A 57671-nucleotide genomic window follows, 5' to 3' on the forward strand; every position below is an offset into this window, starting at 1 on the left:
AGATATTCAAAGCATCCTTAGACAATGTCCAAAAACGCCAGACTTTATTTTACTCAATGATTTCAAACCAGACTACAGTCCATTTATACGCAATCTAAAAAGTGCTTCTGTTCCTTATGGAATCATCATGCATGATCTGAAATATAAAATGAAGCATCGAAAGGCTTTTATTGAAAAGGAAAGCGTTCGGCATATTTTTTCTATTTATCGGGATCCCTTCAAAAAGTGGTTTCCTGAATTCCTTTCAAGGATGGTGTGGCTGCCTCACCATGTGCCCATCAACATTTTTAAGCCTTATAATGAAGAAAAGGATATCGATATCTTGATGAGTGGTGCTTTATTTGAGCATATTTACCCGCTGCGTCACCACTTTTATACGCATTATAAGGATGACCCGAGGTTTTGTTATATTCCACACCCTGGTTATCGGGATGTCGATGAACAGGAAGCTTATTATGTTGGAGAGAATTATGCCCGTCTGCTGAGTCGGGCTAAACTTTTTTTAACCTGTGACAGTGTGGAGCATTTCCCTGTCCTAAAATATTATGAAGCTGCTGCTGCGGGGACTTGTCTATTAGCTCCATTAAATGCGGAATTGAGAGATTTAGGCTTTCAAGCGGATGAGAATTGCGTGGACATCTCAGCGGTGAACTTTGAAGAAAAGGTTGAGGAATACTTAGAGGATGAAGAAAAGCGTAAGCAAATCATCCAGAGGGCGGTTCATTTTATAAGAGAAAATCATTCCACAGAGGTGAGGGCAAAACAATTGATTGGGCACATTGTGAAGATTTTACAAAGCTATTAATCTAAGGAGAGGCATCTACACTATAAATTTTGCGTGCAAATTTGTTGATCAGGTGTTTTTTCAAAAAGATAATATATTTCCTAGATTATTCATAGAAAATCTGACAGAATCAGAAAAGAGGAAAGATGGAAAATTACATCAAGGAAGCAAAGAGTGGTTTTAACTTTGATAGAATGTGCAGCCATTCCTTCCAAGTTAATGAGGTAAGAATGCTGCTTAAGCCTGCTGGCGTACAACCTAACGAACTGGCTTCGTACACTTTGCTTTCCAGAGGGACAAAAGAATATGCAGATTCAAACAATACGGACAAAGCTTATTAAAGTGGCCAGCAAATGAGTAAAGTCAGGTCGATCATTGTACTTCAAGTTATCTTCCAGCTTTGTTTATCACACATTTTTTTGGGACATACTACAGCGCATTCAAAGGCTAAAACTCGAGTGATTGGAGCGTATGGCGGGAGACTCCTGCGGAAACAGCACGCGTCCGAAGCCCACGCACTGAGCGTCTTTTGCGAGGGAGGAGGCTAAGGCCGTGCCCACGGAAAGCGAGCGCCAGAAGCGCAAATCACCCGCCAATACCATACCTAACTTCAACATTTATTTTGGCATCAAGGGAGAAGTCTGCCCAAAAACAGGTAGCTTTTTACTGTGCGATTATTATAAATGCTTCGTCGCAGTGACTCTCTCAATATTATTTTCAAAAAAAGCTTGGCCTTGGCTACAAATCCTATTTTTTTGGAGTATGAATAAGTCAGGTATTTCTTGTTATCATCCCACAATAAATTTAAACCCTGCGATACATTCTATGAGTCCCTTAATTAAATTCCCATCACACTGATGTTGAAAGTCGTTAATAATTAACACACTACGCTAAATGTCCAGAGGAACGCTTATCTCATGGAATAGACTACCTCCGCAGTTAAATAACAAGCATTCCATCGGCCAGCACACGTCAATGACAGTACCTATTCCCCGTTGAAAGAGTCTGCTAGCTGAAATGGTTAAACAATTTCAAGCATCTGTCACACTTCAGGCAATTTGCCCGAGGGGTATTGCCTGAACCGACGGATTGGTGTCGGGCACTTTTCATGAGTGCAGGTATTGAAGGAGCTTAATGCATGACTTGATGAGGTGGGGGTTTTGAGAAAATTCTCTAATTCAAATAGGGACTGGCATATTTTTGTCAGGCTTTTTCTTTCCTTTGCTTTAAGGCTGGCTATCTATGGAAAGGCTTAAGTCGAGCTTCTGCCTGCAGGTATGAGAAAATGTCATCAAATTTAACAAATAAAAGTAAAAGAGATTGCCCTTAAACATTAAACCTTTGGGTCAATCTCTTTTTGTGAAGTACTTGAGTAGAGGCATTTGTTTCATGCTAGTAAAAAACAGTGGTTAAGCCGTTGTTGTCAAAAATGCTAAACCTTGGATTTGTTCACAGCTCGTCACGTAAAGCTGAGTGATGACTCCTGTTGTCCCAACAACAGGATAGCTGAATGTCGCACAACCGGTTTCAGGGTCAAATTTTTGAAAGGTAAAGATTGTAGGGGTTGTTAAGCCACCAAGATCGAGTGGGGCGTTTGTGCCATTGGGAACGATGAAGAAAAGCTGTGATGGAGTGAGCTTCCTCAATTGTTCGCAAATACACGTTTTGCACCCACAATTGCACTTATGCTTCTTTTCCTTTTTTTCGTCCTTCTCTCGATGACCGCAATAGTAGTCATCATCAAATAAACTTGCCATGTGATAACCTCCTTTAGAGAAAACAATAAAAATACGTGACTACTAAAGTGTATTAATGAAGAAGCCAATCCGATTGGACGTTTGTTTACTTTTTTATGATTCTTTCCTTTTCTCTTAGTCATTTGTGTATATTTTGCTTGAAATAGGCGAGTGTGGATACATAAATGGTCGTTGTACCATAAAAAAGTAGTGACTGGGTATTAACAAAGGAGGGAAAGACAGTGCCATTAGCATCCACAGATAGAGTGAGCTTTAGAAGCCGTCTAATATTGCTTGGACTGGAAAATGTCTTATTTAATGAAGTGATGTTATCCAATGGAAATAGTATCTTTGGGGTAAGAATTTTTGAAGTCTCTGGTGATTTTGTCACATTCCAAGAAGAAGGCTCCGCCGGAAGTGATTTAATCGCAGTACCTTTTGATGATATCGTTGCTTTAGATTATGCCTAATAAAGAAAAAATGCCGATAATCTCGGCATTTTTTTATTAATAGTATGGCGCCATCATGAGATAGACGATGACCCCCGTTATACTGACGTAAAGCCAAATCGGCATTGTCCAGCGCACGATTTTTTTGTGCTTGCTGATTTGCATCGTCCAGCCCCAGACAAGTGAAAAGAGTGCTAAAGGGACAATGATGGCAGCAAGTGTACTGTGCGTAATCAGAATTGTAAAATAGAGAGGTCTCATAAAGCCTTGCCCGCCGTATTTCGCCGTTTCAGGCGAAATATAATGGAAGGTGAGATAAGAGACCAAAAACAACAGCGTGGCCACAAATGCAGCTAAAATGAAGCCTCTATGTAGCTTAATGTTCTTTTTCCGAATAGCAAAAAAGGCGGCCCACAAAAAGATAAAAGTGAAGCTGTTGAAGATGGCATTCATTCTTGGCAAAATATTGATGTCAAAATCGACCTTGCCTCGATAACCAAGTGGTGAGAAAAATAGCAATAGAATGATGACAACGGCCACGATGGAAAAGCTCCAAATCAGTACGGCATAATTCTTATTACTCGTTGGTTTATAGTTATTATCCGAGTGATTGCTCATGTAATAGTCTCCTTGATCCAATAGTTTTACTTACATTATAACGGTCTCGGAATCACTTTCAAATGACAAACCTTTGAACATCGTCACAAAATGGCTTAATGTAGTCATTTTGTCAAATTTACCAAAAGTTGCGAGAAGTCTATGACCTGTTTTTATTTCGGATCTTTTAACTGCAAGACTAAGCGCTCATCAGGAGTGACAAAAACCGTTTTTTGATGATCGTAAATGACATATCCTGGCTTCGCTCCATTCGGTTTATGGACGTGTTTGATCAATGTATAGTCAACAGGAACGCTACTAGACATGGATGATTTGCTAAAGTAAGCTGCCAAATTAGCGGCTTCCATCAGTGTGGTTTCTCCAAAATCCTTAGCACGAATCACCACGTGAGAGCCAGGAATGTCCTTGGTATGCAACCAGGTGTCCTCAGCTGAAGCCTGCCGGGTGGTTAGAAATTCATTTTGTTTATTATTTTTTCCGACGAGGATGGGAATGCCTTCGCTAGAGGTATAGTGTTCTAGGTTAGGCTTCTGATTTTTCTGCTTACGTGCTTTGGAAATTCGCCGTTTTAGATAGCCGCCTTCCTCCAGCTCCTCACGGATTTCATCAATATCATTGACCCCTGCAGAGGTGATTTGCTGAAGCAGTGCATCGAAATAGTCAATCTCCTGATGTGTGGCTTTAATTTGTTCCTCAACCACTTTTTGAGCGGTCTTTAACTTGTTATACTTTTTAAAGAAGCTTTGTGCATTTTCTGATGGCGTTCGATTGGGATCCAAAGGAATGGTGACACTTTGCTGCTCGGGGTCGTAATAATTCACGACGGTGGCAGATTGATCCCCTTTATTCACGAGGTGCATGTGAGCGGTCAACAACTCCCCATACAGTTGAAAACGCGAGGCATCCTCGGCATCCTTTAAGGTTGCACGCAGCTTGTCCAGCTTCCGTTCATTTTTCTTTTTTTCATTGGTAAGCCAGTGGCTGAGGTTGGCAGCGCGTTGTCTGACGATATCCGCTTCAGATTTTAATGAAAAGTACGTTTCTAACATCGTGCTAGGTGAATCGAATGTTTCGACCTCACCTTCAATATGCGTTAAAGGAAGCACGTGAAAGTGGTCTTTGCCGCCAGTCTTGCGAATGATTTGTGGCTGGAACTCTTCTTTAATAATCAAGTGCTGCACCGCTGAAAAAGCTGAAATCACAGCTTGTTGTGTAGGGACACCTGCACGATGCATAATTTCTTTAGCTAAGAGGGGAGAAAACCCATTGATTGTCTCCACGAGCTGACGATCAAGTCTGCCGCTATTAAAATCTAAGTGTTGTAGCAATTCATCACTCGTGATCGTCGCTGGATCGAGTTTATGTGGGTCAGGCGGTAAGACATAGGGCTGACCGGGTAATACCGTCCGATGGCGATTGATAGAAGGCGGCAGGCGCTTAATCGCATCAATGATTTGCCCGTTATCGCGATCAATGAGAATGATGTTGCTGTGCTTTCCCATTAGTTCAATAATCATGCGGCGGTGTGCGGGATCACCAAGATCGTTTTTTCCTATTAAATCTATATGAACGATGCGCTCATAATCTAATTGCTGGATCGATTCAACGACGTTCCCTTCAAGATATTTTCTCATGAGCATACAAAACATGGGTGGCTCAGCAGGGTTATCGATGGCCCGAGTTGTGATATGTAAACGCGTGAATTGTGCTCCTGTTGAAATCAACAGGCGGCGATTAGCTCCATGGGAGCGTATAACGAGTATTAAGTCAGATGGATGCGGTTGATAAATTTTGCTGATGCGTCCACCTGCAAAGACACTATTAAGTTCCCGACAAACGGAACGGGTAACAATCCCATCAAAGGACATGCTTTATCCCTCTCTTTCATCTCACTAGTATATCATGTTGACAGCGTGTCTGTAAGTTGGGGCACTGATTTAGAAAACAAACTGTGCTTTAGTTAGCGAGTAATACTTGTTGTGACCATTTTTTTTGTTTAGAATAAGGATTGGATGTGATAAAATGTTAAAAAGTATGACTGGGTATGGTCGAGCTTCTCAATCGAATGCTTCCCATACTGTGTCTATTGAAATCCGGACGGTAAATCATCGTTATTTAGATATCACGTTTCACAGTCCGCGTCAGCTCCTTTATCTTGAGGAAGCGATGAAGCGAGCCATCAAATCAACGTTGCAGCGGGGAATGGTGACTGTCCAATTAACACTATCTGGCGAACCGTTGATTCGCAATGAGGTGCGCGTCAATTGGCAGTTACTTGATCAGTACGTAGAGAGCTTTAAGCAAATCGCTGAACGCTACCACATTCCCGCTGATTACCACATTAATGACGTCGTCCAATTAGGGGATGTGTTTGAAGTGTCAAGTGTCTATCAGGCATCCTCGGCGCTTGATGATTTCGTGCTTTCTGTTTTAGAGCAAGCATTGTATAATATTCAAGACATGCGTCTTCAAGAAGGGCGACATTTGCATGAGGATTTAGGCAAAAGATTAAAGGAGTTAGAGCAATCTGTAAGGGACATCCGGCATCATGCCCCTCAAGTTGTAGAGGAGTATCGAAAGCGTCTTAATCAGAGAATGACGGAGTTCTTAGCAAACTCTGGACCTGTTGATCAAGCACGCTTGCTGAATGAAGTTGCCTTTTTTTCAGATAAAGCCAATATTGATGAAGAATTGACCCGGCTGTCGAGTCATATTCAACAATTTTATTCTTTTTTAAATGAGGATGGCCCAGTTGGCAGAAAGATGGACTTTCTTATTCAAGAGATGAATCGAGAAATCAATACGATTGGTTCCAAAGCAAATGATATACATATTGCTCGTCAAGTGGTTGAAGTGAAAAGTCACTTAGAAAAGATAAGAGAACAAGTACAAAATATAGAATAATGGAGACATCAGTAGGGGGTTAGGAGTATGATCACTTTAATTAACATTGGCTTTGGTAATATCGCGTCAGCAAGTCGTATTGTTTCCATCGTCAGTCCTGAGTCACAGCCTATTAAACGTTTAATAAAAATTGCAAGAGAGCAAAATAAACTTATTGATGCGACTTATGGGAGACGAACACGGGCTGTTATTGTCATGGATAGTGACCATGTCATCTTGTCATCTGTTCAGCCAGAGACGGTCTCACAGAGATTGATTTATCAAGACGAAGTCACTGACGAAAGCTAATTAGCGGGGGTTTATGGAGTTATGGATTTTAAGGAAAAAGGATTATTATTTGTATTATCAGGACCTTCAGGCGTGGGCAAGGGCACGGTTTGTCGGGCGTTGCGTGAGCGAGGGACTGACCTCCAATATTCGATATCTGTGACGACAAGGAAGCCGCGAGCAGGTGAACAGGATGGTGTGCATTATTTCTTCAAGTCCAAAGAGGAATTTCAAGCGATGATTGCTAACCATCAATTGTTGGAATGGGCGGAATATGTCGGTAATTTCTATGGGACTCCGTTGCAATATGTACAGGATACTCTTGATGAGGGCAAGGATGTCTTGCTGGAAATTGAAGTCCAAGGGGCGCTTCAGGTCAAACAAAATTTTCCTGAAGGGATCTTTATTTTTTTAGTTCCTCCGAGTCTAGGGGAATTAAAGAAACGCATTACGAATAGAGGAACAGAAAGCTTAAAATTGATTGAGAATCGTTTGAATGCTGCACGAGATGAAATAGAAATGATGAAGCATTATGACTATGTCATTGAAAACGATCAGGTTGACTGTGCTTGTGATCGAATCGAAGCGGTCGTCGTTGCTGAACATTGTCAGCAAGCACGCATCATAGAAAAATATAAAAGATTAACGGAGGTTGATTGACCATGATGCTCTATCCATCCATCGATACATTGCTTGAACAAATTGATTCTAAATATACACTCGTCACGTTATCTGCGAAGCGTGCGCGTGACTTGGCTGTATCAGAAAAACCATTGATTAAGAATATTCATTCCGATAAATTAGTGGGGACGGCGTTAGAAGAGATAAATGCAGGGATTATTAAATTTAAACATGAAGAGTATGTTGAAAGATAATTAGGTCACCAATGATTGCTTAGAAAAGGGCTGCTGGGAAACACTCGGCAGCCTCATTTATTGAAAGAAAGAGTAGCCCCTTAGGTCACAAAGTGCGAATACTTGCTTGCCGCTATTTTTTCATAAAAGCTAAGCGCGCTTTGTGCACAGCTTTTCTAAGCCTTATTATTTAGAACAATTAAAGCAAGCCAATAGGTGTGGGGCAAACGTATGTGATAAAATGATAACCAGAGTTGACGTGAAACGGTTGAAATAATTATATGCTTTTGTTTATGTGAGCGGAGGAATACAAGCTATGAGTATAAAAGATAAAAACATTGTCCTGATTGTTTCCGGAGGCATTGCTGCTTATAAGGCGTGTGCATTAACGAGTACTTTAACAAAATGGGGGGCACGCGTACATGTCATTCTCACAGAAAGTGCTCAAAAGTTTGTGTCAAGTACTACCTTTCACGGCTTATCAAGGAACCCGGTTTATGATGATCTATTTACTGAACAGGTGCCACACCAAATTGCCCATATTGATTTAGCTGATCAGGCTGATCTTGTCATTGTTGCCCCAGCTACGGCTAATATCATGGCTAAGATGGCTAGTGGCATTGCCGATGATCTTGCTACAACTACATTGCTCGCCACCACTGCACCGGTATGGGTGGCTCCCGCGATGAATGTCAATATGTATGACCATCCGACTGTCCGGGAGAATTTGGATAAACTTAAGACAATCGGTTATCGGCTGCTTGATCCAGAGGAAGGTACGCTGGCTTGTGGTTGGGTTGGTAAGGGCCGGATGGTTGAACCTGAAGTGATCGCAGAGGAAGCCGCTGCGCATTTTGTTCCGCGCCCATCGTCCCCTTATTTAAAGGGCAAAAAACTGCTCGTCACTGCGGGGCCGACCCAGGAGAAGATGGACCCTGTACGCTATTTTACAAATCGTTCTTCAGGGAAAATGGGTTATGCAATCGCCGAAGCGGCTGCGCAACAGGGCGCAGATGTGACTCTGATTTCAGGGCCGACCGCACTTGGGGCACCCAGGGGTGTAGAGACTATTTATGTCACCTCGGCTCAAGAGATGTACCAGGAAGTCATTGAGCGCTTTGAGGAGACAGATGTTGTTATAAAAACGGCTGCGGTTGCAGATTATCGACCGAAAACTGTTTCGGAACAAAAAATAAAAAAAGCGGAGGGAGAATGGACAGTCACCTTTGTCCGTAATCCAGATATATTGCAAGAGTTAGGGAAAAGAAAAACGCATCAGCTCCTTGTCGGCTTTGCGGCTGAGACCGAGCATCTTCAAGACTTTGCGATGCAAAAGCTAGAAAAAAAGCAGCTGGATATGATCGTTGCCAACAATGTGGCCGCACCTGATGCAGGGTTTTCCGTCGATACCAATCGTGTCACCTTTATTTATAAAGGTGGAGCATCCAAGGATTTAGAACTGATGTCAAAACAAAAGGTTGCAGAGGCGCTTTGTGAGGAGCTCGATATTTTATTAAAAAGCAGGGCTAGCAAATGATTGCCGAGGTGATTGTTGATCTCGCGTTGAATCAAACGGATAAGCCCTTTGATTATGCAATTCCCAAAGCATTAGAATCGGTTGTAGAGCGGGGCCTGCGCGTCGTGGTTCCATTTGGCCCCCGTAAATTGATCGGCTTTATCATCGCCCTTAAGGCGACAACAGATGTCGAAAAAATTAAACCGATCGATTCGATTGTCGATGATTCCCCTGTATTAACAGAGGAATTGTTGAAGATGGGCAAATGGTTGGCCAGGCAAACACTCTGTTATGAAATTTCTGCTTATCAAGCGATGCTTCCTGCAGCCATGAAAGCGAACTATAAAAAAATTATCCATGTCAAAGACGACAAAAAGCTAAAGACCCAATTTTCAGAACTTGCTTTTTTGTTTTCCACAGATAAAGGTGTAGAGTGGGCTAGGCTGCAAAAGGAGCATCCAGAGTGCTTAAAGGCAATTAAAACGGCGATACAAGCGGATGTCCTCATTGAAAAGCAGCAGGTCGACCAAAAACAGGCGATTAAAACCGTCAAAGTGATGGAGCCTTTATACACAGGGGAAGAGCTGGCCAAGCAATTCAACTTGCTGGGTGGCCAAGCTAAGAAGCAGTACGCGGTAGTTAAATATTTTATTGATCACGAGATCAGTGCTGCGCTGCCCCTTACCGAATTAATGGCAACATGTCAGGTCTCTCGGGCCACGCTTCAGAGTCTTATTGAGAAAAAACTGTTCCGCTCCTACGATAAAGAAGTGTACCGTGATCCTTTTAAACAAGTGAGTCAGCCCACTTCGCCCTTACAGCTTACCGAAGAGCAGCAGCGAACACTCGATCCGATTCTTCAGGATGTCAACGAGAAGCGGCATCGGGTCCATTTGGTTCATGGAGTGACTGGAAGTGGGAAGACGGAAATTTACCTGCAATCGATTCAGCAGGTGCTTGAACAAGGAAAAGAAGCAATTGTGCTTGTGCCAGAAATTTCACTCACCCCACAAATGGTGGAGCGATTTAGAGGGCGCTTTGGTGGGGAAGTGGCTGTTTTACATAGCGGGCTGAATCGCGGAGAAAAGCATGATGAATGGCGGAAAATTCATCGTGGTGAGGTCCGCGTGGTCGTTGGTGCCCGTTCAGCTGTCTTTGCTCCTTTTAAGAATTTAGGGATCATTATTATTGATGAGGAACATGAAACGAGCTATAAGCAGGAGGAAAGTCCACGTTATCATGCGCGGGAGGTTGCGATATTCCGCGGGGAATTTCATCACTGTCCAGTTATTTTAGGAAGCGCGACCCCTTCGTTAGAATCCTATGCGCGTGCACAAAAAGGGGTCTATCAGCTCGCGACATTAAGCGAACGGGTCAATCAAAAGCCAATGCCACCAGTCACGATTGTTGATATGCGTGAAGAGCTGCGCGAAGGCAATCGCTCGATGTTCTCACGTGAATTAATGGAAAAATTACAAGAACGATTAGATCGCGGGGAGCAAAGTGTATTATTTCTTAATAGACGGGGGTATTCGACCTTTATTATGTGTCGAGACTGTGGACATGTCGTTACCTGTCCGCACTGTGATATTTCGCTCACCTTTCATCGAAAACAAAACAAAGTGAAATGCCACTATTGTGGGTATGAAGAGGTAGCGCCCACCCTTTGTCCGAGCTGTGGGAGTGAGCATATCCGCTTCTTTGGTTCTGGAACCCAAAAGGTTGAGGAAGCACTAACCACACTTTTGCCAGAAGCGCGGGTCATCAGAATGGATGTGGATACAACGCGCAAAAAAGGGGCTCACGAGCAGTTTCTTAGAGCCTTTGGACGTGGTGAGGCTGATATTTTACTAGGGACACAGATGATTGCTAAAGGCCTGGACTTTGAAAAGGTGACTTTGGTAGGCGTATTGGCAGCCGATGCGATGCTCCATTTGCCAGATTTTCGTTCAACAGAGAAAACCTTTCAATTATTAACACAGGTTGGTGGACGAGCTGGGCGGCATAAGCTAGATGGTGAAGTCGTCATACAAAGCTATATGCCTGATCATTATGCGGTGACATTGGCTTCAGAGCATGATTACCTGCAATTTTATCAAAAGGAAATGTTCTCTAGAAAACGCCACAATTATCCGCCTTTTTATTATTTGTCATTAGTGACCGTCACACACGAATCATTTGCTAAAGCATCAGATGTAGCGACAAAGATTGTCAGTTTGCTTAAACGAGAGCTTTCTAATCAGGCGATTCTCCTTGGGCCAGTGGCCCCTCCTATTGCTAGGATCAAAGATAGATATCGCTGTCAATGCATGATAAAATATAAAAATGAACCGCAGTTAAATCGTGTTTTGAAAGAGGTTCTAGACCATTATCAGCACGCGTTTTCCAAAGAGGGACTCTCTATTACTGTTGATATAGATCCGTATATTTTGATGTAAGAGACAGGGAATAACAAATGAGAGTGAACGGCGGTTAACCCTTTTGGCCGGACGCGCTCTATTCATCTAAAATTCAAGAGTTTTTATCCAGTAAAAAGGAATCTACCTGCTTTTCAGTGATCCTTCTTGCTCATCCTTCAGGAGTCTCGCAGATTCCTTTATATTGTCAATAGAAGCGTTTTTAACCAAACATGATTCTGTGGGCTTTAGCTTTCAGAACGGTTGAGTCAGTCTCATTTTTTAGAAGGGAATGGTATAATGAACGTTATTTTTATGGGTACCCCCGACTTTGCAGTTCCTGTTTTACAGCAGCTTATCGATGATGACTACCAAGTCGTTGCTGTGGTTACGCAGCCTGATCGACCAAAAGGAAGAAAGAAGACACTGACACCCCCTCCGGTCAAAGCGCTTGCTGTTGCCCAAGGGATTCCAGTCCTCCAGCCAGAGAAAATTCGCGTGCCTGAAGCCGTTGATGAGATACTGGCTTATGAGCCTGACTTAATTGTCACCTGTGCTTACGGGCAGATATTACCTGAATCCATTTTGAACGCCCCAAGCCATGGCGCGATTAATGTTCATGCGTCCTTACTACCAGAATATCGTGGAGGAGCCCCTATACATAAGGCGATCATTGATGGAAAAAAAGAAACAGGGGTTACCATTATGTATATGGTGAAGGCGATGGATGCTGGAGATATTTTATCACAAGTAACGGTTCCTATTGAAGAAACGGATAACGTTGGTACCATGCATGATAAGCTGAGTCAGGCGGGGGCTCGCTTGTTATCAGAAACACTGCCTGCTCTCTTAAAAGGCGAGATTCACCCCGTCCCCCAAGAAGAAGCCAAAGTGACGTATTCACCAACGATTCGCCGTGAGGATGAAAAGATCGATTGGCATAAGCCCGGTGAAAGCATCTATAATCAAATTCGAGGTCTTAATCCGTTCCCAGGTGCCTATACTGTTTACAAGGACCAGGTGATGAAGCTTTGGGAAGCAAAGAAAGCAGCGATAGAATCAGCAGAACCGCCAGGGACGGTTATCGCTATTGAAAAGGACGGCTTTGTTGTTCAAACGGGGGATTCTACTGCGGTTAAAATTGTAGAATGTCAGCCAGCAGGAAAGAAACGCATGCGCGCGGGAGATTTTGTGCGTGGAGGCGCGTTGAATAAAGGAGAACGATTCGTTTGACAGTAACTGTCCGGGAAGTAGCCCTTAATGTATTAGAAAAGATTGAAAAGCAAGGCGCGTATAGTCAGCTAGCTCTGAATCATGCGATTGAAAAGGCAGCTCTATCAGAAAAAGATGTAGCTTTACTCACACAAATCGTCTATGGTACATTGCAAAGACAACTCACATTAGACTATTATATTCGCACCTTTGTCAAAAATGAAAAGAAAATGGAGCCCTGGGTTCGATTGCTTTTACGGCTCTCCTTCTTTCAATTTACCTTTTTAGATAAGGTCCCTGATCATGCCATTGTCAGTGAAGCGGTAACGATCGCTAAGAAGCGCGGGCATAAAGGGATTGCTGGTCTGGTCAATGGGGTATTGCGTGCGACTCAGCGCAAAGGATTGCCTAATCTTGAGGGGATCAAAGATCCAATTGAAAGGCTCTCTATAGAGACCAGTCATCCACAATGGCTGTTAAAGCGCTGGCTTAGCTATTACGGTATAGAAGCAACCCGAACGATGTGTGATTACAACAATACGGCGCCGCTAACGACATTGCGTGTCAATGCGTTAAAAATGTCACGTGATGAAGCATTGGCAGCCCTTTTAGAGACAGGGCTCGACGCTGAAAAAGGGCGACTATCAGATGATGCACTCATCTTAAACAAGGGTAAGATTTTGAGCCACCCCTTATATAAAGAGGGAAAAGTAACCATACAAGATGAAAGCTCTATGCTTGTCAACGTGGCGCTTGCCCCCCAACCGATGATGCGCATACTTGATGCTTGTGCAGGTCCAGGAGGTAAGACAACACATATTGCTGAAAAAATGGCAGATGAAGGGGACATTATTGCCTTAGACATCCATCAACATAAGACAAAGCTGATTGAAAAGAGTGCAGCGCGTTTGGATCTTAGAAGTATTCATACACACGCACTGGATGCCAGGAGTGTTCAAGAGGCTTTCGAGCCGGCCTCTTTTGATTGCATTCTCGTTGATGCCCCTTGTACCGGATTTGGCGTCATTCGACGCAAACCGGAAATCAAATACCAGAAGACAGTGAAGGATATCGAGCAGATTGCAGAGATCCAAACAAAGATTCTAGCAGCGGTTGCCCCTTTACTCAAAAAAGGTGGAAAGCTGGTTTACAGCACGTGTACGGTTGATAAGGAAGAAAATGTTGGGACGGCTGAAAGATTTTTGCAAGAGTTCACTGATTTTGAAGTAGATCATGCATTAATGGATCGGTTGCCTCAGACGCTTCAAAACCACTCCCGGTGGTATGGAAAAGGAATGGTACAAATCCTTCCGCAGGATTTTGATACGGATGGCTTCTTTATCAGTTGTTTTGTTAAAAAGTAAGGAACAGATTGCTAGAGAATATGGTAAACTAATTCTCATAGATGTTAGCCAGACGAGCGATATTCATGACTAACAAAAGTAGGTACGGTTGAAGGGAATCAAAAGAGGTGTTGTTATGAAGACAATTTTTAAAACAGATCCCGGTAAACTTAGAGAACATAATGAAGATAGTGGCGGCATATTTCGTAAGGCGCCTTATATCCTAGCGGTCGTTGCTGACGGAATGGGTGGTCATCAGGCTGGAGACGTGGCCAGTAAGCTAGCCTTAGAAAAGATTAATGAATGCTGGAGTCAATTTGATATAGAGGCTGATGATGAGGCGATCATTCAATGGTTAGAACAGACAGTGGCAACTGCGAATGCTTATATTTTTGATGAAGCTTCTAGGCATTCGGAGTATAAGGGGATGGGGACCACTCTTGTTGCTGCTTTATGTGACACAGAGAAAGTCTTTGTGGTGAATGTCGGAGATAGTCGCTGCTATCTCATGCGAGATCAGGATGCTCTTAAGCAGGTGACCGAGGATCATTCTCTTGTTAATGAGCTGCTCAAAGCTGGACAAATCACAAAGGAGGATGCCGACGTGCATCCGAAAAAGAACATTATTACAAAGGCTCTAGGGACAACTCCGGATCCGGAGTGTGATATTCAACATTTTCAATGGGCAAAGGGTGATCGTCTTTTACTGTGCTCCGATGGATTGTCGGATATGGTGAGTGAAGACAAGATCGTGTCCGTACTCGCCAATGCGACTTCTCTTGACGAGCAGGCAAACCAACTGGTTGCTCAAGCAAATAGCGCCGGTGGAAATGATAATATTACCCTGACAATTGTAGAACATGATGATGGTGAAACTTTATGATTGGAAAACGAATTAATGATCGCTATAAAATCATTTCGCGCATTGGTGATGGGGGAATGGCGGTTGTCTATAAAGCAGAGGATCTCATTTTAGATCGCTATTGTGCAGTTAAAATTCTTCGTCAGCAATTTTCAACAGATGAAGCCTTTATCCGTCGCTTCCGAAGAGAAGCAGAAGCTGTCGCCAGTCTCTCTCACTCAAATATAGTCAATATTTACGACATTGGTGAAGAAGAAGACCTTTATTATATTGTTATGGAGTACATAGATGGCACGACGTTAAAAACATACATCAAAGAATTTGCACCTGTGCCTCCCGACAATGCGGTGTTTGTGTTAAAGCAAATTGCATCAGCCATTGAGCATGCCCATCAGCATGGTATTATTCATAGAGATATCAAACCGCAAAATATTCTTATTGATGATCAAGATCATGTGAAGGTGACTGATTTCGGCATTGCTATGGGTCTGACGTCAACGACGATTACCTATACCAATTCCATCATGGGGTCAGCCCATTATATCTCTCCTGAACAAGCCCGTGGAGGCAAAGCGACGGTTAAATCGGATATTTATGGCTTTGGCATCGTCATGTATGAAATGCTCACAGGCCAACTTCCGTTTTCTGGGGACACTCCAGTATCTGTTGCACTTAAGCATCTCAATGATGAGGTCATTCCGCCGAAAGAATTGAATGAAAGCTTGCCGCAAAGCTTGGAAAATATCATTTTCAGAGCGTTAGCAAAAAATCCAGATGATCGCTATGACAGTATGGGCGATCTATATGATGATTTATCGACGGCCCTTAATCCAGAGCGGATTAATGAACCGAGCATCATGCCCTTTAAGGAGGAAGACCCTGATCAAACTTTAGTCATGACGCCTCTTAAGGAGGATAAGGAGATCTCCTCTGCTGATGAGACAAGTGTTGAACCAGTTAAAAAGGAAGAAACAGAAACCGCGGAAAAAAAGGGTGAGCCCTCTGGCAATAAAGGAAAGAAGAAAAAGAAAAAGCGCGTAATCATGTGGACTACTATTGGCATTGTTCTCTTAGCGCTTATCGTTGCAGCAATTATTGTACTTCCAAAATGGTTACAGGTCGATAATGTACAGGTTCCTAAAGTGAAGGGGTTGACCTATGAACAAGCAAGAGATCGGTTAGAGGATAAACAGCTCAGCGTCAAGAAAAAAGAGGTTTATGATGATGATTCCCCTGCAGGAGTGGTCATCAGTCAGGATCCTTCAGCAGGCGTAGAAGTAAAGGAACACACTCAGGTGAATTTAACCGTGAGTAAAGGACCCAAAAAAGAGGTCATACAGGACTACGTCGGTTATGATATTGAAACGGTGAAGCAGTTAATTGATGAGAATAAATACAAAGATGTCAAGTACATTGGTGTGCCTTCTAGCAAAGATCCAGAGGGACAAGTCATTGCCCAAACACCAGAAGCAGGAAGTAAAAATGTACCAGAGGACACGGTACTAGAGTTGACTTATAGCACAGGGCCAAGACAAATTAGCGTACCAGATGTACAGGGCCAGTCCAAAGACGATGCGGAAAAGGCTTTGAAGGATGCTGGTTTTGAGGTCACTTTTGCCGAAGGAGATTACTCCAATAGTGTGCCGGAGGGGCATGTGTTGAAAACTGATCCCGCATCAGAAAGTCAAGCTGAAGAGGGAACAACGGTTACAGTGTATCTGTCGAAAGGAAAAGAAGAAAAACCGAAGTCGACAGTAGAACAAATTACGATTACTGTAAATAACCCAACAAGTCAAAACCAAAATAATGGCAACAGTAAAGATTCGAATGCTAATGATAAAAATGCCGATAGTGACAATAACAAAGACAATAATAATGGGCAGGACGGAAATCAGCCATCAACTGACGATGATGAGCCACAACCGATCAATGTGGTCATTTATTATACGGATGCTAAGCATGATCACGAGCAATTTGTAAACGAAAGCATTACCAAAACAAAGGTATATAACCTGCCTCTTACAATAGATCCTGGGAGTAAGGCCAGCTACCAAGTCTATAAAGACGGACAGCTTATTCAAGACAAGACCATTCACTATAACGATATTGATTAAAATGGAGCGGATGAAATGGCAGTTGGTAAGATCATAAAGTCGCTTAGTGGTTTTTATTATATAGAAGATCATGATGTGATTTACCAATGTCGTGGGCGAGGGAATTTTCGAAAACGAAAACTGACTCCCCTTGTCGGAGATTGGGTTGAATATGAATCCACAAATACAACCGATGGCATGGTTTTAGCCATTCATGAGCGGCGGAATGCATTGGTTCGTCCACCGATTGCTAATGTGGATCAAGCGCTTGTCACTTTTGCAGCTAAGGAGCCTGACTTCGATACGGGATTGCTTGATCGCTTTCTTGTTCATATCGAAGCTCATGGGATTTCGCCGCTCATATGTATCACAAAGATGGATAAGGTGGAGGCAAGTCTTAATGATAAGGCCTCTATTAATGACTATGCTGGGCTCTATCGGGAGATTGGCTATACGGTATTTCTAATCAGTGGGAACGAGGAGCAGGGACTTGAAGAGATCGTCGGCTACTTAGATGGAAAAACAACTGTTCTTGCTGGACAATCGGGTGTTGGCAAATCCTCATTACTGAATCGTTTGCGCCCAGAGCTTGAAATTGAAACAGGAGAGATTTCCAAAGCGCTTAGCCGTGGCAAGCATACCACACGTCATGTAGAATTGCTAAAGGTCGGTGGCGGTTTTGTGGCGGATACACCTGGATTTAGTTCCTTGGACTTTCAAATATTAGATGGTGATGATTTATCCCGTTGCTTTCCGGAGTTTCAAGAGGTGTCTCATGAGTGCAAGTTTAGAGGCTGCTCCCATTTGAACGAACCGGATTGTGCGGTGCGAGCGCGAGTCGAATCTGGAGACATCGCGGCTCATCGCTATCAGCACTATAAACAGTTTTATCAAGAAATTTCTAATAGAAAGAAGCGATATTAAAATGGTAAGAATTGCTCCTTCCCTCCTTGCAGCCGATTTTTTAAATCTTGCATCAGAAGTCGATTCCGTTGAAAAGGCTGGTGCCGATATCTTACACATTGATGTGATGGATGGCCTTTTTGTACCCAATATCGCAATGGGAAGCAATGTTGTGTCTGCTCTCCGCGAACATACCTCCAGTGAGCTCGACGTGCACTTAATGATTGAAAATCCTGAGCGGTATGTTGCTGATTTTTGTAAAGCAGGTGCTGATATGCTATCTGTTCATGTTGAGGCAACGACACATTTGCATCGCACGATTCAATTGATCAAAAGTCATCAGGTCAAGGCTGGGGTTGTTCTTAATCCAGCAACACCTGCCAGCATGCTTAATTATGTTATTGATGACGTTGATTTTGTCTTGGTTATGACAGTCAATCCTGGTTTTGGCGGTCAATCTTTTATCTTAAAAATGTTAGATAAGATAAAAGCGGTGCGACGTTTGATTGAAGCGAGTGGCAGAGAGATCGATATAGAAGTAGATGGTGGCATTAATGCGAAAACACTGCCGCTATGCCGTGAAGCTGGAGCAACGTTATTTGTTGCTGGATCAGCGATCTTTAATGAACAAGATCGTGAACTTGCCATCAATCGACTAAAAGGCATATAATATAGGCTGGAAAGTGAATATAGCATTATAAACAACCACATGGGGAGTCTTGAACAAGGCTGAGAGGGAAGTTAAGCTTCCGACCCATCGAACCTGTTGGATCATGCCTGCGAAGGGATCGTGGTAATAACATTGCTGAGTTAATATTTTTTAGATGTTAAACAACCCGTATGTCTTTCGCGAGACATACGGGCATTTTTAATTTTTTGGGGGAGAAGAGAATGAATAAAGAAACGAGTAAAGTTTTGCTTCTTACTGAAGCCGCTTTAATGGTAGCACTTGCTGTGATTCTTAGTTTTTTAAAATTTAATGCGCCGTGGGCTTACGGAGGGTCTGTGTCACTTGAAATGCTTCCAATTGTTTTATTTGCATTGCGCCGTGGCGCGTTATGGGGCATGATCATGGGCGCGGTTTATGGGATTGTCGATTGCTTGATCGCTCCTGAAGTGGTTCACCCTATCCAATTTTTATTGGATTATCCGATCGCCTTTTTATTAGTAGGTGTTGCTGGGGTGTTCAAATTATCATCAGGAACCTCCGATAAAGGCAAGGTAATCATGATTATATTTGCATCAGCCTTAGGCAGCTTTTTAAGATTGATCAGTCACTTTTTATCAGGCGTGATTTGGTTTGGTTCATATGCACCAAAAGGAACACCGGTTGCCCTTTATTCCTTTGTGTATAATCTTGGTTACATTGTACCATCGTTTATTCTTATTGCTTTTGTGTTATCCTTATTTGTAAAATCAGCACCACAATTGCTTGAAAGGAAATAACTATGAAATTTGCTATATTAGCTGGGGGACCTGATGCGCATTTACCGGATTTAAATGACCCGCTATTTACAGATGTTCAATGGATTGGTGTCGACCGGGGGACATTAATTCTGTTACAGCATCATATATATCCAATAAAGGCATTTGGTGATTTTGACTCAGTCAGTAATGAAGAACGCCGTTATATTGCTGATCAAGAGATTGATATTGATTATTTCCAACCTGAGAAAGACTATACAGATTTAGAAATTGCCCTTAATTGGGTGCTCGAACGCCCTCATGAAGTTTGCTATATAGTGGGAGCGACGGGAGGACGCTTAGATCATACTTTGATTAATGTCCAAATGCTAATCAAAAATGCCTCTGGAAAATTCCTTCTTGTCGATGCACAAAATATCGTCACTCTTTTATACCCTGGCGCCTATACTGTTAGAAAATCAACCCGTTTTCCGTATCTATCGCTCGTTGCTTTTAGTGCGGCGATTACTGGCTTAACCATTGAGGGGGTCAAATACCCCCTTCAACGTGCCCATCTGCAGTGGGGGTCTTCGTTGTGCATTAGCAATGAAATCTTGGATGAAGAGGCTAAGATCACGATTGAAGAGGGCATTGTTTTCTGCATTCAAAGTAAAGATGCAAAAGCGTTCTGACGTAGTTGTAGGCTTGATGACTGCGTAAGGCTGGTCTTGAAGTAAAAAAATAAGACGAGACGAAGCCCCTTGAAAAATCTAATTTTTTCAGTGTGAAAAATTATGCTAATACTGTGATGAAAAAATGGATTCACGGCATAAGACTGAGAATTTCGGAAGACTTTAATAACACATGTTTCTCAGCATCTCACTTAAGATGTGTGATACTAGAATCCTGTGCAAAGGCGACAAGCCCAAGCTAGCATGTCCTGTGCATTGAACGTCAATCCCGCTGCATCGTGCAGGCAGTGAAGGTACGAGAGGTGTAGTGGAAAACAACAGTCAAGCCGGCAGCGTCTTATTAAAAGGGATTCTTTCAGTCCCTTGGATGAGGTACGTCTTTTAAGATTTTCAAAAAAAGATAGATAAATAGGGTACTAAATCTAAATTAATGAATATACTAGTAACAAGTCTTATGTTCTTTTATAGGTTATAGATACAGAAACGGGGCCACATGCAAGGAGGAGGATTATGAAGTTTTATACGATCAAATTGCCGAAATTTTTAGGAGGATTCGTCAAAGCGATCTTAGGGTCATTTAAAAAAGGTTAAACAAAAAAGCACCCAGATAGGTGCTTTTTTGTTTGAAGTCTTTTACACGCGTTCGACTTTTCCAGATTTTAAAGCTTTTGTTGAAACGTAAACACGTTTTGGTTTGCCATCAACCAAAATGCGGACTTTTTGCAGATTCGCTTTGAATTTACGCTTTGACTTATTTTCAGCGAAGGAACGATTTTGCCCGAACTTCGTTGTTTTTCCAGTAACGTAGCATTTTTTACCCATTCTCATAACCTCCTTTAAACCGTCAGCCTCTCATGACCATGCGTTATGATTCTGACAATAATACCGAGGGCCTGTAGCCTAGCCCTATCATAGACATTAATTAAAGAACAAACACGAATTTATATTACCACTGTTTTTATAGCATTTCAAGAAATTTAAAGTCAACGGCTGTTCCTTCACCCTTTATCGTCTGTTTGTGTTTGACTAGAGAACAAATGAGCTTGTGACCAGCCATTAATTTCTGTTAGTGTAATTAAGGAGTTTTTATAGTAAAATGGATATAGAGACGATTTAATAAGGGGTGTTTCCTTTGGCTATTGAATTAAGAACCGACTTTGGTCCTATTGATGTAACAACAGATGTCATTGCTACAATAGCAGGGGGCGCTGCAGTTGATTGCTACGGCATCATCGGCATGGCTTCGCAGCGTCAGTTAAAAGACGGTATTACAGAACTGCTCAAAAGAGATAATTTTAGCAAAGGCGTTATTGTCAGACAAATAGAGGATAAAATTATTATAGATATGTACATTATCGTCAGCTATGGGACTAAGATCTCTGAAATTGCTCATAACGTACAGACTAAGGTCAAATATACACTCGACCAAATGCTTGGCGTTGAGGTGGATGCTGTCAATATATTTGTCCAGGGTGTACGCCTGACGACGACCGATTAATCTAGGAGGTAACTGTGTGGGTTTTGAAGCATTGAATACTGAACAATTTAAAGCTCTTTTATTTAAAGGGGCAGAACAAATCACACGCTATTCGAACACCATTAATGCCCTTAATGTGTTTCCTGTTCCAGATGGGGATACGGGAACGAATATGTCCTTGACGATTAAGTCGGGCATTGCGCACATACGAACTGGAAAGCCTGATACAGTTGGTAAGGTAGCCACATTATTTGCGAAGGGGCTACTTATGGGCGCGCGTGGCAACTCAGGCGTTATTTTGTCCCAACTTTTTCGTGGGTTTGCTAAGACGCTGGAAGCTGAGGAGAGTCTACATGCCATGGCGTTGGCTGAAGCCCTCCAAGCGGGTGTAGATACGGCATATAAAGCTGTTATGAAGCCTGTGGAAGGAACGATTTTAACTGTTGCGAAGGATGCCGCCAAAGCCGCCGTAGCTCAAGCAAAACGCAGTCAGGATATCGAGAAGCTTTTAAAAGTGACTTTAAAAGAAGCTCAGCGCGCCTTAAACCGTACACCACAGTTACTCCCCTTATTAAAAGAAGTAGGGGTTGTCGACTCTGGCGGGCGTGGACTCGTTGCTTTATACGAAGGATTTGTTTTGGCGCTGTCTGAAGAGCACGAGAACCCTACAGACAAAACTGAATATGATAAAATTGAGCAGAGTATCGATACAGAACGCCATCAGGGGAACCATAGCTTTATGAAGACAGAAGACATTCGTTATGGATACTGTACTGAATTTATGGTCCGCTTTGATAAAAATAAGAAGCGCCATTTTAATGAATCCGCTTTCCGAGAAAGGTTGGCTCAAGACGGGGATTCACTGCTCGTTGTGGCTGATGATGAATGGTTAAAAGTGCACGTGCATACCGAACAGCCTGGGAATATGATGACGCTTGGCCAAACCTATGGAGAGCTGATTAAAATTAAGGTTGAAAATATGCGTGAGCAACATGCAGAGCTGCTAGCGACAGCAAACCATCCTTCTGAAACCACACAGTCAACATCACCTTTTGGTATTGTAACGGTTGCGCTTGGCAAAGGCGTTAAAGCATTGTTTGAAAGTGTGGGAGCTTCTGTTGTCCTTGAAGGTGGACAAACTATGAATCCAAGCACAGAGGATCTTGTCAAGGCGATTGAAGATGCTCAGGCAGAACAGATCCTCATTTTACCGAACAATAGTAATATTGTCATGGCTGCTAAGCAAGCCGCGGAGGTTTCAGAACGCCCGATTGAAGTGATTGAGACAAAATCGATCCCTCAAGGCTTAGCTGCGTTGCTGGCCTTTAATGAGGAGGCTACTCTTGCGGACAATGCCGCTAACATGGTCAAAGCCGCATGTCAGGTCAAATCCGGACAGGTTACTTATGCTGTTCGTGATACTTCTGTTAAAGGCATGACTATTAATAAAAATGACTTTATTGGTTTGAATAGCGGTGAGATTGTTGCTTCTAATACTGAACGCATGGCAGCAACATTGCACCTATTAGAAAACATGATCGGAGAAGACGATGAAATCGTTACGGTCATTTATGGTGAAAACGTCACGATTGGTGAAGCTGAAGCATTAGCTGAGCATGTGCAGGAGCAATTTGCGGATATAGAAGTGGAAATTCACGAAGGTGGTCAGCCTCTATATGATTATTTGATTGCGGTCGAATAGTGGAGGAGGGGAGAATATGAAATTTCGTAGTGTTTTTGATATTATCGGTCCGGTGATGATTGGACCTTCGAGCTCACATACCGCTGGTGCCGCACGAATTGGTCGGGTCGCCCGCCAACTCTTTGGCAAGCAGCCTGAGCATGTGGATATCCATCTTTACGGGTCCTTTGCCAAAACATACAAAGGACATGGTACCGACGTTGCTTTGGTCGGTGGACTCTTGGATTATGACACCTTTGATGAAAGGATTGTTCAGGCATTAGATGACGCTGAACAAGCGGGATTAAGCCTTGCCTTTTATGAAGAAGAAGAGGAATTAGAGCATCCCAATACGGTGCGCTTAGTCCTGCGCTCCGGGGTTGAGGAGATGAAAATCACAGGTGTGTCTATTGGTGGTGGTAAGGTCGAGATTATTGAACTGAATGATTATGACCTCAAGCTGTCCGGGAATGGACCTGCCCTCTTTATCCTACACCATGATCGCTATGGTGCTGTAGCGACTGTTGCTGGTGTGCTAGCGAAGCATGAAATCAACATTTCATATATGGAAGTGTCAAGAAAAGTAAGAGGACAAACCGCATTGATGGTGATTGAAACGGACCAATCGATAACCCCTGAGATTGCCAAGGAAATTTCCGGACTTCCTCATATGTTTAATGTCGCAACGTTAGATTAATCGGAAGGGTCATCAAGGAGGGACACGCATCATGTTTAAAACAATAAGTGAATTAATTGATATAACAAAAGCTAAAAAGCTGCCGATTTCAGAAGTGATGATTCTTAAAGAAATTGATGAAACGGGAAGAAGTAGAGAAACGATTGTACGACAAATGGAAAATAACCTTGAAGTCATGCAAGCTGCGGTAGATAGAGGCATTAATGAAGCTGTGGAATCACACTCGGGCCTTACGGGGGGCGACGCTGTCCTCATCAATAACTATCTGAGATCAGGCCAGGCTTTATCAGGAGACTTTTTGCTGAATGCAGTGAGTATGGCCGTTGCCACGAATGAGGTCAATGCGGCGATGGGGACCATTTGTGCTACACCCACCGCAGGGTCTGCGGGGGTGGTGCCTGGGGTACTCTTTGGCATGAAGGATAAGTTAAAACCAACGAAAGAACAGATGGTGCGTTTTCTATTTACAGCAGGGGCCGTTGGTTATGTGATCGCCAATAATGCTTCTATTTCAGGTGCGGCAGGTGGCTGTCAGGCCGAGGTGGGCTCAGCAACTGGGATGGCAGCAGCAGCACTCGTAGAAATGGCTGGTGGAACACCAGAACAAGCGGGAGAAGCCGTGGCGATGGCTCTGAAAAACACCTTGGGTCTGATCTGTGATCCTGTTGCTGGGTTGGTTGAGGTCCCTTGTATTAAGCGAAATGCTATGGGGGCATCCCTGGCGATTGTGTCGGCGGATATGGCTTTGGCCGGTGTGAAGAGCCGGATTCCGTGCGATGAGGTGATTTCTGCCATGCACGAAGTGGGGCAAAGAATGCCAAAGGCCTTTAAAGAGACAGCTGAGGGCGGACTAGCAGCCACTCCGACTGGAAAGCTGCTTCAAGATAAAATCTTTTTTAGCACATCTTCTCAGAAATCGAGGTTATAAATCATGTTAGAGTCTCCAGTAACGGTGATCAAGGGTATTGGATCAGAAACGGCAGCCGATTTACAAGCGTTAGGTGTTTATACTGTTGACGATTTACTCATGCATTTTCCCTACCGTTATGAAAGCTACCATATCAAAGATCTTGCCCAAGTGCAGCATGATGATAAGATAACCGTGAAAGGGAAGGTTCATAGTGAGCCTTCTCTCCGTTTTTATGGAAGGAAAAAATCGCGCTTAAGCTTTCGGATGTTTGTTGGTGAGTTATTGATCACGGCGATTGCCTTTAACCGGGCGTTTTTAAAGAAAAAAATCACAATTGGTGAAACCGTGATTGTCACTGGCAAATGGGATGCTCATCGTGCTCAGTTGTCTATTGTAGAAATACAGTTTGGCGATAAACGGCGGGGCCGACTCATTGAGCCCGTCTATCAAACCAAAGGGAGTCTCACCGTCAAATCGATTAGAAAGTATGTCCTTGAGGCTCTCAATGTGTTGAAGCAGGGGGCTATCGAGGACCCGCTTCCTGTCGAACTTCGGCAAAGCTATAAGCTCCCGGATAGATTAGAAGCGATTCAAACCCTGCATTTTCCTGACCAGCGTGACAAGTTGAAGCATGCCAGAAGGCGGATGGTATATGAAGAACTTTTTTATTTTCAATTAAAAATGCAGCTCTTTAAGTACATGAATCGTCAGCAAGGGACAGGACTCGCCATTCCAATACAATCTGATAGTGTACAAGAGTTTATAAAGCAACTGCCCTTTAAATTAACTGAAGCCCAAAAGAGGGTTACCAAAGAAATTTTACATGACCTTTCGTCACCCTTTCGGATGAATCGCTTGCTTCAGGGAGATGTGGGGTCCGGAAAAACGGTGATTGCCGCCATTGCTTTATTTGCTGTTATGACATGTGGCTTCCAAGGTGCTTTGATGGTCCCTACTGAAATTCTGGCAGAGCAGCATGCTGAAAACCTCTACGAACTTCTCCAGCCTTTTGGATGCTCGGTAGCTCTTCTAACCAGTCGCGTAAAAGGGAAGCGCCGGCAAGCATTGCTGGAAGAATTGCAGGCGGGAGACATTGATGTCCTTGTTGGGACGCATGCCTTGATTCAAGAAGAGGTAGTGTTTAAAAAGCTTGGTTTAGTCATTGCCGATGAACAGCATCGCTTTGGTGTGAACCAAAGACGGGCGTTGCGCAGCAAAGGGATGGAACCCGATGTACTCCATATGACGGCTACACCGATACCTAGAACACTTGCGATTTCGGCTTTTGGTGACATGGACATATCGACCATTGATGAACTGCCATCTGGGCGCAAAAAGATTCAGACGCGGTGGGTGAAGCATGACCAGCTTTCTGACGTGCTGTCTTTTGTTTCTAGAGAGATTCAAAATGGCAGGCAGGCGTATGTCATTTGTCCTTTAATTGAAGAATCAGAGCAATTAGATGTGCAAAATGCGATTGATGTGCATGCTCAGCTGACACAAGCCTTCCCAACACTTACCATTGGTTTAATGCATGGACGGTTGACATCGGAAGAAAAGGATCAGGTTATGGAAGCATTTAAAAATAATACATCGCAAATTCTTGTGTCGACAACGGTTGTTGAGGTCGGGGTCAATGTCCCAAATGCTACCGTCATGATCATCTATGATGCTGAGCGGTTTGGGCTTGCTCAGCTTCATCAGCTTAGAGGCCGAGTCGGACGCGGAAGTCACCAATCGTATTGTATTTTAATTTCTGATGCGCATTCTGAAGTGAGTAAGGAGCGGATGCGCATTATGACTGAAACGACCGATGGCTTTGAGCTTTCTGAATTTGATTTAAAATTAAGGGGACCTGGCGATTTTTTTGGAAAGAAGCAAAGCGGGTTGCCTGACTTTAAAATCGCAGATATTGTACATGACTTTAAGGCCTTGGATGTTGCGAGAAAAGACGTTGAGCGCATTCTTGATTCTGGCGCTTTTTGGGACGATCCAGACTATGCTTTGATCAGAAAAAAACTTGAAGATCAAGGCGTATTTGCTGGAGAGCGCTTGGATTAAATCGACGTTGTCAAGTGAGACCAAGGGACAACCGGCGCTTGAAATTTAGCGCACTTATTACTATACTACTTTTAGTACCTAGTCATAACGTGTAAAGGTATTTTAAGACAAAATGGCGGTGTCGAAAATGAAAAGGACAAAAAAAGAACGCCAAAATCAACTGTTAGAAACCATTGAAGAAACACCTTTTGTGACAGATGAGGAGCTGGCGGAAAAGTTTAATGTGAGCATTCAAACCATTCGTTTGGACCGACTGGAATTATCCATACCTGAACTTCGCGAACGCATTCGGCTGGTGGCAAAAAAACAATTTAATAAAGTAAAAGCACTTGATCCTGAAGAGGTCATTGGCGAGGTTGTGGAACTTAATCTTGATGACGAAGCCATTTCCATCTTGGATATTGGTGCAGAGCATGTCTTTGCAAGAACAGGGATTGCCAGAGGCCATCATTTATTTGCACAGGCCAATTCATTAGCTGTTGCAGTGATTAATGATGAGATGGCGCTGACAGCAAAGGCTGAAATCACCTTTAAAAATCAGGTGCATCAAGGCGATCGTGTGATGGCGAAGGCGAAGGTAACACGAGCTGAACGCGAGTTTACTATAGTTGAGGTTAATAGTTATGTTAAGCGACAGCAAGTGTTTCGCGGGGTCTTTATGATGTATCGCTCACGCCCTCAAAAAAAATCAAAAATAAGTAACCCTTAAGTTAGTGACTTTAAAAGCCTGAACTCCAATAAAAGGGGGAAATACAACTAGTGAAATTAGCAATGGATGCAATGGGTGGCGATCATGCGCCGCACTCGATTGTTCAAGGTGCACTCGATGCTGTAAAGCAAGATAAGGATCTTACCATACTTTTAGTGGGAGATGAAAAGCGGATTGCCCCGTTAACAGAGGGTCACCCGCAACTTGAAATCTTACATACGGATGAGAAAATTGAGGCGACCGATCAACCGACAAAAGCGGTGAGAAAGAAAAAAAGGGCTTCCATGGTCTTAGCGATTAATGAAGTGAAGGAAGGGCGCGCTGAAGCAGTTATCTCCGCAGGCAATACAGGGGCATTGATGACGGCTGGGTTGCTTGGTGTGGGACGAATTAAGGGCATTAATCGACCTGCGTTGGCGCCAACCTTACCGACAATTGAAAACAAGGGCTTTTTGTTATTGGATGCTGGCTCGAATATGGATGCTAAAGCAGAGCATCTTTTGCAGTATGCGATCATGGGCTCTGTCTATGTTGAAAAAGTGATTGGCTATCAGCACCCTAGAGTAGGTCTTCTTAATGTCGGAGAAGAAGCTGGGAAAGGCAATGAATTGAGCAAACAAGCCTTTGAGTTATTAAGTCAGGCGCCGATTAATTTTATCGGCAATGTTGAATCGCGTGACTTGTTACAAGGTGTTGCTGATGTTGTTGTCGCCGACGGTTTTTCTGGTAATCTCATTCTTAAGAATATTGAAGGTGTAGGCATCTCCATGATGTCCTTACTTAAAAGGGAACTGACTGCTTCATGGTCTTCAAAGCTCATCAGCTTGCTATTGTATCCGAAATTAAAAGGACTTAGAGCAATGTTGGATTATGCCACCTATGGAGGCGCATGTTTATTTGGACTTGCGGCGCCTATCATTAAGGCACACGGTTCTTCCAATGAAAGGGCGATTCTATCTGCTATTCAACAAGCCAAGCGCTTTGTAGAAGGTGACGTTGTTGGCACCATAGAGGAGACGGTCTTAAAAATGAGAGAAGAGCTAGCCCAACAGGAGCCGATCGATTAAGAGTCGTGGATGATAAGGAGGATATAAGAAATGGGAAAAGTGGCATTTATTTTTCCGGGACAAGGTTCACAATTTGTCGGTATGGGAAAAGATTTAATCGAACAGAATGATAAGGCACGCACCTATTTTGAAAAAGCGGACGAAAAATTAGGTATGGGTTTAACGGAGATCATTTTAAATGGTCCTGAGGACGTGCTGACACGAACAGAAAATACGCAGCCAGCACTTTTGACAGTTAGCGCGGCGCTGCAAGCCTTATTGCAAGATGAGGGCATCGTGCCTGATTTTGTGGCTGGGCATAGTTTGGGCGAGTACAGTGCACTGGTAGCAGCAGGCTCAATGACCTTTGATGATGCGGTTTATGCCGTGCGTCACCGTGGATTATTGATGGATGAAGCTGTACCGGCTGGACAAGGGGCAATGGCTGCTGTATTAGGTTTAAAAGCCGATAGTCTCGCAGCGGTTTGTAAGGCAGTATCTGATGCGGGAGATACTGTGCAGTTAGCCAATTTAAATAGCTCCAGTCAAATTGTTATTTCTGGAACTGCAACAGGTGTTGAAAAGGCATCAGAACGCGCTAAAGATGCTGGGGCAAAGCGTGTCATCCCATTGAATGTTAGCGGCCCGTTTCATTCAGAATTAATGCGCCCAGCGGCTGCGAAATTCCAATCCGTTTTAGAAGCTGCGGAGATTCAAGCTGCAAAAATTCCAGTGGTGGCGAATGTGACGGCTGATACAGTGACCGATTCGCAGGTCATTCAAGAGCTTCTAATCCAGCAGCTTTATTCCCCTGTGCGTTGGGCGGAAAGCGTTCAGAAGCTTATTGATCTAGGCGTGGATACCTTTGTTGAAGTGGGTCCTGGAAAAGTATTATCAGGTCTTGTCAAAAAGGTTGATCGCAAGGCGACAATACATGCTGTGGGTGACTTAGAAACACTCCAGCAAGCGGTGGAAAGTTTAAAAAGAGGTGAAGGATAATGGAGGGTAAGGTAGCGTTAGTAACAGGAGCATCCCGAGGAATTGGTCGAGCGATTGCTATTGCTCTTGGGCAAAACGGTGTGAAAGTAGCTGTGAATTATTCGGGAAGTGAGGCGCGAGCTCAAGAAGTTGTTGATCTTATTAAGGCGGCTGGTTCTGATGCCTTCGCTGTTCAATGTGACGTTTCAAATGCTCAAGCTGTGCAGGATATGGTCAAACAGGTGACAACGACCTTTGGTTCAATAGATATTTTAATAAATAATGCGGGCATTACAAAAGATAATCTTATCATGAGAATGAAAGAGGAAGATTGGGATGCTGTTATTAATACAAATTTAAAAGGTGTATTTAATACAACCAAAGCTGTGACGCGTCCCATGATGAAGCAAAAGCGTGGAAAAATCATTAATATTGCCTCTGTTGTTGGCCTTATCGGAAATGCTGGCCAAGCGAACTATGTGGCAGCGAAATCTGGTGTCATAGGGCTGACAAAGTCTTCTGCGCGTGAGCTTGCTTCACGACAAATTACAGTGAATGCAGTGGCTCCAGGCTTCATCGCTACTGAAATGACTGATCGCTTGCCAGAGGATATTAAAGCAACGATGCTCTCTCAGATCCCGCTGGCTCGCTTTGGTGATCCGGAAGAGGTCGCAAAAGTGGTGTTGTTTTTAGCGGGCGATGCAAGTGATTATATGACTGGGCAAATACTCTGTGTTGACGGCGGCATGGTGATGGGATAATATTTATATGGCGTGTCCACGATTGTTCTTAATAGAATAATCCTTTCAAAGGTTATTGACCAGATGAAAGTAGACAGTTAAAATAAAGTTTGTCTTTACCTACCGATTCAAAATGAATTACAATGAGAGTGAAGACCTGAGGGGAGGTGACACCATTGGCTGAAGATATTTTAGGTCGCGTCAAAAAGATCGTAGCTGATCGCCTCGACGTTGATGAAGCTGATGTGAAACCAGAGGCTTCTTTTAAAGAAGATTTGGAAGCAGATTCGCTCGATGTAGTTGAGCTCGTTATGGAATTAGAAGATGAGTTTGATCTTGAAATTTCCGATGAAGATGCAGAGAAAATTCTTACAGTGGGCGATGTTGTGGAATACATAGAAAACCATAAATAAGCTCAGTATGAAGAAGTCCCGAACTTAATCATTCGGGACTTTCAATTTATACGATCGGAAGGTAGCCTAGCCTATTGCATCGTCGTGAAAAGAATAAGTACGCTGCCTTGAAGTTTTATAAAGAATGACAATCTATAGGGGTTTAAAAACCCGCCTTAATTTTATAGCTCGGGAAGGAGGACCAGTTTTGTCAAAAGCTAAACGGTCACAGATATATGAAAAGACATTAACTGAAAGGCTACACCAATTCTTACATAAATATCATTTGTCATTTAATAATGAAACTTTGCTTAAACAAGCATTCACACATTCATCATATGTGAATGAGCATCGCAAATATGCTCGGGAAGATAATGAGCGGTTAGAATTTCTTGGTGACGCAGTGCTGGAGTTATTAGTTTCCAACTATTTGTTCAGAAAGTATCCAGCCATGAAGGAAGGCGATCTAACAAAATTACGAGCGGCAATTGTTTGTGAGGCTTCACTCGTTTCATTCGCAAATGAGATGGATTTTGCGGATATGATTTTTTTAGGACGTGGAGAGGAAGCGACAGGAGGGCGCCACAGACCAGCTTTATTGGAGGATGTATTTGAATCGTTTATCGGTGCTCTTTATTTGGACCAGGGCTTAGCTACAGTCAATCGATTTTTAGAACAAATCGTTTATCCAAAAATTGATGAGGGTGCTTTTTCCCATGTGATGGATTTTAAAAGCCAGTTGCAAGAGGTTGTGCAAAGATGGAATAAAGGAACCCTGAGCTATGAAGTGGTTTCTGAGCAAGGGCCTGCTCACCATCGTGAGTTTGTTTCCACTGTCATGTTAGATGGAAAGCAAATCGGCAGTGGAAAGGGGCGGACAAAAAAAGAATCTGAGCAAAAGGCGGCTCAGGAAGGTCTAGCAGGCTTAAAGTATTCCCTGTCATCTGAATGATGCAAGAAGTATCACAGCCTATTTATCGGATAATGAATGGCTATATGAAGTGCGAAAACACCCCGATGCGAAAAGGCTCGGGGTTGTTTCCTCAATTAATCGTTACGCAACGCTCGCAGTTCTTCTAATATCGCCTCCATGTCGCGAATGCTAAAAGAAGGCATTTTATTTACCATTTTATAAATATCATGAAGTTCATCATAGCGTTCGGTTGAAAAAGAACTTGCTTTTAAAATGTCGCGATTGACCAATTGCAGCTTGTTTTTAATACTTTCAATCATAAAGTCGATATTTTCATCGCTTTTTAAAGTTAAATCCACTCATGCTCCTCCTTCATCGACTGCTAGGGAATATCTTTTATTCTAACCCGATCCCCATCAGAAACTCAAGACCTCTGTGAAAACTCATCTTTCCTTCTCTTATTTATTATTATAAAATAGAAGGGCTAGAATAACGGGAGGCTGTATTATGTTCCTCAAACAGTTAGAAATATTAGGCTTTAAATCATTTGCACAAAAAGTAACCATTGATTTTGTCTCAGGAGTTACGGCCGTTGTGGGACCGAATGGGAGCGGAAAGAGCAATATCACCGATGCGATTAAGTGGGTGCTTGGTGAACAATCAGCCAAGTCGTTGCGCGGAACGAAAATGGAAGATATCATTTTCGCTGGAAGTGATTCAAAGCGCTCGCTTAACATGGCGGAGGTCACGCTCGTCCTCGATAATACGGATCACTATATGAATGTAGATTACACGGAGATCAGTGTAACAAGACGGGTGTTTCGTTCAGGAGAAAGTGAGTTTCTTCTTAATGGACAGAGATGTCGCTTGAAGGATATTGTTGACTTATTTATGGACTCAGGCCTAGGCAGAGAGGCCTATTCGATCATCAGTCAAGGTAAAATCGATGAGATTCTCAATAGTAAGGCTGAGGATAAGCGGAGAATTTTTGAAGAAGCTGCTGGTGTTCTAAAGTATAAAACCCGCAAGCAAAGTGCTGAAAAGAAGCTGGACGAGTCTCAAGAAAATCTCAATCGTGTGGAAGACATTCTTTATGAATTAGAAGGGCAAGTTGAACCATTGGAGGAACAAGCCTCCATCGCCAAGGATTATCTTGAGAAAAAAGAGCAGTTGGAAGCCATTGAAGTCGCTGTTCTTGCTCATGATATACAGGTCACGCATGATAAATGGGAGAAGCATACAGAGACGGTTCAAACGCTTAAAGAGAAAGAGATTGAGCAAGCAAGCGTAATCAGTAGCACGGAAGCAAAGCATGAGAAGATGCGTGGACACATTCAAGCTCTGGATCAATCCATTGAAGAGCTACAGGCGTCACTTTTGTTGTCCAGTGAGCTCCTTGAGAAATATGAAGGCAATAAAAAAGTGCTGGAAGAGCGACAAAAGCATGCGAAGGAAAATGCTGAACAATTAGAAGAGCGTCTGGAGATGCTGAAAGAGCGGCGTTCCTCTGAAGAGGCACTCTTAGAGGACGAACAAGCTGCCCGCGATCAGCAAAAGCAGCAGTTGGAAGTGTTGCAAGATGAGCTGAAGGAAAAAACACATCGTTTGAATCATTTTGAACAAGATATTGAAGCGCATCTTGAACAGCTTAAATCGGATTATTTTGAGCTTTTGAACCAGCAGGCTTCTTTTCGCAATGAATCACGTTATTTAACCGATCAAAAGGAACAGCTGCAATCAAAAGGTGAGCGCATTGCCCATGATTATGAGCAGGTAAAAGAAACAACACTAACCATCGAGGAAAAACGGGCAGAGGCTGAAGAACGCCTGCAGCGTGTGAATGAACAGGTGGCAGAAAACAAAGCCGCCTTTGAGCAGCTCACCCGTGAGCTGCAAAGCAGGCAGCAGACTTTAGAAAAGTTGAGAGAAACACTGCAGCAAATGGAAAACGTCATCCATCGCGCAGAATCAAGACGCGATATGCTGAAGGAAATGGAAGATGACTTTGCAGGGTTTTACGGTGGTGTGAAAACAGTTCTCAAGGCAAGAAAGTCGACACTCAAAGGGATTCATGGTGCCGTTGCTGAGCTAGTCAGAGTGAACAAAGCTTATGAAGTTGCTGTAGAGACTGCTTTAGGCGCAGCGATGCAACATATTGTTGTCAGTGGAGAAACCGATGCACAGCAGGCCATTCACTATCTCAAACAACGGAAAGCAGGACGCGCGACCTTTCTACCGCTTTCAGTCATCAAGGCGCGAACGGTTTCTGAAGCAGATTTGCGCATGCTCAGAGAGCATGAGGCCTTCGTTGGTGTAGGTGCAAGCTTGGTCAGCTATGATAATCAATATCATGCAATTGTCGGTCATCTTCTGGGGCACATTTTAGTGGCGAAGGATATTAGTGGAGCAACAGCATTAGCCAAAAGGGTTCATTATCGCTATCGCATCGTTACGCTTGATGGAGATGTCATCAGTCCGGGAGGGGCCATGTCTGGGGGAAGTCGTAAGCAGACGACGACGAATCTTCTTGGACGACAAAGAGAAATTGAGCAATTGGATAAGCAGCTCGTAGAGATGAAGCAGAAGAAAGCCGATCACCTCACCAAATTACATGATGTTCAGGCGGCCATAAAAACAGGACGTGAGCAGCGCGAACATCAGCAAAAGGTATTGGCTCAGTTAGAAGGTGAACAGCGTGAGGCGGATGCTGCACTCAAAGAATTAATTTATGACTTGCGCACGTCTTGTGAACGTTTGGCGCTTTTAGAGCGGGATCGCGAGGGGCAAGCGCATGAAAGTGAAGAAATGCTCGAACGTCTCAATTTTTTAACTAAAGAGCTTGATGCCCTTGCTCATAAACAAACAGAAATGAATGCTGAAATCGAAACAATTACGCATCAGAAAAAGAATCAAGATGAAACCAAAGCGCTATTGCAGACTGAAATTACAGATCTAAAAGTAGCAGTGGCGCGACAACAAGAGAGCTATAATAGTCAAGAAGAAAAGGTAGAACGACGTCAGTCTGAGCTCTCCGCTATCATCAAGGAGCTTGATACGATTACGGAGGCACTGCATGATTTGGACAATAATCTAAGCAATCAGCAGATGAGCTATGAAGAAATGGATCGTCAAATCGCCTCCTGTCGAGAAGATAAAGAAGCCTTAACAACTTGGATTAGTGAGCGCAGGAAAGAAAGGTTTTCTCTTCACGACGGCCTCCAATCAGGAGAATTGGAGCTTAAAGAAATCAAGCGCTTATATCGTGGGACGGAAGACATGCTTAGAAGAGAAGAAATTGCCTTAGAACGCTTAGACGTTGAATTGGATAATCTTCTAAACCATTTGCGTGAAGACTATGAGTTAAGCTATGAAGCCGCTAAGGAGAAGTATCCCTTGGAGCTTGATGTCGAGGAAGCAAAGAAACAAGTCCGTCTGTTAAAGCGATCGATCGAAGAATTAGGTACGGTCAATCTTGGAGCGATTGAAGAATATGAACGCGTATCGACACGTTTAAAATTTTTAACAGAGCAGCGTGAAGATTTGCTGCAAGCAAAAGAGACACTTCTAGGTGTGATTGATGAAATGGATGAAGAAGTGCGCAAGCGATTTAAGGAAACCTTTGATAGTGTTCGAGAACATTTCAGAGAGGTCTTTAAAGCGTTATTTGGGGGCGGAAAAGCAGATCTTGTGTTAACCGATCCAGAGGATCTGCTTTATACAGGTGTCGATATCCTGGCGCAACCACCGGGTAAAAAGCTGCAAAATTTATCGCTGTTATCTGGCGGAGAACGGGCGCTTACGGCGATTGCGTTATTATTTGCCATTCTTAAAGTCCGTCCTGTTCCGTTTTGTGTTCTTGATGAGGTTGAGGCGGCTTTAGATGACGCCAATGTTGACCGTTATGCAAAATTCTTAAAGGATTTTAGCTTGGAAACTCAATTTATTGTGGTGACTCACCGTAAAGGGACGATGGAAAAAGCAGATGTTCTTTATGGGGTAACCATGCAGGAATCTGGAGTATCGAAGCTCGTTTCCGTTAGACTAGAAGAGACACAGGAGCTTGTGGGTTAAATGGCTCTCGCGGCAAATGAAGGAGGATAACATGGGCTTTCTAAATAAGATAAAAAGTAAACTGACCGGAAAAAATGACTCGGTAACAAGTAAATTTAAATCAGGGTTGACCAAAACGCGACAATCCGTTGCTTCTAAAGTGAATAATCTAGTCAAACGCTATCGCAAGGTGGACGAAGAATTTTTTGAGGAATTGGAAGATATTTTAATCGGTGCAGATGTCGGTGTCAATACAGTGATGGAGATTGTTGAACAGCTAAAGGACGAGGCCAGAAGCCGAAATATTAAAGACACGGAAGCCCTTCGAGAAGTGATTGCAGAAGTATTGGCAGGCATGCTTCAAAAAGAGGACGAAGACTCCGGCATCCACATGAATCCTGATGGTTTGACTGTCCTATTATTCGTAGGGGTTAATGGTGTGGGGAAAACAACGACGATCGGAAAGCTAGCCAATCGTTTCAAACAAGAAGGAAAGCAAGTCCTTCTAGCAGCAGGGGACACCTTTCGCGCAGGAGCAATTGAGCAACTGGAAATTTGGGGCGAGCGAGCAGGCGTAGATGTCATCAAGCATCAGGAAGGCTCTGATCCTGCCGCAGTTGTTTTCGATGCGCTGGCCGCTGCCAAATCCCGTGGTGTTGATATCCTGATTTGTGATACGGCAGGTCGCCTGCAGAACAAAGTGAATTTGATGAAAGAGCTTGAAAAGGTGAAACGCGTGATTGCCCGCGAGCTTCCTGGGGCTCCGCATGAAGTGTTGTTAGCCTTAGATGCCACGACAGGGCAGAACGCTTTGAGTCAAGCGAAGACCTTTGGCCAGGCAACGGATGTGACAGGCATCGTATTGACAAAGCTTGACGGAACCGCAAAAGGGGGCATTGTCTTTGCTATTCGCAATGAGCTTGATCTCCCTGTTAAGTTTGTCACCTTGGGTGAAGGGATTGACGATATTCAACCGTTTGACGCGGATGCTTTTGTCTACGGTCTTTTTGCAGATATGCTCTCAGAAGATGAAGAGAATGAAGAGGCGAATCAAGCTGAATAGCTCTGAAAAGAAAAGAGACTTGACAGAGAATGCTGCTGTCGTTTATGATAGTTGTTGTGTAAAGGATAATAACTTTACAAGGTGGAGCTTATGCTAGAGAAAAAATTATATGTCAACGCACTTTATGATTTTTATCACTCTCTTCTGACAGAAAAACAACGCAAATATATGGATTTATATTATGTCGATGATTTTTCTCTTGGTGAAATTGCTGAAAATTTTGGTGTGTCGAGACAAGCAGTTTACGATAATCTAAAGCGTACCGAAACCCTTCTCGATGATTTTGAGAGTCATCTTCACCTTTACGAAAAATATACGGAGCGTTCCTCGCGATTAGAAGAACTACGAGCGCTTCTTGATAAAGAGCCATTTTCAAAGCAACAGGCTATTGAGATGATTGAAGGCATTGAGAATCTAGATTAGGAGGCGGCCAGATGGCATTTGAAAGTTTAGCCGACCGACTTCAGGAGACATTTAAGAAGATCAGGGGTAAGGGCAAGGTTTCTGAAGCTGATGTGAAGCAAATGACGCGAGAAATTCGTCTCGCATTGCTAGAGGCAGATGTTAACTTTAAGGTCGTTAAAGATTTTATTAATCGCGTGAAAGAAAGAGCCATTGGTCAAGAGGTCTTGAAGAGTCTGACGCCTGGGCAACAGGTCATTAAAGTGGTTCAAGACGAACTGACTGAGCTCATGGGCGGAGAGCAAAGCAAGCTTAACCTTGCGAGTAAACCCCCGACAGTGATCATGCTGGTCGGTCTACAAGGTGCCGGTAAAACCACCTCGAATGGTAAGCTGGCGAACTATGTGCGCAAACAGTTTAATAAAAATCCTTTGCTCGTCGCTGCCGATGTCTATCGACCAGCCGCAATCAAACAACTGCAAACCCTTGGCAAACAGCTGAATATGCCTGTGTTCTCACTGGGTGAGGATGCTGACCCCGTCGATATTGTAGCACAGAGTGTCGAAAAGGCTAAGGAAGAGCATCATGACGTTGTTTTGATCGATACGGCCGGACGCTTACATGTCGATGAAGAAATGATGGAAGAGCTGCAGCGCATTGAGGCAGCGGTTAAGCCTGATGAAACCTTTTTAGTTGTCGATGCCATGACGGGGCAAGATGCGGTTAACGTTGCGGAAAGCTTTAGCGAGCGTTTAAACCTCACAGGTGTCATTCTAACAAAGCTAGATGGTGACACGCGAGGTGGCGCAGCGCTTTCTGTAAAAGCTGTAACAGGACAGCCGATTAAATTTGCGGCAACGGGCGAGAAGCTGGATGCTCTTGAACCTTTCCATCCTGATCGCATGGCTTCGCGTATCCTTGGTATGGGTGATGTTTTAACACTCATTGAAAAGGCTCAGCAGGATATGGATGAGCAAAAGGCCAAGGATATGGAAAAGAAAATGCGCACAATGAGCTTTACGTTTGATGACTTCCTTGAACAGATTGGTCAGGTGCGCAAGATGGGGCCACTCGATGAATTGCTGTCGATGATGCCTGGTGCAAATAAGCTAAAAGGCATGAAAAATATTCAAATCGATGATAAGCAAATCGGGCATGTCGAGGCGATCATTCGCTCGATGACTTCTGAGGAAAAAGAGGAGCCGGACATTATCAATGCAAGTCGTAAGCGCCGTATTGCGAACGGAAGCGGCACTTCGATTCAAGATGTCAATCGTCTGCTAAAGCAATTCAAAGATATGAAGAAAATGATGAAGCAGATGATGGGTGGCACCAAAGGCAAGAAGAAGAAAAATCCGTTCAATTTACCTTTCATGTAATTAGCAATAGCTGTTTACATTATATAAAACTAAATTTATTTAAGAAAAATAGGAGTGTTTACAAAAATGGCAGTAAAAATTCGTTTAAAACGCATGGGTTCAAAAAAACGTCCTTTCTATCGTGTAGTTGTGGCTGATTCACGTTCACCACGTGACGGTCGTATTATCGAGCAAATTGGTACGTATAACCCAATCGCTCAGCCTGCTGAGGTTAAAATTGATGAAGCGAAAGCACTGGATTGGATGTCAAAAGGTGCGAAGCCTTCAGATACAGTACGCAATCTTTTCTCCAATGAAGGTTTACTAGAGAAGTTCCATCAGTCTAAATCAGCAAAGTAAGGAGACGGTTTTATGGATGAGCTGATCAAAGCGGTCGTCTGTCCACTGGTAGATTATCCTGAAGACGTGCGCATCATAGCAGAACAAGAGGCATCGCGAGTGAATTATACCCTCTCCGTTAATAAAGAAGATATGGGAAAGGTGATTGGCAAGCACGGCCGCACGGCTAGTGCGATCCGATCCGTTGTTCATGCTGCGGGTTTGTCTCATCAAGAAAACGTCACTTTAACGATACAGGAATAAAGAGATAAAGGGGAGAGGACATGAGCCTTTCCTCTTTTTTTGAAGAAGGATAAAAGTTGACTAAAGAGGTTGATAGGATTGACAGAATGGTTTAATGTAGGAAAAATTGTCAATACACATGGGATTCATGGTGAGGTACGTGTCATCAGCCGCACCGATTTCCCTGATGAACGCTATGCACAAGGCAGTGTGCTATATGCTGGCGAAGACCGCCAAGCGGATAAGCAAGCTGTAACCGTTGAAAGCCATCGTCGTCACAAGCAATTTGATTTGCTTAAATTCAAAGCCCTTGATGGGATTAATGCAGTGCTTCCCTTGAAAGGACAAACGCTCTATGTTACTGAAGAGGCACTCACAGCGCTACCAGAGGATGAATATTATTATCATGAAATCGTCGGCTGTGAGGTTTATTCTGATACGGGGATTTGTTTAGGCAAGGTAAAGGAAATCCTTTCACCGGGTGCGAATGATGTGTGGGTAGTTGATCGCAAAGGGAAAAAGGATGTTTTACTCCCTTATATTGAAGAGGTCGTCAAACAGGTGGATGTCCAGGCAAAACGGATTACGGTCCATTTAATGGAGGGGCTGATCGATGATGCAGATTGATGTGTTGTCGCTGTTTCCTGATATGTTCACCGGTGTCTTTCAATCCTCCATTCTAAAGAAGGCTGCGGATAATGACTTGGCTTCTTTTCATGTCACGGATTATCGTGATTTTTCTTTAGACAAACATCATCGTGTGGATGATTATCCATATGGTGGAGGCGCAGGGATGGTCCTTACTGCCCAGCCACTATTTGATGCTGTTGACCATGTTACGGCACAGGCCAAAGCGAAGCCTCGCGTGATTCTTATGACACCTCAGGGCGAGCGCTTTGACCACCAAAAGGCTGTAGAGCTTTCAAAGGAAGAACACCTCATCTTTATTTGCGGGCATTATGAAGGCTATGATGAACGGATTCGCGAGCACTTGGTAACGGACGAGCTATCCATTGGCGATTATGTGTTGACTGGTGGCGAGCTACCAGCGATGGTGATGATTGATAGCGTAGTCAGACTTTTGCCGGGAGTTTTAGGTAATGAGGCCTCCCCTATCGCAGATTCCTTTTCCAATGGCCTACTTGAGCATCCACAGTATACGCGACCCGCAGATTTTCGCGGTATGAAGGTGCCTGAGGTCCTCTTATCCGGTCATCACAAAAACATTGAGGCTTGGCGTCATAAAGAGTCATTAAGGCGTACGTTTGAGCGTCGGCCGGATTTATTAGAGAATTATCCGCTTAGTGAGCAAGAGAAGCAATGGATAAACGACTGGCAGCAAGCTAAGAAGAACGGATAACAAGGAAAGAAAACTTAAGTAGCCTGTGAATTCTAGCTTTAATCGCCTTTTTGATAGGCCGCAGTACATAGAAGAAAGCCTTGCATGTGACCGGATCATATGGTATCATGATTTTTGTGGCAAAATGCCAGTGATTACTGTGTTCCGCTGTAATGGCTATTGGACATTATAAGAGCATTTGTTGGAAGGAGGGGCATTATGCAATCTATTATTGATGAAATTACTAAAGAACAGTTAAGAACGGATCTTCCTGATTTCCGTCCTGGTGATACAGTTCGAGTACATGTTAAAGTTGTCGAAGGTCAACGTGAACGTATCCAAATGTACGAAGGTGTGGTTATTAAGCGCCGCGGTGGTGGAATTAGCGAAACGTTTACTGTACGTAAGATTTCCTACGGTGTTGGTGTAGAAAGAACTTTCCCTGTTCATACACCAAAAATCGAAAAGCTTGAAATTGTGCGTCGTGGTAAAGTCCGTCGTGCGAAGCTTTATTATCTACGTAATCTTCGTGGTAAAGCAGCGCGTATTAAAAGCAGATAATAACACACAAGGTCTGGTTGCATAAAACTAGACTGAGGAAAGAGACTGCGAGACGCTTTCTGGTCAAGCAGTCTTTTTTCACACTATACATAAAATGCGTCGCCCAAAAGGAGCTTCTTCAAGCTCCTTTTTTTAAAAGGGAAGAAGATATAAAGCTTTGTGGCAAGTAGCGGTAGACTCATTTGCCGCGCAGTTGCCCGATTTCCGCTATTGATTGAATGCTAACAAATAGTGGTGAGCGTTTCCAAGTGATGTCCCGAATGTAACAAAAGAGAGAGGCAAGAGAACAAAAGGTCTGGGTATTTTAACAAAAGACGCGTCCAAATTAACAAATAACGAACAAATCCAGGAGTCAAGTTTCCAAATCCGGATGTGAGCGTAACACATGGTGTAGGCAACTTAACAAAATGACCAAAAGGCGTGCCTGTTTTAATAAAAACCCTATGCAAAATAGCCAAACAGCCATCCTAAAAGACTAACCTGAACCGACTCCATCTCATTGGCTCGCTTGTCGCAAATGAGGAGCAGCATGTTATACTAGGTTTATAAAAGATGGCATTCTAGGTGCGAATGTAAAGCGAACATAAAATACTAGGGAGATTCGCACCAAATAGAAGTCTATTTTAATTCCCTTTATTTCCAATTATAAATTTTTTTGGATAACAAAAATGTATTTTTGGTAAAAAAAAGAAATGATTAAGGTTTTTTTACTAACTTCCGCTGTCGCACTCTTCATGAGTGCGTGGATTGAAATGCGCGCAACTTAAGGACGGGAAAAACCGTAGTCGTGTCGCACTCTTCATGAGTGCGTGGATTGAAATCCCTCTATCTGTCGAATGTTTGAAGATGGAGAGGGGTCGCACTCTTCATGAGTGCGTGGATTGAAATAACTAGCAAATGATTATGAGAGGGTGGTCACTTGGTCGCACTCTTCATGAGTGCGTGGATTGAAATCATTGTCATACCAATAAATCCCACCAACCTTGTACGTCGCACTCTTCATGAGTGCGTGGATTGAAATAAAAAGGCTGCAGAGTGGTTGGCCAAAGAAATTAAGTCGCACTCTTCATGAGTGCGTGGATTGAAATTTTGCGTCCATGTTCGGTAATTGCTTGCCGATTGCCGTCGCACTCTTCATGAGTGCGTGGATTGAAATGCATTGACTGGCTTGCTCATTCGAATAACAAGTTTGTCGCACTCTTCATGAGTGCGTGGATTGAAATTTAGCCTTTTTCTTCGGCTGAACTGCATCTGTTAGTCGCACTCTTCATGAGTGCGTGGATTGAAATTATTATTTGATCCGTCTGTTAAATAAAAATCCATGGTCGCACTCTTCATGAGTGCGTGGATTGAAATTCCATGCCAAAAGGCGAATTTAATCCCTTTGGGAGTCGCACTCTTCATGAGTGCGTGGATTGAAATCCTGCCTATAAAAAGATCAGAAAGTATAAAATTTCTGGTCATGAGGACGGTGCGCGATTCTGCTCCGGGCAGCTCGCTTTTCTCATGACCACACGATGTGGGTAGGGTCGGTGTTGTCACAGGACGTGACGTTTTTAGCTGATCGTCCTTAGTGGCCTCAGCTAATTTTGGAATGGATGAAGGGTGCTCCAAAATGGATCTTCGGACGCGTGCTGTTCCCGCAGGAGTCTCGCGCCTTGCGCTCCCATCCACTTGACCAGGCAATGAAGCCTCTTTCATATTGGATGATGCTCTATACTAAGGACAAGGACCGGGCATGCTTTATTTTCGCCCGGTTTTTCTTAGATACTTCAAGGAACTTTACATTCACGCGTGTTGCTTTATATCTTTGTCCTTCAAAGAGGGGACCTAAGGATGAAGGGATACATCTCTTGGCTATAATGGATAAAAAGGCTGTTTGAATGGACGATAAGCTTGGTAAAGGATTAGTTGTCAAAGGGGGCACGATAAAGATGTCTCAGAAAAAAAGAAAGTCTTGGGGAATGATCACACCTTTGATATTGGCAATCATTCTTGCTTTCGTCATACGTATTTTTGTTTTCGAGCAGATCATGGTGGAAGGGGCATCTATGCAGCCAACCCTACACTCTCATGAATATGCGCTGGTTAACAAATTGATATATAGAATAAAAAAACCGCAACGCTTTGATGTCGTCGTCTTTCATGCGGAAGCAAATGCTAATTATATTAAAAGAGTGATTGGATTACCCGGAGAGACGATAGAATATAAGCAGGATGTCTTATATGTTAATGGGAAGAAAGTGGATGAACCCTTTTCGAATAAGGATGTGACCCTCACTGGTCTATCCACTTATAATTTTAAAACAAAGGTTCCAAAGGGAACAGTATTTGTTTTAGGTGATAATCGCAGGGAAAGTCATGACAGTCGCAATCTTGGCCCCATACCCATAGCACAAATTGTGGGGCGAACCGACTTCGTGTTTTGGCCGTTGAAAGACATCAAATCTTTAATATAACATGTTAATTATTTTGAATGGTAGGTGAATCCTTATGCCAATTCAATGGTATCCCGGGCATATGGCAAAAGCCAAACGGGAAATGATTGAAAAAATGAAACAAATCGATGTTGTTATAGAGCTCGTCGATGCAAGAATACCTGAGTCGTCGAGAAATCCTTTAGTGGACGAGATTGCAGGGCAAAAGCCAAGGTTAGTCATCCTGAATAAAAGTGATTTAGCCGATTCCAAGCGAACAGAAAAGTGGCAAAACTACTATCAACAGAAAGGCTTCAGCACGATTGCCGTGAATTCGCAAACTGGAGCAGGAACAGATAAGCTCGCTGCCAGCGTCAGTCAACTGACATATGAAAGACGAAAGCGTCTCATCGATAAAGGGGTTAATCCAAGAGCTGACCGCGCGCTGATTTTAGGGATCCCGAACGTTGGAAAATCAACGCTGATTAATCGATTGGCTAATAAAAAAATCGCCAAGATTGGTGATCGTCCTGGCATTACAAAAACTCAGCAATGGATCAAGGTTGGCAATAGCCTTCAACTGCTAGACACACCAGGGATTTTATGGCCAAAATTTGAAGACCAGATTGTCGGTTTACGGCTTGCAGCTACTGGAGCTATAAAAGATGAAGTCATTGATTACGAAGAGATTGCGACCTACATATTACGCTATTTGGTACAGAATTATCCTGATGCGTTGATTTCTCGATATGGTTTATCTGGTGACTTACATGCATTAGAGCTGGTCGGACTCTATGATGAAATTGGCAAAAAACGCGGGTGTTTGATGAGTGGCGGCTTGATTGACTATGACAAAACTGCTGAAATTATAGTTAGAGATTTTCGCAGTCAAAAATTAGGAAGAGTCACATTGGAAGTGCCAGCAGATTACCAAGCCTAAAAATAGTAATCGGCATAACCGATAGTATTAATAAGCAGATAATAAATATGAACTGAGATAAAAGGATGGTTCTTTATGCGATCATCATCAATAAAAGATATTGCCAGTTTTTTAGAAGAAAAGCATACATTGACTATAGAGGAGCGGGAGCAGCTAGAAAGCGATGAGCGAAAAGGTGTCAAAGCTTTATTGACTCAATGGGAAAAGCGTCAGGCCAAGCAACAGGTTCTTATCGAGCGTTATGAGCGCATGCTGTCCTTTGAAGAGGGGCTCTACGATAAAGGCTACGCGCAAGTCGCGGGGATAGACGAAGCGGGGAGAGGCCCTTTAGCAGGCCCTGTAGTAGCTGCTGCAGTCATTCTTGATCGGGAGATTCCCATCATCGGTGTCAACGATTCGAAGCAGCTGAGCCGCAAACAGCGTCAGCGGCTTTATGAGGAAATACAAGAAAAGGCGCTTGCTGTTGGGGTGGGGCTTGCTTCTTCCCAGGAAATAGATACTGTCAATATTTATCAAGCGACGAAGCTCGCCATGCAACGAGCGGTTCAACATCTGGAAGTTAAGCCAAGTTACCTGCTCGTTGATGCGATGACCGTCCCGCTTAACATCAAACAACATGCCATTACAAAAGGTGATGCGCGGAGCGTCTCCATTGCCAGTGCCTCCATCATTGCTAAAGAAACAAGAGATCGGATGATGGAAGCGCTAGATGAGCGGTACCCAGGCTATGCCTTTACAGATCACCATGGATATGGAACGAAGGCGCACTTAGAGGCCATCGCGCGCTTAGGGCCTTGTCCAGAACACCGTAAGAGTTTTTCTCCGATAAAAGAATGGCTAAAGTAAAATAATGCTGGCATTAGCCTTGGTAGAAATTGAGCACTGTATTCTTTGTGATAAGAAGGGAGTGGCACAACGTGTTGATACCACCAGTTGGTCCGAGTGAAGGCACACAGCCTAGCCAGCTGCGTCTCTTTGACGGCCAAATATTTAAGGGGAAAGTTCTCGGGTTACTTAATAATGATACAGAAGTGCTAGTTGAGGTAGGCGGACGCGTCGTCAAATCTGATGTGGAAGTACCTGTTGAAGCCGGTAAATCTTATCTCTTTCAGTTTCTGAATCAAAGAGACCGTGCTTTATTAAAAATTATCAATACTGTAACGTCTAATGAAAGCGGCGGGACCACAAATAACTTTGCAGAGCTTATCCAAAAGTTGTCACTCCCTAATACAAAGCAGACAACAACTCTATTAAACTTTTTTTTAGACAAGGATCTTCCCATTCAAGCCTCTTTAATCCGTTCGGTACAAAGAATGGTAGGTGGGAGCCACTTAAATGAAGCCGATTTGGATGTGATTGAGCAGATGATTCGGCACCAGCTTCCCCTTGATGCCTCATTATTTCGGCAGCTTTCTGCTTTTAAATCAACACCACAGCCTTCTGAATCGCTTAATCAGCTCATGACGATGCTGCAAACATCGGGGGAGCTGGCTTCTCCGAATGCTGCGAAGCTGGCCGAATTCTTGTCAACTTGGCCAAATTTAGATCAACATCCCGCGGATAATTGGTTATATGATATTTTAAATCGCATGGGCTATTTTCATGAAGGACGACTTTTTCAATCTGCTCCTGATCACAAACCGGATGTCTCGCAGAGTTTAAAAACACTCTTGCTGTTTTTATTGAGCGAAGAAGGGGAAAATTCGGACAAAAATTTATTTCAAAATTTATTGACAACAATCACTGGACAACAGCTCCAATCTGTTCATATTGACCGTTCTCTTGTTCAATATCTTTTCACTTTACCTCTTTTATTTCAACACCAATTTAAAGATGTTCAATTGCTTTGGGAAAGAAAAAACCAAGATGATCATGAAGAGGGCCAGGCTATAGATTACCACAATATTCTTTTCGCCTTTGCTTTTTCCAATCTTGGGGACACAGTGATTAAAATTTTAGTGCAGGGGAAGACATTGACAGTCACTCTATATAATGATGAGCGTGATTTAACGGAAGTTTTAGAACACTATCGCCCATTGATTACTCAAAAATTGGCGGAGCTTGATTATCGTTTAGTCTCTCTCAGACAAACCACGGGTCAGCTTGAACAGATGAAAAATTTGTTTAAGGGAAATCAACAAGCAATGGATGTGAGAATATGAAGGAGTATCATCGCTATCCACCGACAAAAAAAGCAGTGGCCCTTACTTATCATGCTGATAAGGATGCAGCGCCTAAATTGACGGCCAAAGGCATTCAGGAAACGGCAGAGAAAATCATTGCGCTTGCCAAAGCTCATAATATTCCAATTCAACAGGACGAGACCTTAGTCGCCATGTTAAGTGCGCTCGATTTAGGTGAGGCGATTCCTCCTGAGCTTTATCAGGCAGTATCCGAGATTTTTGCCTTTGTTTATACAATGGATAAAGAGATGGAACGGTAGTTAATTTTTAAATGATAAGAATTTATAAAAATTTGAGTGCGCCTGGAATGGATCGTGCATGTTTCCGCTCCAGGCTGCTCGCTTTCTCCACGGGGGAGTGCTAAGCCTCCTCGTGCTGCGTCCTGCTAAGGTCTTACTGATCTCCCACTTCTCGCAGAACTCTAGTCTCACATTGTGAGTCAGCAACGATTCAGGAACACACGATTTTAGAGTGTTCCGAATTTCTCATGCCTTGCGCTCCCATCCGCTTGCCGTGCAATGAAGCATCTACCATATATGACTATACTCAGACAAGGACCGTGCATGCTTTTTGCCCGTTTTTTCTTATACGACAAGAAAAGTATAACTTTTCGTTGCCAGTCTATAGTATAAGTTGACTTTCGCCACGTGAAGCTTAATTGGTGATTTGCAAAATCACATCAGCTATGCCATGCAAGAAAGGCTAAGTTTGCTCTTAAATATCCCGGGATTTCTTACTGTCAGGGACTTTTGCTATTTGCCACCGGCATTTATTAAAATGCCACCGGCTTTTGTGGCGTTGCAACTGGCATTTGTCTCTTGCCTCTGCCTTTTGTTGCGCTCGCATCTCGATTTGGAAGCTTGCCCCTCGGTTTTGTTCCTTATTTGTTAACTTCAAGTTTTAGTTGTTATTTTGATCAGGCCTTTTATTAAAATGTCAGGCCTTTTGTTATTTTGAAATCGGCATTTGTTCTCTGGCCTTCCCTGTTGTTGCGCTTGCATCTCGATTTGGAAGCTTGCACCCCAGATTTGTTCTCTTTTTGTTAGCTTACGGCTTGTTTTGTTATCGTTTGTTCAGATTCGCCTATTTTGTTGTTCCAAATATAACCAACCAAATTACCGTGATACTGAAAATTGACGGTTTTAAAGTAACATAAGAGGGCTGCGTTAAAAAAGGCGATACAAATTTAAGTTTTGGTCGCCTTTTTACTGATTTATGAGCCGATTTCATCAAATTGCTGGAGATATCCCTTAGCGTTTTCGCAGGTTTCCATCAAGAAGCTCGAGCCTTCTTTAATTTTTTGGGTGTCCCATGGATTCCTTCTTGTTCGATGCCATCAGTCAGTTTTTAGGTGTAGGCTAGACCCATATCACTTTGCAACTGATTCGTTGTCTGTTTTCGCCACAGCGCCAAAATGGTGCAACCTTAGTGTGTGAGTGCAGACGCACGAACATCAGGAGTGCCAAAATGGTGCAACCTTAGTGTGTGAGTGCAGACGCACGAACATCAGGGTATGCTTAGCGAAGGGGTGAAGGATGAGCCAAGTTTTCTTGTCTAATCATTACCATTGATAAGAATTGACCAAATAGTGGACAAATCTAGACATTCTTTTATACAATAAAGAAGCAGTTGTTTTTGTTTTACTTAAGATGATAGGAGGTTGTAATCGTGAACATTCATGAGTATCAAGGAAAAGATCTCTTGAGACAATACGGTGTGCCAGTTCCAAATGGTAAAGTTGCTTTCACAGTAGATGAGGCAGTAAAGGCCGCTGAATCACTCGATTCAAAAGTAAAGGTCGTTAAAGCACAAATTCATGCTGGCGGCCGTGGTAAAGCTGGTGGTGTCAAACTAGCAAAGTCTCTTGATGAAGTACGTACATATGCTGAAGAGCTTTTAGGTAAAACGCTCGTTACGCATCAAACAGGCCCTGAAGGGAAAGAGGTTAAGCGCCTACTGATTGAAGAAGGCAGCGATATTAAAAGTGAATATTATATCGGTCTTGTTCTCGATCGTGATTCATCGCGCATTGTCATGATGGGATCAGAAGAAGGTGGAACTGAAATTGAAGAAGTAGCTGCAAAAACGCCTGAGAAAATCTTCAAGGAAACCATTGATCCTGCTATTGGCCTGCTTCCATTCCAAGCCAAACGGCTTGCCTTTAACATTAACATTCCAACAGAATTGGTGAATAAGGCAGCTAAATTTATGATTGGGCTTTATAATGTTTTCATTGAAAAGGATTGCTCAATCGCTGAAATCAACCCACTTGTAACAACAGGTGATGGTCAGGTTATCGCTCTTGATGCCAAATTAAACTTTGACGATAATGCCCTTTATCGCCATCCAGAAATCTTGGAGCTTCGCGATCTTGCTGAGGAAGATGAAAAAGAGATCGAAGCCTCTAAGTATGACCTTAACTATACCGCATTAGATGGCAATATCGGCATGATGGTCAATGGTGCTGGACTTGCTATGGCAACCATGGATATTATTAAATTCTATGGCGGTGAACCTGCTAACTTCTTGGATGTTGGTGGCGGTGCGACAGCTGAAAAGGTGACAGCAGCCTTTAAAATCATTCTTTCAGATCCTAATGTTAAAGGCATTGTTGTTAACATCTTTGGCGGTATCATGAAATGCGATGATATTGCAACGGGTGTTATTCAAGCAACCAAAGAGGTAGGACTCGAAATTCCTCTTGTTGTTCGTCTGGAAGGAACAAATGTCGAATTGGGTAAAAAATTGCTTAACGAATCTGGTCTTAACATCACTGCTGCAGAATCCATGGCGGATGCTGCTCAGAAAATTGTATCTCTCGTCAAATAGAAAGGTGGTAAGTAAAAGATGAGCGTTTATGTAAATAAAGATACTAAAGTCGTTGTTCAAGGAATCACTGGCTCCCAAGGTCTTTTCCATACGAAGCAAATGCTTGAGTATGGTACTAAGGTAGTTGCAGGAACGAATCCTGGCAAGGGCGGAACGGAAGTTGAAGGCGTGCCTGTATTTAATACAGTATCCGAAGCTGTAGCGAAAACTGGTGCAAATGTTTCCATCATTTATGTACCACCTGCTTTCGCGGCGGATGCCATTGTTGAAGCTGTTGACGCAGAGGTAGATCTTGTCATCTGTATCACTGAAGGTATTCCTGTATTGGATATGGTAAAGGTTAAGCGTTATATGGAAGGCAAGAAAACACGCTTAATCGGTCCAAACTGCCCAGGTGTGATCACTCCTGAGGAAACTAAAATTGGTATTATGCCTGGTTATATTCATAAAAAGGGTCATGTCGGCATCGTGTCACGCTCTGGTACCCTCACTTATGAAGCGGTGCATCAATTATCCGAAGCCAACATCGGTCAATCAACGGCTGTAGGTATCGGTGGTGACCCCGTAAATGGAACTAACTTTATTGACGTGCTTAAAGCCTTCAATGAAGACGATGACACTTATGCTGTTATTATGATTGGTGAAATTGGCGGAAACGCTGAAGAAGAAGCGGCTAAATGGATTCATGAGAACATGGACAAGCCTGCTATTGGCTTTATCGGTGGTCAAACAGCTCCTCCAGGAAAACGCATGGGTCATGCCGGTGCGATCGTTTCAGGCGGACAAGGAACCGCTGCTGCCAAAATTGAAACTCTTAATAGCTACGGTATTAAAGTTGCGGACACACCAGCGGTTATTGGTGAAACTTTAATCTCTGTTCTTAAGGAAAAAGGCATTTACGAAAAATGTCTTGTTGACTGATCGTGTTGAAAAAGCTCCTTTTTAGGGGCTTTTTCTTTTTAAAAGCATCAAGAGTATCCCCCTTCGCTGACGCTATTTAAGGAGATAATCCAGTAAAACCTAACGTTTTTTATGAATGCTGGGCGTTTTCGCATTCATCTATTTAATCTAGCTCTTGGTCCCTTATTATAAGAGCTCCTGGAGGCTCACCTTGCCGTTATCCAAGCGTCTCCTCGCCTGAGAAGGTGCCATTGTTTCTTACTATCCCCATGCTCATTCCCAAATTTGCTTTCATAGTAAGATGGGCAAGCATCTAAATCCTGATTGTTTCAAATTAAGACGAGTAAAAGTGCGAAAAAAGGAACCTAACAATGGAATTTGTGACAAATTCACTACATTTTTTTAAAATATTATTGAATGAAGCAGGAATTTAATCTCTCAATAGCTAAATTATTACATACACAGGATACACTATAATTTCAAAAGCAAAGAGGCGGTGGCATTTGGAAAAAAGAAAACGCTTAATTCATCTTCAGCACTGTCGAGGCATCGGCTGGAAAGGCATTGCGAAAATAGTGGCAGAAGATGACGCTCTGAAGCGTATCTATGATGAACCACTTTCGTACTTTATCGAGGTTTGTGGCTTTAACAAGAAAAATGCAGAAATCTTTTATCGCGATCTTCATTCTATAGCTATTGATAAAATCATGGAGGACTATCATAAGGAAAATATCACAATGATTACGATTTTTGATAAGGCTTATCCCAAGCGAATGAAGGCGATTTACGATCCTCCTTGGGTCCTTTACACCAAAGGGCACAATGCGTTGCTTCATAAAAATAAAATCTTAAGTGTTGTAGGGACACGCCGGCCAACTGATGCAGGGTTACGCGCTATGAGGAAAGTGATTGATCCATTGATACAGACTGGATGGACAATCGTAAGTGGTATGGCGGTAGGCGTGGATGGCGCTGCCCATCAATGTGCCCTGCAAGCTTCAACCATAGCTGTTCTAGGTTCTGGACTCCTTAAGCCCTATCCCAGACTTCATCTCTCACTATTTAACCGCATTATCGAATCTCACCTCGCAATAAGTGAGTATCCACCTAATACGCCGCCCAATCGTTGGCAGTTCCCTGAGCGAAATCGTATCATTAGTGGGCTTAGTCTTGGTACACTGGTTATTGAGGCACGCGAAAAAAGCGGTTCTCTAATCACAGCCGATCAAGCGCTGGAGCAAGGGAGAGAGGTTTTCGCGTTACCGGGTAATATATTGAATGAAAATACCATAGGAACCCATCGCTTAATTCAGCAAGGGGCTAAACTCGTTACCTCTGCAGAGGATATTCTCATGGAATTAGATAGAAGTACAGCTATTGAATCTTTCTAATGTTTTCATTATTATTAATGTGATTGTTTGACAAACGAATAGACTATATTTAAGATAAGTGAAGATTTCATTTCTTTTTGAAAGGGGGAGAATATGTATGGAAGAATATCTCGTTATTGTCGAATCTCCCGCAAAAGCGAAAACGATAAAGCGATATTTAGGGAAAAAATTTGAAGTCAAAGCGTCGATGGGACATGTGCGAGATCTCCCTAAAAGTAAGATGGGTGTCGATGTTGAAAATGAATTCAATCCTAGCTATATCACGATACGTGGAAAAGGCCCGGTATTGAAAGAATTAAAAGCCGCAGCAAAAAAGGTAAAGAAGGTATATCTCGCGGCCGACCCCGATAGAGAGGGAGAAGCGATCGCCTGGCACTTGGCGCATAGCTTAGAGATCGATGAAACGTCAGATTGCCGCGTTGTTTTTAATGAAATTACCAAGCAAGCGATTAAAGATGCGTTTAAGCAGCCGAGGTCTATTAATATGGATCTTGTGGATGCCCAACAAGCACGACGTGTTTTAGACCGTCTTGTCGGTTATAATATAAGTCCATTGTTATGGAAAAAGGTTAAAAAGGGACTAAGTGCTGGACGTGTGCAATCCGTTGCGCTTAAATTAATTATTGAGCGTGAGAAGGAAATCCAACAATTTGTACCAGAAGAGTATTGGAGCATTCAAGGGTCGTTTAAAGCGGATAAGGAAACTTTTTCTGCTCAGTTCTATGGCGTTGAGGGGAAGAAAGTGTCGCTGAAGACAAAAGAAGATGTTGACGCTATCTTAAAACAAATAAAAGGCGATGCTTTTCAGATTAACGGTGTGACGAAAAAAGAGCGATTGCGTCATCCTGTTCCGCCTTTTATTACCTCATCCCTTCAACAAGAAGCAGCACGTAAGCTGAACTTTCGTGCACGTAAAACGATGATGCTTGCGCAGCAATTATATGAAGGAATTGACATCGGGAAACAAGGCATCACAGGTTTAATCACTTATATGCGTACGGACTCCACACGCGTTTCCGAGGTGGCTCGTGAGGAAACACGGGAATTTATTAAAGGTCAGTACGGCGATTCTTATGTTGGGACTGGCAATAAAAAGGCTAAAAAGTCTGAGAACGCTCAGGATGCCCATGAAGCGATTCGACCAACATCTGTTAACCACTTGCCTAAAGACTTGAAAGAGTATTTAAGCCGTGATCAATACCGACTTTATAAGTTGATCTGGGAGCGTTTTGTAGCAAGTCAAATGGCCCCGGCTGTAATGGATACAGTTCGTGCTGATTTAATCAATAATGGGATTTATTTTAGAGCAACGGGTTCTAAGATTAAATTTCCTGGCTTTATGAAGGTCTATATTGAAGGCACTGATGATAACAAAAATGAAGAGGAAAACTATCTTCCAGAACTGGTTGATGGTAAGGAAGTTAAGCGCGAAGCCATTGATCCCAAGCAGCATTTTACACAGCCCCCACCCAGATATACAGAAGCGCGTTTAGTTAGAACAATGGAGGAGCTTGGAATCGGTCGACCTTCGACGTACGCGCCAACCATAGACACGATACAACGGCGCAATTACGTGACTTTGGAGGACCGCAAGTTCATACCGACTGAGTTAGGTGAGGTAGTGCTCGAACAAGTCGTTAACTTTTTCCCGGAAATCATTGATGTTGATTTCACCGCCAAAATGGAGGATGATCTCGATTCGATTGAAGAGGGGCAAAAGAAATGGATCAAAATCATTTCTGACTTCTATGAAGAATTTGAGAAGCGGCTTAAAGTGGCTGAAAAGGAAATGAAGGAAGTTGAAATCAAGGATGAACCAGCAGGGATAGACTGTGAGAAGTGTGGGCACGAAATGGTCTATAAGATGGGGCGTTATGGCAAATTTTTGGCCTGCTCAAACTTCCCAGAATGTCGCAATACTAAGCCTATCCTTAAAAAGATTGGCGTCCAATGTCCCAAATGTAAGGAAGGCGAAATCGTTGAGAGAAAAAGCAAAAAGCGTCGTAATTTCTATGGATGCGATCGCTATCCAGAATGCGATTTTGTCTCTTGGGATAAACCTATAGCAAGACCATGTCCAAAGTGTGGCGAATATTTGGTTGAGAAGAAGACCAAAAAAGGGACAGTGGTTCAGTGCTCTTCTTGTGATTATAAGGAAGATGCTCAATAGTTTGGCTGGAATGGATCGGCTTGGGGGCCCTCAGCTCCTAAGCCGCTTTCCTGCGAAAAAATATGCTCGGAATCAGATACAATTCAGAATGTTGTTACAAAAGTGTAAAATTTATTGCTTCACTAATTGAATTGTGATAAGATTTAGTGGGCTTCTGAAGAGGAGGGCTCAGGAAGTGGATAAACCATTGCATTTATTTATACGATTTCTTGAAGTTGAAAAGCATGCATCTAAGTTAACGATCAATAACTATATGCACGACATTCATCAATTTCAAGAATTCATGAAGCAAGAGCTTATTCATGAATATGGAGCAGTCACGTACTCTTCAGTACGTCTTTTTTTGACGAGAATGCATGAAAAAGGATTTTCGAGAAGGACAGTCGCACGTAAGCTATCCAGTTTGCGTAGCTTTTATCGTTTTTGTGAACGAGAGAACATACTCCAAAACAATCCATTTTCCATTACATCGTTGCCCAAGCGTGAATTTAAGCTTCCTCACTTCTTATACCAAGAAGAAATCGCCCACTTGTTTGAAGTTGAAGATTTGTCCACGCCACTTGGACAACGCAATCAAGCGATTTTAGAGGTATTGTATGCCACTGGGATTCGCGTGAGTGAATTGGTTGGTTTAAAACTGGAAGATATCGATCATGATATTGGAGTCATCCTCGTTGAAGGAAAAGGTCGAAAAGAACGATACGTCCCTGTGGGGAGTTATGCATTGGATGCTTTAGATACTTACATAAAACAGGGAAGACGAACGTTGATGAATAGCCGTGCGCCACATGCATATGTTTTTGTGAATTATCGTGGAAGCCAGCTTTCAGATCGCAGCGTAAGAACTATTTTAAAAAAGCAAGTAGAAAAAGCAGCGATTACAACAAAGGTAAGTCCACATACATTGCGGCATACATTTGCGACGCATCTTCTCGATGCAGGAGCTGATCTTCGTTCTGTTCAGGAGTTGTTGGGCCATTCCAATTTGTCAACGACTCAAATTTACACGCATGTTTCGAAAGAAAGACTACGACAAGCTTATATGAATCATCATCCCCGTGCATAAGGAGGCAGTGCAAATGAGTCAATCAAGCGCATTTCATGCAACAACAATATTTGCCGTTCAACAAAACGGGCGTTCTGCAATGGCTGGCGATGGTCAGGTGACATTGGGCCAATCCGTTGTCATGAAGCACACCGCACGAAAGGTGAGACGTTTGTATGGAGGTAAGGTGATTGCTGGCTTTGCGGGGTCTGTGGCTGATGCTTTTACGCTTTATGAGAAATTCGAAGGCCGTTTAGAAGCCTTTGACGGGAATCTTAAGCGAGCAGCGGTTGAACTTGCAAAAGAATGGCGAAGTGATAAGGTGCTGCGTCAACTAGAAGCAATGCTGATAGTTATGAATGCTGAAGAGCTCCTGCTCATCTCTGGGACTGGCGAAGTGATTGAACCCGATGATGGTATCTTGGCGATTGGTTCAGGGGGGAACTATGCTTTAGCAGCGGGCAGGGCGTTGAAACGGCATGGAGGCGAAGCGCTCACTGCAGGTGACATTGCCCGACGTGCCTTGGAGATTGCCAGTGAAATTTGTGTGTTTACGAACAACAATATCATAGTCGAAGAGCTTTAAGTCGATAAGGAGGCGTCAATTTTATGTCAACAGCTTTAACTCCTAGACAAATAGTCGAAAAACTCGACAGATATATCATTGGGCAGGAAAAAGCGAAAAAGTCGGTCGCTATTGCTTTGCGAAATAGATATCGACGCTCTTTGTTGGATGAAAAGCTTCGTGATGAGATCATGCCCAAAAACATTCTCATGATAGGGCCGACGGGTGTTGGGAAAACTGAGATTGCTCGACGATTGGCAAAGCTTGTAGGGGCGCCTTTTATTAAGTTAGAAGCTACCAAATTCACTGAAGTCGGCTATGTTGGTCGTGATGTGGAATCGATGGTCAGAGATCTTGTGGAAACCGCCATCCGCCTTGTGAAAGAAGAAAAAATGGAAGAGGTACAGGCTAAAGCAGAGGAATTAGCGAATGAACGCTTAGTAGAACTGTTGGTCCCTTCCAACAAGAAAACCTCTGGAACCAAAAATCCTTTTGAAATGTTTTTCGGCAATGGGAATGACTCAGAACAAAGTGATGAGGACGAAACAAATACATCGGTTAAGGAAAAACGTGAACAGACCAGACGCCTCTTAGCACTTGGCGAGCTTGAAGATCGCATGGTCACCGTTGAAGTTGATGAACAACAGCAGCAAGGCATGTTTGATCTCTTTCAAGGTGCGGGTATGGAACAACTAGGTATGAATATGCAGGATCTTCTTGGCAATATGATGCCTAAACGCAAAAAACGTCGAAAATTATCTGTGCGCGAAGCCCGAGTTGTGCTCACACAGGATGAAGCGCAAAAGCTGATTGATATGGATGAAGTTGCACAAGAAGGGGTCACACGGGCAGAGCAATCCGGAATTATTTTTCTAGACGAAATTGATAAAGTTGCAGGGAAAAGTCAGCAATCTTCTGGAGATGTGTCTAGAGAAGGGGTGCAGCGTGATATTCTCCCGATCGTTGAAGGCTCAACCGTCATTACAAAATATGGTTCCGTTAAGACGGATCACATGCTTTTTATCGCTGCGGGTGCCTTTCATATGACGAAGCCATCGGATTTAATTCCAGAGCTGCAAGGGCGTTTCCCAATTCGGGTTGAATTAAATAGCCTTTCCGTAGAAGACTTTGTCAATATCCTTGTGAAGCCAAATAATGCCCTTTTGAAACAGTATCAAGCGTTGTTAAAAACTGAAGGTATAAATGTTGAATTTTCTGACGAAGCTATTCATAAAATCGCTAGCATTGCATTTGAGGTCAATCAAGAGACCGACAATATTGGTGCGAGACGTCTTCATACGATTTTAGAGAAGCTGTTAGAAGATCTCCTTTTCGAAGCGCCTGATATCACTCTCGAAAGCATCAACATTACTCCTGAGTACGTTGACGAAAAACTTGCATCTATCGCAAAGAATCGCGATTTAAGCCAATATATTTTGTAGTTTTTATTATAGGAGGAAAAAGAAATGAATCTTTTAGACAAAACAAGAAAAATCAATAATATGCTTCAAAGAACGGCAACACCTGTTAATTTTAACGAAATGGCTGAAACCTTGAGTGGTGTCATTGAATCCAACATCTTTGTTTTAAGCCGTAGAGGAAAATTGCTGGGAATGGCGCTCAACTTGGAATTTGAAAACACACGCATGAAAGAAATGTTCGAAACACGCCAATTCCCTGAAGAGTATACACAGAGCTTGTTTTCCGTTGCTGAGACTTCTTCAAACCTTGATATTAATAGTAAGTTTACGGCTTTCCCTGTCGAAAATAAAGAGCTTTTCGAAAAAGGCTTAACAACAGTTGTGCCTATTGTTGGTGGTGGAGAGCGCCTTGGTACGTTGATCCTGTCAAGAATCAATACGTCCTTTACTGAAGAGGATTTAATTCTTGCTGAGTATGGTGCAACCGTTGTTGGAATGGAAATTTTAAGAGAAAAAACGGAAGAAATTGAAGAAGAAGCAAGAGAAAAAGCTGTTGTACAAATGGCGATTAGCAGTCTTTCCTACAGCGAATTAGAAGCGATCGAGCACATCTTTAATGAATTAGATGGCAAAGAAGGCTTGCTTGTTGCAAGTAAGATTGCTGACCGTGTAGGGATTACGCGTTCCGTTATTGTCAATGCTTTGCGCAAGCTTGAAAGTGCTGGTGTCATCGAATCGCGTTCACTTGGAATGAAAGGAACCTACATTAAAGTTCTTAATGACAAATTCCTTGTTGAATTAGATAAAATTCGTGGCGA

General features: G+C 43.1%; 55 protein-coding genes, 1 pseudogene, 1 CRISPR repeat array and 1 riboswitch (2 of these 58 running past the window's edge). Of the genes and pseudogenes, 51 read left to right on the plus strand and 5 right to left on the minus strand.

All coding sequences use genetic code 11. From position 1 onward, the window contains the following. Together IEW82_RS09970 and IEW82_RS09975 are read left to right on the plus strand one after the other, a co-directional pair. A protein-coding gene (locus tag IEW82_RS09970) for a glycosyltransferase (protein ID WP_188693145.1) crosses the window boundary here: on the plus strand, positions 1-805 show its 3' portion. It extends 125 nt beyond the left edge of the window; the window shows 805 of its 930 coding nt (coding positions 126-930); its start codon lies off the left edge, out of view; it ends in the stop codon at positions 803-805. A gap of 110 nt (positions 806-915) precedes the next feature. Beyond that, positions 916-1246 (plus strand): annotated as a pseudogene (locus IEW82_RS09975) (transposase); the annotation flags it as partial. Between the two features lie 947 nt (positions 1247-2193). Here IEW82_RS09975 and IEW82_RS09980 read toward each other — a convergent pair. Next, a complete protein-coding gene (locus tag IEW82_RS09980) occupies positions 2194-2541 on the minus strand; it encodes a hypothetical protein (protein WP_188693147.1) in 348 nt (115 codons plus the stop codon). A 221-nt stretch (positions 2542-2762) separates the two neighbouring features. Between IEW82_RS09980 and IEW82_RS09985 the strand changes: the two genes are divergently transcribed. Further along, the gene (locus IEW82_RS09985) at positions 2763-2990 is read left to right on the plus strand and encodes a hypothetical protein (protein ID WP_188693150.1); all 228 of its coding nucleotides are present in this window, start codon (positions 2763-2765) and stop codon (positions 2988-2990) included. 36 nt (positions 2991-3026) lie between these two features. Here IEW82_RS09985 and IEW82_RS09990 read toward each other — a convergent pair whose 3' ends face one another. Together IEW82_RS09990 and IEW82_RS09995 are read right to left on the minus strand one after the other, a co-directional pair. Further along, complete coding sequence (locus IEW82_RS09990; RefSeq protein WP_188693152.1) at positions 3027-3587, minus strand: DUF420 domain-containing protein; 561 nt, start codon at positions 3585-3587, stop codon at positions 3027-3029. Between the two features lie 152 nt (positions 3588-3739). After that, positions 3740-5455 carry an Rqc2 family fibronectin-binding protein gene (locus tag IEW82_RS09995; protein ID WP_188693155.1) on the minus strand — a complete coding sequence of 572 codons (1716 nt, stop codon included), beginning with the start codon at positions 5453-5455 and terminating at the stop codon, positions 3740-3742. A gap of 154 nt (positions 5456-5609) precedes the next feature. Between IEW82_RS09995 and IEW82_RS10000 the strand changes: the two genes are divergently transcribed. The 15 genes from IEW82_RS10000 to spoVM all read left to right on the plus strand — a co-directional run bounded on the left by IEW82_RS10000 (position 5610) and on the right by spoVM (position 20624). After that, positions 5610-6491 carry a YicC/YloC family endoribonuclease gene (locus IEW82_RS10000; RefSeq protein ID WP_188693157.1) on the plus strand — a complete coding sequence of 294 codons (882 nt, stop codon included), beginning with the start codon at positions 5610-5612 and terminating at the stop codon, positions 6489-6491. Between the two features lie 27 nt (positions 6492-6518). Further along, complete coding sequence (remA, locus tag IEW82_RS10005; RefSeq protein WP_188693159.1) at positions 6519-6779, plus strand: extracellular matrix/biofilm regulator RemA; 261 nt, start codon at positions 6519-6521, stop codon at positions 6777-6779. A gap of 21 nt (positions 6780-6800) precedes the next feature. Continuing rightward, complete coding sequence (gmk, locus tag IEW82_RS10010) at positions 6801-7418, plus strand: guanylate kinase (protein WP_188693163.1); 618 nt, start codon at positions 6801-6803, stop codon at positions 7416-7418. A gap of 5 nt (positions 7419-7423) precedes the next feature. Next, positions 7424-7633 (plus strand): DNA-directed RNA polymerase subunit omega, encoded by a 210-nt coding sequence (rpoZ, locus tag IEW82_RS10015; RefSeq protein ID WP_229672508.1) that lies wholly within the window; start codon positions 7424-7426, stop codon positions 7631-7633. Between the two features lie 295 nt (positions 7634-7928). Beyond that, positions 7929-9149, plus strand: a complete 1221-nt coding sequence (coaBC, locus tag IEW82_RS10020) for a bifunctional phosphopantothenoylcysteine decarboxylase/phosphopantothenate--cysteine ligase CoaBC (RefSeq protein ID WP_188693169.1) — start codon at positions 7929-7931, stop codon at positions 9147-9149. Beyond that, the gene (gene priA, locus IEW82_RS10025) at positions 9146-11566 is read left to right on the plus strand and encodes a primosomal protein N' (protein WP_188693172.1); all 2421 of its coding nucleotides are present in this window, start codon (positions 9146-9148) and stop codon (positions 11564-11566) included. Before coaBC ends, priA begins: the two co-directional genes overlap by 4 nt. A 255-nt stretch (positions 11567-11821) precedes the next feature. After that, on the plus strand, positions 11822-12757 hold the full coding sequence (fmt, locus tag IEW82_RS10030; RefSeq protein ID WP_188693359.1) for a methionyl-tRNA formyltransferase: 936 nt from the start codon (positions 11822-11824) through the stop codon (positions 12755-12757). Next, entirely contained in the window at positions 12754-14100 is a 1347-nt protein-coding gene (rsmB, locus tag IEW82_RS10035; protein WP_188693175.1) for a 16S rRNA (cytosine(967)-C(5))-methyltransferase RsmB, read from the plus strand. Before fmt ends, rsmB begins: the two co-directional genes overlap by 4 nt. A gap of 115 nt (positions 14101-14215) precedes the next feature. Next, the gene (locus IEW82_RS10040) at positions 14216-14962 is read left to right on the plus strand and encodes a Stp1/IreP family PP2C-type Ser/Thr phosphatase (RefSeq protein ID WP_188693178.1); all 747 of its coding nucleotides are present in this window, start codon (positions 14216-14218) and stop codon (positions 14960-14962) included. After that, positions 14959-17055 (plus strand): Stk1 family PASTA domain-containing Ser/Thr kinase, encoded by a 2097-nt coding sequence (gene pknB / locus IEW82_RS10045; protein WP_188693181.1) that lies wholly within the window; start codon positions 14959-14961, stop codon positions 17053-17055. The genes IEW82_RS10040 and pknB overlap by 4 nt, the downstream gene beginning before the upstream one ends. Positions 17056-17070: 15 nt before the next feature. After that, positions 17071-17958, plus strand: coding sequence for a ribosome small subunit-dependent GTPase A (gene rsgA / locus IEW82_RS10050; protein WP_188693183.1), 888 nt, complete (start codon positions 17071-17073; stop codon positions 17956-17958). A 1-nt stretch (position 17959) separates the two neighbouring features. After that, on the plus strand, positions 17960-18607 hold the full coding sequence (gene rpe, locus IEW82_RS10055; protein WP_188693186.1) for a ribulose-phosphate 3-epimerase: 648 nt from the start codon (positions 17960-17962) through the stop codon (positions 18605-18607). A gap of 30 nt (positions 18608-18637) precedes the next feature. Continuing rightward, a riboswitch (TPP riboswitch) is annotated at positions 18638-18743 on the plus strand. Between the two features lie 85 nt (positions 18744-18828). Continuing rightward, positions 18829-19383, plus strand: a complete 555-nt coding sequence (thiT, locus tag IEW82_RS10060) for an energy-coupled thiamine transporter ThiT (protein ID WP_188693191.1) — start codon at positions 18829-18831, stop codon at positions 19381-19383. A 2-nt stretch (positions 19384-19385) separates the two neighbouring features. Next, on the plus strand, positions 19386-20033 hold the full coding sequence (locus IEW82_RS10065) for a thiamine diphosphokinase (protein ID WP_188693194.1): 648 nt from the start codon (positions 19386-19388) through the stop codon (positions 20031-20033). Between the two features lie 510 nt (positions 20034-20543). Then, entirely contained in the window at positions 20544-20624 is an 81-nt protein-coding gene (gene spoVM / locus IEW82_RS10070; protein ID WP_188693362.1) for a stage V sporulation protein SpoVM, read from the plus strand. Positions 20625-20666: 42 nt separating this feature from the next. Here spoVM and rpmB read toward each other — a convergent pair whose 3' ends face one another. Beyond that, entirely contained in the window at positions 20667-20855 is a 189-nt protein-coding gene (gene rpmB / locus IEW82_RS10075; protein WP_188495383.1) for a 50S ribosomal protein L28, read from the minus strand. Between the two features lie 310 nt (positions 20856-21165). On the opposite strand from rpmB, the gene IEW82_RS10080 reads away from it, so the two are divergent. The 11 genes from IEW82_RS10080 to rnc all read left to right on the plus strand — a co-directional run bounded on the left by IEW82_RS10080 (position 21166) and on the right by rnc (position 31676). Beyond that, positions 21166-21531: an Asp23/Gls24 family envelope stress response protein gene (locus tag IEW82_RS10080; protein ID WP_188693198.1), complete on the plus strand. Its 366-nt coding sequence runs from the start codon at positions 21166-21168 to the stop codon at positions 21529-21531. A gap of 16 nt (positions 21532-21547) precedes the next feature. Then, positions 21548-23212: a DAK2 domain-containing protein gene (gene fakA, locus IEW82_RS10085; protein ID WP_188693200.1), complete on the plus strand. Its 1665-nt coding sequence runs from the start codon at positions 21548-21550 to the stop codon at positions 23210-23212. A 16-nt stretch (positions 23213-23228) separates the two neighbouring features. Then, positions 23229-23888, plus strand: coding sequence for an L-serine ammonia-lyase, iron-sulfur-dependent subunit beta (gene sdaAB / locus IEW82_RS10090; RefSeq protein ID WP_188693203.1), 660 nt, complete (start codon positions 23229-23231; stop codon positions 23886-23888). Positions 23889-23919: 31 nt separating this feature from the next. Continuing rightward, positions 23920-24816 (plus strand): L-serine ammonia-lyase, iron-sulfur-dependent, subunit alpha, encoded by an 897-nt coding sequence (sdaAA, locus tag IEW82_RS10095; RefSeq protein WP_188693206.1) that lies wholly within the window; start codon positions 23920-23922, stop codon positions 24814-24816. A 3-nt stretch (positions 24817-24819) separates the two neighbouring features. Then, entirely contained in the window at positions 24820-26859 is a 2040-nt protein-coding gene (gene recG / locus IEW82_RS10100; protein ID WP_188693209.1) for an ATP-dependent DNA helicase RecG, read from the plus strand. A gap of 127 nt (positions 26860-26986) precedes the next feature. Next, positions 26987-27568 carry a transcription factor FapR gene (gene fapR / locus IEW82_RS10105; RefSeq protein WP_188693212.1) on the plus strand — a complete coding sequence of 194 codons (582 nt, stop codon included), beginning with the start codon at positions 26987-26989 and terminating at the stop codon, positions 27566-27568. A gap of 50 nt (positions 27569-27618) precedes the next feature. Next, on the plus strand, positions 27619-28635 hold the full coding sequence (plsX, locus tag IEW82_RS10110; protein ID WP_188693215.1) for a phosphate acyltransferase PlsX: 1017 nt from the start codon (positions 27619-27621) through the stop codon (positions 28633-28635). Between the two features lie 30 nt (positions 28636-28665). After that, positions 28666-29613, plus strand: a complete 948-nt coding sequence (gene fabD, locus IEW82_RS10115; RefSeq protein ID WP_188693219.1) for an ACP S-malonyltransferase — start codon at positions 28666-28668, stop codon at positions 29611-29613. Continuing rightward, positions 29610-30353 (plus strand): 3-oxoacyl-[acyl-carrier-protein] reductase, encoded by a 744-nt coding sequence (gene fabG, locus IEW82_RS10120; RefSeq protein WP_188693365.1) that lies wholly within the window; start codon positions 29610-29612, stop codon positions 30351-30353. The genes fabD and fabG overlap by 4 nt, the downstream gene beginning before the upstream one ends. 155 nt (positions 30354-30508) lie before the next feature. Then, entirely contained in the window at positions 30509-30745 is a 237-nt protein-coding gene (gene acpP, locus IEW82_RS10125) for an acyl carrier protein (RefSeq protein WP_188693223.1), read from the plus strand. Positions 30746-30932: 187 nt separating this feature from the next. Then, on the plus strand, positions 30933-31676 hold the full coding sequence (gene rnc, locus IEW82_RS10130; protein WP_373285713.1) for a ribonuclease III: 744 nt from the start codon (positions 30933-30935) through the stop codon (positions 31674-31676). 95 nt (positions 31677-31771) lie between these two features. Here rnc and IEW82_RS10135 read toward each other — a convergent pair whose 3' ends face one another. Next, positions 31772-31996, minus strand: coding sequence for a DUF1128 domain-containing protein (locus IEW82_RS10135; RefSeq protein WP_188693228.1), 225 nt, complete (start codon positions 31994-31996; stop codon positions 31772-31774). A 148-nt stretch (positions 31997-32144) separates the two neighbouring features. On the opposite strand from IEW82_RS10135, the gene smc reads away from it, so the two are divergent. From smc to codY, 22 genes are all read left to right on the plus strand, one after another. Further along, the gene (smc, locus tag IEW82_RS10140) at positions 32145-35708 is read left to right on the plus strand and encodes a chromosome segregation protein SMC (protein WP_188693231.1); all 3564 of its coding nucleotides are present in this window, start codon (positions 32145-32147) and stop codon (positions 35706-35708) included. A 31-nt stretch (positions 35709-35739) separates the two neighbouring features. Further along, positions 35740-36750 (plus strand): signal recognition particle-docking protein FtsY, encoded by a 1011-nt coding sequence (gene ftsY / locus IEW82_RS10145; RefSeq protein ID WP_188693234.1) that lies wholly within the window; start codon positions 35740-35742, stop codon positions 36748-36750. A 90-nt stretch (positions 36751-36840) separates the two neighbouring features. After that, positions 36841-37173: a putative DNA-binding protein gene (locus IEW82_RS10150; protein WP_188693237.1), complete on the plus strand. Its 333-nt coding sequence runs from the start codon at positions 36841-36843 to the stop codon at positions 37171-37173. 11 nt (positions 37174-37184) lie between these two features. Then, complete coding sequence (gene ffh, locus IEW82_RS10155) at positions 37185-38531, plus strand: signal recognition particle protein (protein WP_188693240.1); 1347 nt, start codon at positions 37185-37187, stop codon at positions 38529-38531. Between the two features lie 66 nt (positions 38532-38597). Continuing rightward, the gene (gene rpsP, locus IEW82_RS10160) at positions 38598-38870 is read left to right on the plus strand and encodes a 30S ribosomal protein S16 (RefSeq protein WP_188693244.1); all 273 of its coding nucleotides are present in this window, start codon (positions 38598-38600) and stop codon (positions 38868-38870) included. Between the two features lie 12 nt (positions 38871-38882). Further along, positions 38883-39113, plus strand: coding sequence for a KH domain-containing protein (locus IEW82_RS10165; RefSeq protein ID WP_188693247.1), 231 nt, complete (start codon positions 38883-38885; stop codon positions 39111-39113). A 78-nt stretch (positions 39114-39191) separates the two neighbouring features. Then, positions 39192-39719: a ribosome maturation factor RimM gene (rimM, locus tag IEW82_RS10170; RefSeq protein ID WP_188693250.1), complete on the plus strand. Its 528-nt coding sequence runs from the start codon at positions 39192-39194 to the stop codon at positions 39717-39719. Further along, the gene (gene trmD, locus IEW82_RS10175; protein WP_188693368.1) at positions 39709-40452 is read left to right on the plus strand and encodes a tRNA (guanosine(37)-N1)-methyltransferase TrmD; all 744 of its coding nucleotides are present in this window, start codon (positions 39709-39711) and stop codon (positions 40450-40452) included. Before rimM ends, trmD begins: the two co-directional genes overlap by 11 nt. 198 nt (positions 40453-40650) lie before the next feature. Beyond that, entirely contained in the window at positions 40651-40992 is a 342-nt protein-coding gene (rplS, locus tag IEW82_RS10180; protein WP_188693254.1) for a 50S ribosomal protein L19, read from the plus strand. 722 nt (positions 40993-41714) lie between these two features. Next, positions 41715-42414: a CRISPR direct-repeat array (repeat unit 32 nt; unit sequence GTCGCACTCTTCATGAGTGCGTGGATTGAAAT). Positions 42415-42926: 512 nt separating this feature from the next. After that, positions 42927-43451, plus strand: coding sequence for a signal peptidase I (lepB, locus tag IEW82_RS10185; RefSeq protein WP_188693258.1), 525 nt, complete (start codon positions 42927-42929; stop codon positions 43449-43451). A gap of 34 nt (positions 43452-43485) precedes the next feature. Beyond that, on the plus strand, positions 43486-44349 hold the full coding sequence (gene ylqF / locus IEW82_RS10190; protein WP_188693261.1) for a ribosome biogenesis GTPase YlqF: 864 nt from the start codon (positions 43486-43488) through the stop codon (positions 44347-44349). A 75-nt stretch (positions 44350-44424) separates the two neighbouring features. Then, a complete protein-coding gene (gene rnhB, locus IEW82_RS10195; RefSeq protein ID WP_188693264.1) occupies positions 44425-45195 on the plus strand; it encodes a ribonuclease HII in 771 nt (256 codons plus the stop codon). 71 nt (positions 45196-45266) lie between these two features. After that, a complete protein-coding gene (locus IEW82_RS10200; protein WP_188693267.1) occupies positions 45267-46511 on the plus strand; it encodes a hypothetical protein in 1245 nt (414 codons plus the stop codon). Beyond that, positions 46508-46792 (plus strand): EscU/YscU/HrcU family type III secretion system export apparatus switch protein, encoded by a 285-nt coding sequence (locus IEW82_RS10205; protein WP_188693270.1) that lies wholly within the window; start codon positions 46508-46510, stop codon positions 46790-46792. Before IEW82_RS10200 ends, IEW82_RS10205 begins: the two co-directional genes overlap by 4 nt. 1408 nt (positions 46793-48200) lie before the next feature. Next, positions 48201-49361 carry an ADP-forming succinate--CoA ligase subunit beta gene (sucC, locus tag IEW82_RS10210; protein WP_188693273.1) on the plus strand — a complete coding sequence of 387 codons (1161 nt, stop codon included), beginning with the start codon at positions 48201-48203 and terminating at the stop codon, positions 49359-49361. An 18-nt stretch (positions 49362-49379) separates the two neighbouring features. Further along, positions 49380-50282 carry a succinate--CoA ligase subunit alpha gene (sucD, locus tag IEW82_RS10215; RefSeq protein WP_188693278.1) on the plus strand — a complete coding sequence of 301 codons (903 nt, stop codon included), beginning with the start codon at positions 49380-49382 and terminating at the stop codon, positions 50280-50282. Between the two features lie 482 nt (positions 50283-50764). Continuing rightward, positions 50765-51652: a DNA-processing protein DprA gene (gene dprA, locus IEW82_RS10220; protein WP_188693281.1), complete on the plus strand. Its 888-nt coding sequence runs from the start codon at positions 50765-50767 to the stop codon at positions 51650-51652. A 97-nt stretch (positions 51653-51749) separates the two neighbouring features. After that, on the plus strand, positions 51750-53822 hold the full coding sequence (gene topA / locus IEW82_RS10225) for a type I DNA topoisomerase (protein ID WP_188693285.1): 2073 nt from the start codon (positions 51750-51752) through the stop codon (positions 53820-53822). 175 nt (positions 53823-53997) lie between these two features. Beyond that, complete coding sequence (gene xerC / locus IEW82_RS10230; protein WP_188693288.1) at positions 53998-54888, plus strand: tyrosine recombinase XerC; 891 nt, start codon at positions 53998-54000, stop codon at positions 54886-54888. 13 nt (positions 54889-54901) lie between these two features. Continuing rightward, positions 54902-55453, plus strand: coding sequence for an ATP-dependent protease subunit HslV (hslV, locus tag IEW82_RS10235; RefSeq protein WP_188693292.1), 552 nt, complete (start codon positions 54902-54904; stop codon positions 55451-55453). A 23-nt stretch (positions 55454-55476) separates the two neighbouring features. Further along, a complete protein-coding gene (gene hslU / locus IEW82_RS10240) occupies positions 55477-56874 on the plus strand; it encodes an ATP-dependent protease ATPase subunit HslU (RefSeq protein WP_188693296.1) in 1398 nt (465 codons plus the stop codon). Positions 56875-56898: 24 nt separating this feature from the next. Beyond that, on the plus strand, positions 56899-57671 hold the 5' portion of the coding sequence (gene codY / locus IEW82_RS10245) for a GTP-sensing pleiotropic transcriptional regulator CodY (protein WP_188693299.1). It continues 4 nt past the right edge of the window; only the first 773 of its 777 coding nucleotides appear in the window; it begins with the start codon at positions 56899-56901; its stop codon lies beyond the right edge, outside the window.

Source organism: Pullulanibacillus camelliae, from assembly GCF_014642655.1.
In the GTDB taxonomy this organism is placed as follows: domain Bacteria; phylum Bacillota; class Bacilli; order Bacillales; family Sporolactobacillaceae; genus Pullulanibacillus; species Pullulanibacillus camelliae.

Coding starts and splice junctions, on each gene's coding strand:
- rplS (WP_188693254.1), top strand. CDS start 40,651: ATGCAATCTATTATTGATGAAATTACTAAAGAACAGTTAAGAACGGAT.
- pknB (WP_188693181.1), top strand. CDS start 14,959: ATGATTGGAAAACGAATTAATGATCGCTATAAAATCATTTCGCGCATT.
- remA (WP_188693159.1), top strand. CDS start 6,519: ATGATCACTTTAATTAACATTGGCTTTGGTAATATCGCGTCAGCAAGT.
- ffh (WP_188693240.1), top strand. CDS start 37,185: ATGGCATTTGAAAGTTTAGCCGACCGACTTCAGGAGACATTTAAGAAG.
- IEW82_RS10065 (WP_188693194.1), top strand. CDS start 19,386: ATGAAATTTGCTATATTAGCTGGGGGACCTGATGCGCATTTACCGGAT.
- spoVM (WP_188693362.1), top strand. CDS start 20,544: ATGAAGTTTTATACGATCAAATTGCCGAAATTTTTAGGAGGATTCGTC.
- rpmB (WP_188495383.1), bottom strand. CDS start 20,855: ATGGGTAAAAAATGCTACGTTACTGGAAAAACAACGAAGTTCGGGCAA.
- smc (WP_188693231.1), top strand. CDS start 32,145: ATGTTCCTCAAACAGTTAGAAATATTAGGCTTTAAATCATTTGCACAA.
- IEW82_RS10000 (WP_188693157.1), top strand. CDS start 5,610: ATGTTAAAAAGTATGACTGGGTATGGTCGAGCTTCTCAATCGAATGCT.
- IEW82_RS09990 (WP_188693152.1), bottom strand. CDS start 3,587: ATGAGCAATCACTCGGATAATAACTATAAACCAACGAGTAATAAGAAT.
- IEW82_RS10150 (WP_188693237.1), top strand. CDS start 36,841: ATGCTAGAGAAAAAATTATATGTCAACGCACTTTATGATTTTTATCAC.
- ftsY (WP_188693234.1), top strand. CDS start 35,740: ATGGGCTTTCTAAATAAGATAAAAAGTAAACTGACCGGAAAAAATGAC.
- sdaAB (WP_188693203.1), top strand. CDS start 23,229: ATGAAATTTCGTAGTGTTTTTGATATTATCGGTCCGGTGATGATTGGA.
- rpe (WP_188693186.1), top strand. CDS start 17,960: ATGGTAAGAATTGCTCCTTCCCTCCTTGCAGCCGATTTTTTAAATCTT.
- rnhB (WP_188693264.1), top strand. CDS start 44,425: ATGCGATCATCATCAATAAAAGATATTGCCAGTTTTTTAGAAGAAAAG.
- IEW82_RS09995 (WP_188693155.1), bottom strand. CDS start 5,455: ATGTCCTTTGATGGGATTGTTACCCGTTCCGTTTGTCGGGAACTTAAT.
- fabD (WP_188693219.1), top strand. CDS start 28,666: ATGGGAAAAGTGGCATTTATTTTTCCGGGACAAGGTTCACAATTTGTC.
- rpoZ (WP_229672508.1), top strand. CDS start 7,424: ATGCTCTATCCATCCATCGATACATTGCTTGAACAAATTGATTCTAAA.
- topA (WP_188693285.1), top strand. CDS start 51,750: ATGGAAGAATATCTCGTTATTGTCGAATCTCCCGCAAAAGCGAAAACG.
- thiT (WP_188693191.1), top strand. CDS start 18,829: ATGAATAAAGAAACGAGTAAAGTTTTGCTTCTTACTGAAGCCGCTTTA.
- lepB (WP_188693258.1), top strand. CDS start 42,927: ATGTCTCAGAAAAAAAGAAAGTCTTGGGGAATGATCACACCTTTGATA.
- gmk (WP_188693163.1), top strand. CDS start 6,801: ATGGATTTTAAGGAAAAAGGATTATTATTTGTATTATCAGGACCTTCA.
- coaBC (WP_188693169.1), top strand. CDS start 7,929: ATGAGTATAAAAGATAAAAACATTGTCCTGATTGTTTCCGGAGGCATT.
- IEW82_RS10165 (WP_188693247.1), top strand. CDS start 38,883: ATGGATGAGCTGATCAAAGCGGTCGTCTGTCCACTGGTAGATTATCCT.
- rpsP (WP_188693244.1), top strand. CDS start 38,598: ATGGCAGTAAAAATTCGTTTAAAACGCATGGGTTCAAAAAAACGTCCT.
- rsgA (WP_188693183.1), top strand. CDS start 17,071: ATGGCAGTTGGTAAGATCATAAAGTCGCTTAGTGGTTTTTATTATATA.
- ylqF (WP_188693261.1), top strand. CDS start 43,486: ATGCCAATTCAATGGTATCCCGGGCATATGGCAAAAGCCAAACGGGAA.
- priA (WP_188693172.1), top strand. CDS start 9,146: ATGATTGCCGAGGTGATTGTTGATCTCGCGTTGAATCAAACGGATAAG.
- trmD (WP_188693368.1), top strand. CDS start 39,709: ATGCAGATTGATGTGTTGTCGCTGTTTCCTGATATGTTCACCGGTGTC.
- sdaAA (WP_188693206.1), top strand. CDS start 23,920: ATGTTTAAAACAATAAGTGAATTAATTGATATAACAAAAGCTAAAAAG.
- hslU (WP_188693296.1), top strand. CDS start 55,477: ATGTCAACAGCTTTAACTCCTAGACAAATAGTCGAAAAACTCGACAGA.
- sucD (WP_188693278.1), top strand. CDS start 49,380: ATGAGCGTTTATGTAAATAAAGATACTAAAGTCGTTGTTCAAGGAATC.
- IEW82_RS09980 (WP_188693147.1), bottom strand. CDS start 2,541: ATGGCAAGTTTATTTGATGATGACTACTATTGCGGTCATCGAGAGAAG.
- IEW82_RS10205 (WP_188693270.1), top strand. CDS start 46,508: ATGAAGGAGTATCATCGCTATCCACCGACAAAAAAAGCAGTGGCCCTT.
- hslV (WP_188693292.1), top strand. CDS start 54,902: ATGAGTCAATCAAGCGCATTTCATGCAACAACAATATTTGCCGTTCAA.
- IEW82_RS10040 (WP_188693178.1), top strand. CDS start 14,216: ATGAAGACAATTTTTAAAACAGATCCCGGTAAACTTAGAGAACATAAT.
- fapR (WP_188693212.1), top strand. CDS start 26,987: ATGAAAAGGACAAAAAAAGAACGCCAAAATCAACTGTTAGAAACCATT.
- recG (WP_188693209.1), top strand. CDS start 24,820: ATGTTAGAGTCTCCAGTAACGGTGATCAAGGGTATTGGATCAGAAACG.